Raw genomic sequence first — 55,695 nt, 5'->3', positions numbered from 1 at the left:
ACAACAGCGACATGGAATCCGGGCTCTACGTCCACGCTGTCGTGGACCTGAAGGCCAAGGGCTGGCCGGTGGAGACGCTGGACTGCACCACCGACGACGCGGCCACGATCGCTGCCAGGATCGTGTCCCTGATCCACCGAGTACTCGAGGAGAAGATCCCGGTATGCCGCTGAGCCTGCTCACCGTCAACGTCGGCGCCCCGTCGATCGACCGCGCGCGCCGGCAGCTGCACTGGCTGGCTGCCCGCCCCGAGGACGTCCTGGTACTGACCGAGACCAAGGCCACCGCGGGCAGCGTGTTCTTGGCAGAGGCCTTCACCGCGGCCGGGTACTCGGTGACGTTCCCTGAACACGCTCACGGCGAGCTCGGCGTGATGATCGTCAGCAAGCTCGCCACCACGCTGGACCCCCTCGGCGCAGCCTTGGACTACCTGCCCGCACGCGCTGCTGGCGTCATTGTCGACACCGACGAAGGACCGCTCCGCGTCGTGGGTGTGTACGTGCCGTCCCGCGACGCCACCTTGGAGAAAACCGACCGGAAGAAGACGTGGCTCGTCCGGTTCGGCGAAGCCCTGAAACGGACGGCTTCCGACGAGTCGCTGGTCGTACTCGGCGACCTGAACGTGCTCGAACCCGGCCATCAGCCCGCCCACCGCGGCCAGTTCGCCCAGTTCGAGTACGACTTCTACACCGGCTTGACCAAGCTGCACGACCTCGCCGACCTGTTCCGGCACCTGCACCCCGAACTGGTCGAACACAGCTGGGCACGCCGTCCGGAACTCGGCTATCGCTACGACCACGCTCACGGCTCACCTGCGGTCGTCCAGCGGCTCATGGCCTGCGACTACGTGCACGAGACCAGGGAACTCTCGCCGGACGGCACGCGGCTGACGGATCATTCGGGACTCGCCGTCCGGTTGTCGCTGACCGCGAACAGGACGCTGCTAACGTCGGACCCCACCACGGCGGTCGACGCGCACAACGAGCCGGAGCCGACTCTGTTCTGAACTCCGGCACCACTCGCGCAGGCTGCCGCCCGATCAGCCAACCGCGAGGAACGCCCGCCGGATGTCCACCACCCTCACCCCACGCATCGGCGCCCGAGTGCTGCTGCTCGACACCCACGACCGCGTGCTGCTCATCCACGCCTGCGACCCGCACGACCGCGGCCACGACTGGTGGGAGCTGCCCGGCGGCGGCTTGGACGAGGGCGAGGAGCCGGTCGACGCCGCTCGCCGCGAAGTAGCGGAGGAGACCGGAATCGTTCTTCCAGCGCTGGGCCGCAAGCTGTGGATCCGGGAATCCCGGTTCCACTACAAGGGGCGCGACCATCACCGCATCGATCACGTCTTCCTGGCTCGTGCCACGGACACGGCACCAAAGGTCGCACTCAAGCCCACTGAGAACGAGAAGGCCGGGCTGATCGAACGGCGTTGGTGGTCAGCTGCTGAACTCCGCGAGTGCACGGACAAACTGCTGCCCGCACAGCTCCCCACTCTGCTTGATGACCTTCTCATGGGTGTACTGAGCACCACACCACTTAGGCTGGTCGACTGAAGCTGGTTCGACCTGGCGCTCAGAGGATGAACCACCTGGAGTTCGCGTCTCCTCCCAGCTGAGCGATCCGCCGATGTACCTCTGCGGCTTGCGGCGTTCCTGGTGCAGACTTTCGCGCGTTCGTGGTGATCATCCTCAGCTCGCGCAGGTCCCTGAAGACCTCGTAACCCGACCATTCGCGGACATCCCGCCCATAACGCTCGCAGAACCCGTCGTACTCCTCCGACGGGAACCCGAACCTTCGGCAGTGAACCTCGATGGTCACGAGGTCCCACTCCACTGGGCCGAAGACGGCGCTTTCCCAGTCGCACAGGACTGCTCCATGAACGTCGTTGTCCCACAACGTGTTGCGGTGCTGAGGGTCGCCGTGGATGAGTCGAGGTCGGCTTGTCTCGACGAACTGCAGGCGAGCACCTACGCCGTTGAGGAACTCCTCCAGCACAGCCCGTTCGTCGTCGGAGACGATGGTGCTGGCGTCGATCGAGTGGCGGATCATTCCGAGCGCGTCCAGCTGCGGCAGCTCTAGAGGCACCGTTTCGAGGCTGTGCAAGGACAAGAGTGGCCGTGCGATGTCTTCTGCGGTGACCGCTTGGTCCTGTGGGAGGTAACGCCACAGGGTGACCGCGCAGCCGGCCAGGTGCATCGGCTGCTCGACGTCGAGCAGGGGAACGGTGGGCACGTGCTGCCCAGCCAGCCACCGCACCAGCTTGACGACGTCTTCGGTGTGCCTGATGCCGGGACGTACGACCTTGACGACTACCGGCGCCGTGGTCAGCTGGTAAACCGCATTCGTCTGGTGTCTGAGCAGCATCATGCCGGCAGGATCGAGTCCAGCCCGGAGGCATGCCTCGATCGCGACAAACTGGGTGCGGTTCGGACTGAACGTGGACTCGGTGATTTGCGGCAGCTCGTGGCCGGCCACCGCCATCAGGTTCCGCTCTTCTTCGGTGCCACGAGTTCACGGAGTTCGCTGACCGCGGGACGTTCCCACCGCTGCGTGGGGATCGCCTGCACGACATCAGTCGCTCGCTTGAGGACGATGCGTGTGCGGTGGTCTGCAGGCAGGTTGAGCAGGGTGTCGACGGCGAGGGTGCATGCGTCGTCGATATCGCCGTCAACGGCCTCGCCGACCGCCTGGTCGAGCCTGATCAAGGCTGGGTCGATGACGAGCGTCGGATCGCTGCGGTAACGCTCGAGCGCCTCTTGCTGGACGTGACGAGCACGGTCGAACTCACCCAGGTAGGTGAGCGTGCCGGACAGGTACAACAACAGCCGCTTGTCGTTGAACTCGAACGCGGCGTCGGTCGACGGTTCATCCAACCGGTCGACGAGGCGCTGTGCGGTGGCCATGGCCCGCTCGGCACCTTCGGCGTCACCGAGCCGTGCGAGGGCGCGGCCTTCCGCTGCTGCTGCAAGCGCGTTGGCACCGCAAACCTCGTCGGCGGCCAGCGCTTGTGCCTCCTGGGCCAGGGAAACGGTGCGCTGCAGTCGTCCGTAGTAGTACGGGAGCATGGCCTCTTGTGCTCGGACCTGCGCCCGCAAGCGGCCGTTGGTGGTGTCGTCAGCCGCAAGACGAGCAGTGCCGTACCAGTAGCGTGCTCGGTCGATCTCGCCGAGTTTCATCAGAGCGTCCGCGCTCAGCAGTCCGAGGACTGCTGTCGCTGTGGACAGTCGTTCTTGCACCCTTGCGGGCTGCCGTTCCTCTGCGAGCTGCTGCACTTCAAGTAGATCTGGCATGAGCTCAGTGAGGACCTGAGCGGGCGGCGTGTGGGTGTAGCTGTCGATCCGGTCGCCGACCCGTTCCTCGATCAGCTCCAGTCGTTCCACCGAACCGAGTCCCTTCGAAAGCGTCTGGTCGACGAGCAGGCGGGTTCGGTCCAGCCGTCCGAAGAGATCATCCTGGACCGCGGATCGCTCCGGCCAGATGATCGCGAGGGCAGTGGACGTGGACGACGTCGTCTGTTCGAGCAGCTCGTCGAGTTCGGGGAGGGAGAGTCCGAGCGCTTCTGCGAGCTTCAGCCGCTGCGCTGCTTGAGGTGTTTGTCCCCTGCGCCAACGCGAGACGGTTGAACGGTCGACACCAAGCGCCGCAGCCAACGAGTCGATCGTGTAGCCAGTGCGCTTGCACGCTTCGATGAACATGTCGCGTTTGGGGCTCATCGACGTACCTCCCCGGTCATCTCCACCTTACGGTAGTCGATGCGTGTTCTTGCTGGTCAAGAGTGATATGCCCACAAAACGCACACGCTCTGCGACGGTTTCGCGCACTTGATGCTCTGTTCGAAGTACGTCTGATCCCACTTTCCTTGAAAAAGCATCTGGCGGTGAATGAACACACCCCGATGTGCATGCGAACGCACGAGGGCGGGTGGTGGACGTGACGGTTGCCGTTGTCGTGAAACTGACGCTGTCACAAGCCACGGTCCTGGCCAGAGCTGCCGTGGTCGTCACCTCGGCGCTGGACTGCAAGGAAGTCAACGCCGCGGAACAAGGGCTTCTCGCGTTCCGCGCCGCAGTAGGACTGGCCCTGTCCAAGTGCTCGGGCCGCGTCGTAGCTGATCGGCCGGAGGCGACAACGGAACCAGCCCTCCGGGCCAGCTAACCGAGGGAAGGAGCGGGCCGTGAGCAACCTGGTCTTGTTTACCGAGCTGCGGCAACGTCTCGACGATCACCTTGATCTCGTGTCGCAAGTCGCTGCCGATGGCGACGCCGCATCCGCCTTGTCGATGATGCGGCGGGAAGTCCCTGGCTTGGTCGCAGCGGTGCATGCGCTTGTCGACGAGCATCTCCCTGACGAGAACGGCTGCTGCAGAAAGTGTCGCAGCGGCCCCTTCTGGCGCAGGGTCCCCGCACCGTGCCGAATGCTGATCAAGGTTCACCTTGCTGTCAGGGCAGCTACGGCAACAACACGGGACCGCACGTGCTGGAGCCCGAGGCGGCACAGGCTGCATGAGTCCTCGGTGGACTGACACCCGATCTCCTCTTCAACCTTCCTATCAAATCAAGGAACTCGGACATGCCGAAGAGATCCTCCACCACACGCGGCCGCGAATTCGGTGAGGGCATGCGAGCTGTTATCAAGAATTCTGGGCTGAACGCCCGAGAGGTCGCCGACCTCGTGAGCTGGGACGAGGCCAAAGTCTCGGACGTGGTGACCGGTAAGGGCGGTGTCAGCCGGCTCGAAGTCGCGCTGCTGCTGGGCGTCTGCCGCGCCAAGGCCGATGAACGTGATCATCTGCTCGAACTCTTTCCGGAAAGGGACTTGTCGGGATGGTGGCAGCCGCACGGCAGGTGCGCACCGGTACGACCGCGTACCGCTCTCACCAACCTCGCCGCGGCCGAAACCTTGATCAGCTGGCACACGCACGCGGTGCCGGTTCTTCTCCGGACAGCTGAGTACGAACATGCTGTGTTGACCGCGTCCGCCACCGTGCCGGTCGACGAGTTGGACGAGCGGCTGGGTGTGCTGCAGGAGATGCAGAAGCTGCTCACCAACGGTCTGGACTGCACCTTCTACATTCACGAACTCGCGCTCGATCTTCAAATCGGTGAACCAGAAGAGCACATCGGCCAGCTGCAGCACCTCATCCTCACAGCGAACCGGGAGAAGATCAGGATCTTGGTCCTGCCCGCCGCAGCTGGTGCCCATGCGGGCATGGCGGGGCCCTTCACTCAGCTGAAGTTCCCGAAGTACCAGTCGTTGGTGTGGACGGAGACTGAGAACTCCAGCCTCTTCGTCGAGACGAAGGAGGCCGTTGGAGGCTACGCGGATGTCATCCGGGCGCTCGACGAGATCAGCTTGGACGAGGACGAATCGAGGGATCTGATCATCCGCCGGTGCGTCCGCCTCCAGGAGGCCGGCGGCTCAGACGGTGTGGAGCAACGGGATTCGGGCGAGCCCTTTCCACCGTCATAGGTGACGAAGCCCGTCGGGACGCCCCCCGGAACACGCACTTCGCAGCAATCCGAGTACGAAAGTGAACCGAGTGATGACTGAGGTTGGAACACGCGTGTTGGACGCCGCCGCCGTGAAGGCGGTGGCGACGCAGCTGAGCGACGCGATCGAGAAGGGACGCCGTCAAGATCGGGGCCTGTGGCGAGCGGTCCAGAACGAGGTCGACCGTCGGACTGGCTTCGGGCCGAGGTACCTACCTTCTTCGTCGGCACTCGTGATCCTCGCCGTGCTCGTGGTAGGTGGAACTACCGGGTTTCTTTGGGCAGCCGCATCACGGAACTGGGTCGCGTGCGCTCTCTTCGTGGTCCTGACGACCCTTGGGGTCTTCCTCCTGGACCAGGTGCGGCTGATGCAGCTGAGAGAGGACGCTCTCAAGGCCGGGCTGTACGTCTCCGCCGTTTCTGCGGTAGACGAGTCGTGAGATCGCAAGCTCCTCATGCCTAAGAACTTCAGGGCCACAGCGCTTGAACGAGCCGTCGGGCGGAAGCTGGCGCTCTGGCGCAACACGCTTGACCTCAGTCTCACCGAGGCCGGCGAGCGTGTGGGATTCAGCAGCGCCAAGTTGTCCATGATGGAGAACGCAATGCAGCCTGCTGCACCGTTCGACATCATGGCGTTGGGATACGTCTACAAGGTGCCCATATCCGAGTGGCAGTCCGTGATGTCCCAGTCTCAACACGCGGCCGAACTCAGGACGATCACGCGACCGGAGCCGGAAGTCTTCGACCCGGCGGCGGACTTCCCCCATCTCGTAGGTGAAGCAACCCTACTACGAACGTTCACCACGGACATGGTGCCCACCGTTTTCCAGCTCGTCGGCTACACAAATGCAGCGACCCACGGGGACGACCCGGTGAAGGCCTCGATGATGGCTCGTGTGCGGGAGTCATGGGCATCGCGGCAGGAAGGCAACGATCCGTTGGCGGTCGAGGCGGTGGTCCCCGAAGCGCTGCTGCGGCGGATCGTGGGTGGGCCGCGGCTCATGAAGGCGCAGTTGCTTCGTCTCATGGAGGTGGGCGAACAGCCGAACGTGAGCCTTCGGGTCGTTCCGGAGGCGTACCCGGCGATGGGCTGCCCTTTCACGTGGTTGAGCTTCCCGCACCGCCAGCACGACGACGTCGTCTACCTTGAGACGTTCCTGCGGTGCGAGTACGTGGAGGAGCCTTCCAAGATCGAGCTGGTGTCGCACCGGTTCACGGCGTTGCAGAACCTGGCGCTCAGCGACGGCGAGTCGATGGAACTCATCGCACACGCGGCTTCGACTTTGTGATGTACCGGAAAGCCGACTAAAGAATTCACTCGATTGAATGATTTCAGGACGTCGTCATCAGCGTCTTGGAGAAGCTCCAAGCGGGACGCCCTTGGTGGAGTTAGCTTGCCTGAGCAGGCCAATCTTCGACCGGGGGGACGGAGCGATGGCGGCTGACTGGTTGTTGGTCGAGACCTTCGGCGGCAGTCGGAGCGAACCGACGGTGCTGGCTGTCGGAAGCAATCCGAAGAACATGGTTCCACTGCGTTCGGTTCTCGGACGAGGGCCGTTCCTCGCCGACGCACTGGCCGTGACTGCACGCGTGATTGAAAGTCGGCAGTCGGTTGAAGCTCGAACGACCACCGGCAGGCGCCGCGTGATCGGTCATCCGTTGCTCGCGTACGGCGGTTTGGTCCACGGCGTCTACCTGTGGGTGGGGCCGCTGGGCGAGGACCCGCCGCCGCGGGACCCCGCGGGCGCGTGGCACATCAACCTCACCCGGCACGTCAGCAGCAGATCTGACGACCTGCTCCGGCTCTACGGGACGAGAGCGGACAAGTGGCGGAACGAGCACGACCTCGCCGAGCTCTTCGCCTACCAGCGGCTGACGACGAACGCGGACGAGGCGAAGGCGCTGGCGCTCATCGTCAACGCAAAGGAGGGCGCGGAACACCTGGCCACGTGGACCGTGAACCGGGACGACGGCGAGCGGCGTGCGGTGCACTTCGCGTGCCGCTGCGTTGAGGTGAAGACTCCCAGCGGCAGGGTTGAGCTGATCGTTCGTGGAATCACCCATGACATCGGACCTGCCGAGAGCGTCCCTGCAGCGCCGCCGCCCACGCCGGTCCTGCTCGCGCAACAGGTCCTCGCTGCCGAGGCCACGCCTGGACGCTGGCGGGCAATCGTCGACCTGCGCACGATGAGGCTGCTGAAGTGGCTCGACAACCCCATGCCCGGAGTCGCGTGGACGCTCGGCGCACCACACCGTCCCGCCATTCACCGCGAGGATCTGCGCAGCGCCGTCGGCATGTCGAAGGAGTTGGCGTCGAGCGGCCGGACAGACGGCGTTCTACGGCTTCGCGCGGAGGACGGGAGCTGGATGAAGGTGGCCGTCTCCGCGGCGCTCTTGGCGTTGGATCAGCGCACCACCGCGGCGCTCGTGACGCTGACCTTGACCGATCGTGGGAAGGTCGACTGAGTTGCCGGCCGCGGGGAAGGTGCTGGATCTTGAGCTGCTTCGAAGGCAAGGTCGCGGTGATCACCGGCGCTGCTGCGGGGATCGGACGTGCACTGGCGGTTGAGCTTGCGCGACGTGGAGCTCGGCTTTCGCTGCTTGATCACGACGCGGACGGGCTCGAGGACGCGACCCGCCGCTGTGAGGCGATCGGGGCACGAGTGCTCGCTCAAGTCGTCGATGTGACTGACTGGGACGGGATGCAGGCTGCCGCGGCCGCGGTGAACTCCGAGCTGGGTGGCGTTGACCTTGTGTTCGCGGCAGCTGGGGTCATTCATCGGGGCAGCCTGCTCGACTCCGATGTCGCGGACGTCGAACGCGTCATGGCTGTGAACTGGCGAGGGCTGATGTACACCGTCAAGGCGCACCTGCCGGCCGTTGTCGGCTCGGGGGACGGCCGCATCGTGACGTTCTCGAGCGCGTACGGCCTGGTGGCGACTCCGAAGTACACCGCGTACAACTCGTCGAAGTTCGCTGTTCGCGGCTTCAGCGAGTCGCTGCGCCAGGAGCTCGCAGGCGCCGGTGTGTCGGTGACGTGCGTCTTTCCCGGAGGAGTTCGAACGTCGATCATCCGCAACGGCAGCTTCGCCCCCAGCGAGAACCGTGACGCCGTGATCCGGGGCTTTGAGAAGCGCGTCGCACGCACCGATCCCGAAGAGGCGGCGACGATCATCCTAAGTGGAGTTGAACGCCGCCGTGCGCGTGTCTTCGTTGGTGTCGACGCACGGCTCGTGGCGGGGCTCGCGCGCCTTGTCGGCGGCCACTACCAGGACCTGGTTCCGGCTGTCGGGCGGTTGCTCCGGCGCCTGCGGGGACGATCCAGTTGACGTGACCGGCGTCACTGCTTACTCTAGGTCAATCGGAGTATTCCGATTGGGTTGGCTTTGTCGCTATCGAGCTGATCCCTGAAACCGCAGTGGTGAGGCAGCCATGGGCTGGCCTCGAACGCGATCGGGGATCGACATGTCTCAGCGACCATCAGCCATCAACAACCACCCCCTGGTGCTTTACAGCGCCCTGTCGCGCTCGCCCGCGCGGATCCGGCCTGTCGGACATTCGCTTGCTGGAGGGCGCGATGTTCATGTTGCTGTCCTACTGGTTGCTCGGCGTCGTCGCGGGGCCGCTGGTGGTGCTCTCCAGCTTCTCGATCGCGCGGCGCGAGCAGATGTCGTGGCACGTCCTCGTTGCTGCCGGATGGACGACTCCCCTTGCAGCCAGCACATTTCTGGGCTCTGCGCTGACATATGCAGCGTTGGTGGCTCCTCGGTCTGCCGCGCTGGTCGCGTGGCTGGTGATCCTCGGCCTGGTGCTCGCACTGGTCGACTGGACCTGTCACAAGCTGCCTCACCGCATCGTCGGCACATTGTTCGCGGGCGGCCTGATCCAGCTCAGCTTCATGGCGGTCGCGATGCGCGACTCAGAGCTGCTGGTTCGCGCTGGGCTCGCCGCAGCTGTGGTGTTCGTACCCGGATTGCTCCTCTACCTGAGCCTTGGCGCCGAGTTGGGGTTCGGCGACGTCACGCTCGCCACGACATTGGCCCTCTTTCTCGGGGCATGTGGCTGGCCGTACGTCGCTTTAGGACTGATCGCAGGCCTAGCAGCTGCAGGACTTGTCACGAGGACCTTGCTCGCCCTGAGACGAATCAGTCGTCGCGATCCAGTTGCGCTCGGTCCCGCGCTCCTTGCCGGAGCCGTCTACGCGATGTTGCAAGGCTGAAGGAGATTGCGTGATGTGCCTTCCGCTCAGGGAAACCGATCCGGTCATCGCCTACGAGGCGCCGCGGGCACTGCACCGCGCCGTCGCCCTCTTCGTACTGATCGTGCAGCTCACGCTCGCCGACGAACTTCGCCCGGAAGTCAGTTTCACTCCGGGCACGCCGGTCGAGGTGGCCCCTACGCCCCCAAGCGGGGCCACCTCGGCACCACCGCCCACCTTCCCGGTTTGGAGGCCGCGATGAAGAAGACGCTGCTGCTTGTCGGAAGCGCACTCCTGGTGGGTGCGTGCGATCAGGCGCCTACGCCAGCTAAATCACCACCTGGAGTGACTTCCGCCGTGCAGTCGGCCGACTCAGCCCGCACCAGCGCGCTCAGCGCTTATCGAGCGATGTGGGACGGTTTCGCTGTAGCGGGCACGACCTCGGACTCGGGTTCGCAGCTACTTGAGCAGCATGCAGTCGGCGCCGCACTCGACAAGCTGAAACGGAGTCTGCAGTCGGATCGGGAGAAAGGCTTGGTCAGCAAGGGAAAGCCTGTTCTCGATCCGAAGGTGTCGGCTGCGGATTCTGCCGACCTTCCGCAGCAGATCATGATCACCGACTGCGGCGACTCAACGAACTGGCTCAAGTACCGCAAGGACAACGGCATGCTCGCAGACGATGTGCCCGGAGGCAGGCGACTCATCAAGGCCGCGGTCGAGAAGCAGGCAGACGGCACTTGGAAGGTCTCCGACTACGGGGTTCACGAGGTCGGGAGCTGTTGAGTGATGAGACGACCAACTGTTGTTGTGGCACTGGTGGCAACGGGCTTCTTCGCGGCGTCACCGGCCGCTGTGGCCGATGACGCGTGGGGCGTGACGACCTGTGGTCAGGAGCCTTCCCCGTTGTGCGAGGTCTCGGCGGGAACCCGTCCGGACGGTTCGACGAGCAGTGGTCAGGGCCCGGTCAAGGGCACGCATCAGAACGACGACGGCCGCTTCGGTTGTCGGTACGTGCCAGCTGGGCCAGGGCCCGGCCAGGAAACGCCGAAGGAACCTGGCGGCTGGTTCATGCTGCTGTGCTCGCCGGACGGGAAGGACCCGGACTCCCGCGGTCCGATCTGGGTCCCTGCCGCTGCTGACGCTCCACCACCTCTCACACCTGAGCAGGTAGCGCAGATCGCCCGTAGGCAGCTGCGGTTGCCAACGCCGAGGATCATGGCGAACCCTGCTGGAGACCAGCTGGTCAACCTGCCCACCTGGATGTGGCTGGATCGCAGCAGCTGGACCGACGTCTCGGCCACGGCGTCAGTGCCCGGTGTGTCCGTGACCGCCACAGCAAGGCCCACCTCGGTGATCTGGTCTATGGGGGACGGCAGCTCGGTCACCTGCACCGGCGCGGGCAGCCCGTTCCCGGCCGGCGGTGCCCCGAAGAGCGCGTCGCCCGACTGCGGGCACACGTACAAGTCCTCGTCGGCAGGGCGCCCAGCAGATGCCTTCCCCGTGACCGCCACCGTGCAGTGGACGGTGACTTGGTCCGGCGCTGGGCAGAGCGGAACGTTCCCGAACTTGTCGACCAATGCTTCAGCCGCGTTCCGGGTCGCCGAGAGCCAAGGAATCACCACCGGCTGATCGCTCAACACATCCGTTAGATCCAGGCACGTCGAACAGCTGGACCGACGTGTCGCGATGAAGTCATGCCTTAAGGGGGCCATGATGACCGCGAACAGCGATCTGATCAACACGAAACCGACGTCCAACTCCTCACTGCGATGGACTGCGCGCGATGGCAAACCCCCGACGCGGTGGAGCAACCGTCGTCGGCGCGTTCCGCATCTTCTATTGGGGCTCATGCTGGTCCCCGCTTGTGGTGTCGGAGGTGCGGTTCTCGCGACTGAGCTGGTAGGCAGAGACAACGTCCTCGCGCTCGCCCGTCCAGTTGCAGCCGGCCAAGTCCTTGCGGCACAAGATCTTCGTCAGGTCGCATTGGCGGCGGACTCGGAGATGGACGTGATCGTCGCGTCGGCTGCCTCAACGGTCGTCGGGCAGCCTCTCGCGTTCAGTCTGCCCCAAGGTTCGCTCGTCACACGTTCGGTGCTCGGCGCTCCTCAGGTTCCTGAGCAGGGCAAGGCGATCGCGGCCGTTGGTCTCAAGCCGGGACAGTTCCCACCTGAGCTCTCGCCGGGCACGACCGTTGCCGTCCTGCTCACGCCGGGACAGGGAGCGTCGGCGGAATCGGCACCCAAGTCCTGGACCGCGGTGGTACTCGGCGTCAGCGGGCGCGCGAACGAGCAGACCACGGTCGTCTCGTTGCGCATGTCCGAATCGGACGGTCGCGCGTTGTCGTCGGCACCAGCAGGCCAGCTGAGCCTGCTCGCGATCGCGGGAGGGAACCGCTGATGCTCATCGCCGTCTGCTCGTTGAAGAGTTCTCCAGGTGTCACCACTCTTGCGGTGGCGCTGGGTGCGCGGTGGCCGGGGCCGGAGGTTCCGGTGGTAGTGGAGGCCGACCCCGCTGGGGGCGACCTGATGACCCGATTCCGGTTGAGCTCCGAGCTGACGTTGGTTCGGCTGGCTGCTTCAACCCGCTTCCGCGCGGACCAGCTGGCGCATCACGCTCAGTTCCTTCCAGACGGGTTGCGGGTGCTGCCTGGACCCGTCCAAGCGGAGCAAGCCCGTGCGGCACTGGGTTTGTTGGCTACCAGCCCGTCGTCACCCTTGCGCCGAGCTGGCGATCGAACGGACACCGCCGTGATCGCCGACTGCGGTCGGGTTGACCCGGACTCTCCGGCGTTGTCGATCATCCGCAGCGCGGACGCGATGTTGCTCCTTGCACGTCCACGCGACGACGAGCTCGCCCACGTTGCTCTCAAGCTCGAAGCCGCACAGCGATGGTCCCAACGCCCCTGTTTTGTCTTGGTGGGCCATGGCCACCGCGTCGGCTACGTGTCACATGAGCTGCGCATCCCGGTCATGGCGCACATCCCCCACGACGTGAAGGGCGCCGAAGCCCTGTGCGGCCAAGGAGGAAGCCGGAGCGGGCCGAACAAGTCGGCGCTGGGTAGGGCAGCGGCCAAGCTCGCGCTCAGCCTTCGCGGGAGTCTGATCGCGTCTGTGCCGCAGGCAAGCTCGCAGCCCCTGCTCGCTTCGGTCGAGCAGCCGTGCCAGAACGGAGCGGGGTCATGACTCGCGCCTTGGCAGGCCCGGGAGAGCTGCCGTACAAGGCGGCTGGAGAGGCAGCTGCTGTTGACCGGTTGCGCCAGCACCTGCGCAGCTCGCTGTCAGAACAGCTCAGTCAGCGCATTCGGAGCGATGAGGCCGCTGAACGACCGCCGATGAACATGCAGCAGCGACAGCGCCTGGCCGAAGCGATCCTCACCGACGCCGCGGAAGCACACGCTCGTGCCGAACTCCACAACACGGCGGACGGCGGGATGCTGGTCACTCCGGACGTCGAGCAGCGACTGATCAAGCAGGTCCTCGACGAGGTCTTCGGCTTGGCCGGCCTCGAACCGCTGCTGGCTGATCACGACATCGAGAACATCAACATCAACGGCGACCGCGTGTTCATCCGCTGCGCAGACGGAACTCGCAGGCGCCTGCCACCTGTCGTCGGTTCGGACACCGAGCTCGTCGAGCTGATCCGCGACCTCGCGGCCCGATCGGGTGTGGAGGAACGCAGGTTCGACCGCGGCTCGCCGATCGTGAACTTTCAGCTGCCCGGCGGCGAGCGTGTGTCCGCGGTGATGGCCGTGACAACGCGACCGTCAGTGTCGATTCGTCGCCACCGCTTCTCCAGGGTGAACCTGGCGCAGCTTCGCGAGCTCGGCAGCATCGATCTGGCTCTGGAGAGTTTCCTGGCAGCCGTCGTGCGAGCCAAGCGCAACGTGTTGGTCACCGGCGGCACCTCGATCGGCAAGACCACGATGCTCCGCGGACTTGCCTCGGCCATTCCGTGCTGGGAGCGGCTCGTCACCATCGAGGACGTCTTCGAGCTCGGGCTGGACGAGGACGCAGATCTTCATCCGGATGTCGTGCCGTTGCAGGCCCGAGAGCCGAACATCGAGGGCCAAGGCGGGATCTCGATGTCGGATCTCGTCTGGCAGTCGCTGCGGATGAGCCCGGACAGGGTGATCGTCGGAGAGGTTCGCGGCCCGGAGGTCATCCCGCTGACCAACGCGATGTCCATGGGCAACGACGGCTCGATGGGCACCTTGCACTCCAGCTCTAGTCAGGGCGCGTTCACCAAGCTCGCCGCGTACGCCGTGCAGGGACCCGAGCGGTTGCCGATCGAGGCGACCAACCTCCTGGTCGCCTCGGCGTTGCACTTCGTCGTCCACCTGGACAAGCCGCGCGACGACGCCAGCAAGCGCGTCGTGTCGTCGGTGAGAGAGGTGGTCGGGGCCGAGGGCGCACAGGTCATCAGCAACGAGTGCTGGCGCCCTGGCCCGGACCGGCGCGCTGTTCCAGCCGCACCCCTTCGGACCGACACCGTCGACCTGCTCGTCGAAGCGGGCTACGACCCCGACCTCTGCGACCGGAGTGACGGGTGGTGGAGGCCATGACCACCTTGCTCTTCGGACTGCTCGCGGCTGGTTCGGCTGCCGGTGTTCTGCTTGTCATCGCCGGTTGGCGTGGACGACCCGTCACCGAGACGAAGCCACGTCGGCGCGACGTACCCGCCCTGAGGCTCGACCAGAGGCACCTTGGTCATGCTGCACTTGCAGTGCTTGTGGGGCTCGGCGTCGGCATGTTCACCGGCTGGGTGGTGGGCGGCGTCCTGAGCCTGCTTGCAGTGCTCGGGCTGCCGCGGATACTGGGATCGAACGTCGGCCACCAGCGTCAGCTCGAACGCATCGAGGCGATCGCCAGCTGGACGGAGATGCTGCGCGACACGCTCGTAGCCGCGGCCGGTCTGGAACAAGCGATCCTCGCCACCGCCTCGACCTGCCCGGAACCGCTCCGCGACGAGGTCACCGGGCTTGCGGTGAGGTTGGAACGCGGCGAGCGCCTCGGGCCCGTACTTCGCGACCTCGCCGACCAGCTTCAAGACCCCATTGCGGACCTGGTCGTCTCGGCGCTGGTGCTGGCCTCCGAGCATCAGGCGCGACAACTCGCGGACCTGCTCGGCGAGCTCGCCGTCGAAGCACGCGAACAAGCGACGATGCGGATGCGGGTCGACGCCGGGCGAGCTCGTTCGCGGACCAGCGTGCGCGTCATCGTGATGACCACCCTCTTGTTCGCTGCCGGCTTGGTGGTCTTCAACCGCGATTACCTCAGTCCGTTCGACTCGGTGTTCGGCCAGTTCGTGCTGCTGCTCGTCGGAGCGCTGTTCGTGACGGCGTTCGTGTGGTTGACGAGGATCGCGCGGTTCCGCGAACCCGAACGGTTCCTCACTGACCTGAGCACGGACATGGGAGCAACACGGTGATCACCATGGCGTTCTGGGGACTCGGCTTGGGCATTGGGCTGTGGATGCTCGCGGTGTACGTCTTCCCTCCACGACCGTCGCTACGCGCCCTGGTGGACCAGCTGCAGGCTGCTCCTCCGTCGGCTCCGATACTCACCGCGAACTCTGCGGGCTGGGCTTTGAGCGTGGGCAGGCCGTTCGTCGGCACCCTGGGTTCTGTTGGCATGCCGAGCAAGTCGCTCCGGAATGACCTCGCGGTCATCGGCAAGAGCGTCGACCACCACCTTGCGGAGAAGGCAGTCCTTGCTTTGGCCGGAATGCTGCTGCCTCCGCTCGTACAACTCGTGCTTGTCGTTGCTGATGCCGGTCTCGGCTGGGAGATCTTGCTCGCGGCCAGCGTTCTGTCCGGCGTCGGTGGGTTCTTCTTCCCGGATATCAATGTCCGCCGAGAGGCTGAACGGCGCCGCTCGACGTTCCGGCACGCCTTGTCCGCGTACCTCAACCTGATTCGTGTCCTCTTGGCAGGCGGGGCTGGTGTCGACGGCGCACTGAAGTACGCGGTCAGCGTCGGCAAGGGATGGGCTTTCGACCAGCTTCGCCACGCCCTCGTCACCTCGAGGCTCACCCGAAGCACACCGTGGTCCGCCCTGCGTCAGCTCGGTGTGGAGCTGGGCGTGCAGCCGCTGACCGAGCTCGCCGCCTCGGTGAGCCTCGCCGGTACCGAGGGCGCTCGCGTTCGCGCCAGTCTCGCCGCGAAAGCCACCGCACTCCGAACGCGGGAGCTGACTCTCGCCGAAAGCGCGGCACAGGCCGCCACGGAACGGATGAGCGTCCCCGTGGTGGTGCTTTGCGCAGGCTTCCTGATCTTCATCGGTTTCCCTGCAGTGGCAAACGTGCTCGGAGGGCTCTGAACGGCCCGCGTACTCAGGTAAAGCAGTTAGGAGAGGTCGATGTTCATCGAGGTTCAGTTTCTCGTCGTCTACGTCCAGGCCGGTCTGGAGAAGATCCGCCGTGACGACCGCGGCTACTCGACCGAGTTCGTCGTCGGCACCGCGTTGCTGGTGTCCGCGACGATCGCGGCGGTCGCCTTCATCGTCGCCAAGATCATCCAGAAGGCACAGAGCATTCCGATCGAGTGATGGCGATGCTTCGGCTCATTCGACGCGTTTGCCGCGACCAGAAGGGGAGCGGCACAGCCGAGCTCGTGATCGTCATGCCGGTGCTGTTCTTGCTGTTCCTGTCGATCGTGCAGTTCGCGCTGTACATGCACGCGGCGCACATCGCTCAAGCCGCCGCGGCACAAGCGCTCTCCGCAGCCCGTGTTTCCGGTGGAAGTGCGGGAGCCGGCACTGCGGCAGGGCAGCAGGTGCTCGCACAGCTCGGCAGGGGACCGCTTCGCGAGCCATCCGTACGAGCACAACGCGGCGCTGATCAAGCATCCGCGCAGGTTCGAGGAAAGGCGGTCAGCGTGATTCCGTTCGTCACCCTCGCGGTTCGTGCCGAAGCCGTCGGTCCCGTCGAGAAGTTTTCATCGGCGGTGTCGCCATGAAGTTGATCCAGGTACTGCGCGATGACCGAGGCTCAGCTGCGGCCGAGCTGGCGTTGGTCGCACCGTTGATGGTTCTCCTGCTGTTATTCGTGGTCCTCTGCGGGCGGCTGGCGACGACGCAAGTGCGGATCAGCGACGTAGCGCATCAGGCCGTTCGCGCGGCGACCGCGGCCCGGACTCCGGCGCAAGCGAGCGCTGCGGCCCTTGCCACCGCCGAGGCAGCACTCGGCGCCGCGGGCATCACCTGCCAGTCGCTGTCGGTGCTCGTGGACTCCGGCGATCTTCGGCCTGGCGCCACGGTGACCGTGACCGTCTCGTGCGTTGTCGGCCTCCAGGACCTAACAGTGCTCGGCGTTCCCGGAAGTCGCACCCTCAGCAGCAGTTTCTCCTCGGTCGTCGATCTATGGCGAGGAGCTCGGTCATGAACCTGTCAGAGCGCCTGCTTGGCGATCAGCACGGCCGCGTCAGCGCGTACGTGGTGATAACGGCGACCGCGGCGCTCGCGTTTGGAGGGCTGGTACTCGATGGTGGACTCGCGCTGGCCGCCAAGGTTCGCGCGATGGGGCAGGCGCAGGAAGCAGCTCGGGCCGGCGCGCAGGAGATCGACCTGGCTGCCTACCGAGCTGACGGCACCTTGAGGCTGCAGCCGGATCGCGCCGTCGCCGCCGCGCACAACTACCTCACCGCCGCGCACCACACCGGCTCGGTTTCCGTCAGCGGCAACACCGTCAACGTCAGCGTGACGATCAACCAACGAACCCAACTCCTTGGATTGGTTGCGGTCAACACGATCACGGTGACGGGACGCGGTGAAGCGCAGCCACAACGCGGGATCTCTTAGCAGGAAGGAAATTCGGAGATGACGACGATCGACGACATCGCACGCCGCGTTGAGGAAGCTGACTCGGCTCGCAGTGCACGACGGACCAAAGCCGCCCAGCTCGTTGGTGAACTCGCGCATGAACGCGTCGCAGTGGTTCAACGACTTGCAGACATCGATCAGCAGATCGGTGATGCCATCGCCGAGAACGGTGACGTGATCGCGGTGGACGAGCTGGCCAGGTTCACTGGCGTATCAGCTGCTGATCTGGCTCAGATCCTCGACTCGCGCAAGCAGTCCCGCGGAAGGCGCAGGAAGGGCGGCGCCGGTTTCCCACCGGGCCGGAGGGGACGTGATCGGACCGCGGATATTCCGGAGCCACAAAAGCACGTCGACTCCACAGCAGAAGATTCCTTTGCTGTGAAGGAAACAGGCACGCCATGACCGGGACAGGTTGCCTGTCGGGCAGCGTTGGGGCGGTGCGAGGTCTGCTGGCCCTCGGTGTGCTGTCGGCGTTGATGGCGGGTCTTCCCTGGGGGCTGGTGCACTTCGTTGGCTGGCCGCTTCCTGACCATGTGCCGACCTGGGACGAGGTCCAGGTGTCGCTGCTCAGTCCGATGGGCGGCCAGTTCTTCATCGACGCGCTGGCGATCGTCTGCTGGATCGCATGGTTCGTCTTCGTCTTGTCCGTGCTGCGCTCCGTTGTCGACGTCGCGCGCGGAATCGCTTGGACACCATTTCAAACGCGCGGACCGTTCCACGCGCTCACAGCCACTCTCATCGGTGCCGTGGTGCTGACCCTGCTGAGCAACCGAGCCTTCGCTATACCAGCAGCTGGTGACCATGCGCACGAGCCGACTGTCGCCGCTGTGGTTGCGCCCCTGACTCCTGGCGTCACGGAACAACGTGATGTCTCGCCTCCAACCCTGGAGTTGGCGGTGGACCACGCAGCACCAGCCCCGCCCGGTCTCGTGCGGGTTGTCGATGAAGTCCGCCTACCGCACAACGGGATTTACGACAGCTTGTGGCGGATCGCGGAACGGATCTACGGACCGGGCGGTGGTGACCGCTGGCCTGAGCTCTACCAGCTCAACCGTGGCGTTGAGCAGATGGATGGTCGGTCCCTCACGAACCCCGACCTCGTGCGATCGGGCTGGAAGATCGCCGCCTACGTTCCGGAGCCAGCGGAAGAGCCACCGCCGAGTGAAATGCCGGCCACGCCGTCCAGCTCAGTCACGGATCCTGCCCCGTCCGAGGAAGCGGCCGAGCCTCGCGGAGAACTGGGCGAACCAGGGCTGAGCCTACTGACCGGTGCATACGTAAGCCTCGGTCTTGCGGGAGCGATCTCGGCCGCCGTCGTGGCGATGCAGATACGGCGCAGGCGCCGGTACCGGATCGGCAGCGGCAAGCGGTCCGACCTTCATCGCCCGGTTGCTCCCGTGGTTCAGGCGTTGCGTGCTGGGCACGAGACCATGCGAGACCGGCAGAGCGATAGCACCGAGTTCGTCCACTTCGGCCCGCGCCGACCGAATGTTCGGTTGATCGCGGAAGGTGTGCTGGAGCCGAGCAAGCCGTCACGGCTACCTGCGGCGGCGGGAACGAGACGCGGGCGCGAGTTCGCTGTGGACCTCGCCAGCACTCGCGGCCTCGGCTTGTCCGGGCCTGGCGCCACTGCGGCGGCGCGAGCGCTCCTCCTGCACCTGGTCACCGCGCAAGAGACGGACGCAACCTGTCGCGTGCTCGTGCCGGCTGACGATCTCCACCTGGTCTTCGGTGAGGTAGAGGCCCAGAGCCTGCCACACACCGTCGAGGTCGTTGCCTCGCTGGACGCCGCGCTCGACGAGATGGAGGCGCTCCTGCTCACCCGTGCCCGGCAAGCCCTCGACGGGCTTTTGAGGGCATCGGACGCCGTCGTCCTCGTTGCTCGCTCCGTCGGACACACCGAGCGCCGGCTACAAGCTGTGCTCGACAACGGATCTGCTTTCGGCCTTGCCGGCATTCTTCTGGGGCAATGGCGTCCAGGCGCGACGGTCGTCGTTCGGGTCGACGGAACGGTAAGCGCGACCAGCCCTGGCCTTGGAGACGAACTCTCCGGGGCGAGGCTGTTCAACCTGCCCGCCGCCGACGCCGCGGACCTTCTCGCCGTCCTCCGCGAGGCTGAAGTTCGAAGGGGGCCTGAGGGCGTCGACGACGATGTCCGTTCGATACCGGACGCAAGGCTTCCCAAGCCGCGAGCGAGCGCCGTTCCCGATGCTGCACCTGCGGGTTCGGCACCCGCTGCGGTGTCATCTCGCCTGACCGTGAAGGTCTTCGGTCGCTTTCAACTTGTGCTCGCGCCGACTGACTCCGAGGGTGTCGATCTCAGCGACCTGCTCACCCCGAAGCAGCGCGAAGTGCTGGTGCACCTAGCGCTACATCCGCAGGGTGTCCGGCGTGAGGTCCTGAACGAGGCGGTGTGGCCCGGCAGCAGGCCGCCGCGGCCCTACAACTCATTCCACAACACGTTGTCAGTGCTTCGGCGTGTGGTCGCCGATGCCACCGGCGGCTCCCTGGCGAACTTCGTCTTGAACAGCGATGGCCGCTACCAACTGAACCGCGAACTCGCCGAGGTGGACTTCTGGAAGCTTCAACAGCTGCTTGGGAACGCAGGGACGGCCGGTGCCGACCGGAAGTCATGCCTGCAGCGTGCTGTTGACCTCTACGAGGGAGATCTCGCTGAAGACGTCCTCTCGCCATGGATCGAGCCGTTCCGCGAGTCTGCGCGGCGCGACGTGCTGGACGCACTCAGTGCGTTGATCAACGAGCACGGCGATGCGGACCCGCAGAAGGTGCTCGTCCTGCTTGAGCGGGCACGCCAACTCGATCCGTACAACGAGGACGTCTACCGCCAGATCATGAGCACCCAGGCTCAGCTCGGACAGCTCGCCGCCGTTCCTCGAACGCTCACCCTGCTGACCGCCACGCTCGGCGAAATCGACGAAGAGCCGAGCCCTGCCACGTGCGACCTCGCCGAGTTCCTGCAGGACCGCAGTGGGCCGCAGGTCGCTTCCTCCGGCCGCACAGCAGCAGCGTCGTGAGCTGCGGCCGGCCTCCGGGTTTCCAGCTGTATCAACCAATTCCGAGATTGGAGCCATTCATGAACCGACGACTCGCTAGCGTGCTCAGCGCCGCGGCCATGCTGGTCGCCGCCGCTGCTGCCAGCACTCCGAACGCCGCCGCGGCCACGAGAATCTGGCCGCCGCCGGGCTGCGGCTTCGTTCCCCTGCCTCAACCCGTAGGAGAACTCACCGCCCGCTACTTCCACTGCGGCGGCAACTTCATCCTCATCAAATTCCACTGGGATACAGGAAATACTGGAACATCGTGTGTGCCACCCTGGTACCAAGTTCCCTTTTATCGTGACGGCGCACACGTGATCGTCAACGCCTACTACGTCTCCACTCCGCCGAATCTCAGCGGGTCACCCGGTGGGGAATGGTGCTCGTTGTCGCAACCTAGGGTCTGATGGATATACTGCGTGCGGACCAAGATAGGCCACGCGACACTGTAGACCTTTCGGGTGCTCATGTCTTTTGTGGAAGAACTCCGGTCTGATCGCAGGTCGACGTACACGTTTTTCTTGATTTTGTTGTATGCGGTGCTTTCGTGGCTTGGCTGCGGAAGCGCCGCATCTTTGGATCGCCCCTGAAGGGTCCGTGTCACGTTCCTGGCCAGGCGCCCTCTAGGGAAGAAGCCCTTTGGTCGCGCAAATCTGCTGGTCAGCAGTAGTGTGGTGGCTACCTGTGTGACGCCCGACTCGGTAGCCGGCAGGCAGTTGAGCAGTCGACCGACGCGACGATGGTCCACACCTCCGCTCTAACGGCGGGTGGCCGGTCTTGATGTCAGAAAGCTCAGTAATGACGCCTTCTCTATTTAGCTGAATTTAGTGTGATAAGTCATCTGGTCTGGCATGTTTACTGGTCTATCAGTGTCTCGTCCTGGCTTGAATGTCTGAATCCTGGCACATTCTGATCACTTGTGAAGCGCTAAAGAATCATGGAAAGGGCCGCAGGAATCCATTGTGCTCCGATTGGTTTGATGCTATCTTTGATGTATCGCGAGATGGGTTCGCACCCCGTATGTCTCGCAACCACACAAACCCAATAACCGCCAGGAGTGGTCGTCATGGCTGATGTCATGGTCACCGCGTGGAGCAACGGCGATGGTTGGCTCAGCGTTGATACCGCTGAGTGGATTGCCGAGCGCGCGGAACTCTGCGAAGAGCTCACGAACGAGCTGCGCGAGTGGATGGATGAGAGAGGGCATCGGGACCCGACAGCACGTGTGCTGGTGCTCTGGGCAAAGGAGCGAACCGGGGAAGACCCGATCGGCCTCTACGGTGATGGGCTGTTCTGGGCGCACAACACCTGCAACGTGGAGAACATCCTCTCGGATGATCTCGGCTTCCTGGTGTTCTCGGCCGGCGGTGAGCTGGGCGACCTGATGGTGACGATGAGCGGTGACGGGGGCCTCTACGGCCAACCCGAGGTTTACCGCGACACCACCACCGACACGGCCTACTGGGCGGACTATGCGCACGCGGTCGGTTGCTGCGCAAACGGCCATCAGTGGGAGACCTGCGACGGTTACCGGCTGCACTGCGTCAACGGTGGCCTCTTCGACGGCGCCCCGACGATCAGCGGTCAAGCGCGAGTGCCCTTCGGTGATCGCGAGCGCGCCTACATCGCATGCCCGCAGTGTCGTAAGTCGCTCCGCTTCACGGCCTGAGTAGCCGACTTCCCAACCCTCGTTCTTCCCTCAGCGTGAGGTGTGCCATGTCCGCCATGCTCTCTGTCGATCAGGACCAACTGCGGTTCGTCGAGGACGACTCGGTGACTGTCTCCCTTGAATTCCCATGGGAAACGGACTCCGGCTACCACTGCACTCGGTGCGGTGAGGACATCGTCGAGACGGCCAGCGGCTACGAAACCGAGTCCGGAGAGGCGACGTGCTCCCCGGACGGTGACGAGCCAACCGCGCACGTACCGGAACGAGCTCCGTTGTCGTGGGTGAACTCCGCGACGATCGACGCGGACGAGGTCGACGACTCCGTCACCGTGTCGATCAGCGTCGGTGACCCGCGTGGAGCGTTCTGTTTCACCGTGCGACGAGTGCCGGACGACGCGGGCGGTGATCTTGCGGGCCGCCTGGTGTTGCACGTCCCGCACCCCGGCGAGTCCAGTCCGCACAGGAAGCTGACGATGCTGCATCCTGGCGCGTTCGTCGTCGGCTGACCTCGGCTGAGCGGCGCTCCAAGGTCTCGCAGTCTTCGGAGCGCCGTTCGCCCCCACTATGCGGAAGTGCCGACGGACGGCGCGTCACCGCTGCATGCGGCACGAACGCGGAGTTCAGAACGGGGCTACGCTACGGATGCCCTCCTGTTCGCAGGCGGGTTTGTGTGGTGGCCGGCGGGGGTGCGACACCTCCACCGTGAGGTGCCCCGTCGGCCCGCACCGGCCTTCTCCAGCGTGCCGCTCCTAGATGCGCAACTCGACCTTTCGGCCCGTTTGCGGCCCGGAGCGCTGTCATGTGTTCACAAAAGCAATCGCAGGCTGGGCGTGTGCCCACAGATCCGCACCAACACGCAGTGAAGATCGCAGAAGCCGTTGACGAGACCTGGCACCGTGTCCACGGCTCAGGACGACTCGAAGTCCCTGTTTCAGTTGTCGGCGCGCTGGCGTTCCTGGCTCCGCCGGACGACGAGCGCGACGACGTGGTGAGTTACCTCCTTTCGTTGTCAGCTGGCGACTTCTCCGACTTCGCTCGTATGCAGTGGGCGATCTTCGTCAAGGCCAGACCAGATCTCGTCAACCGAGCATGGCCGCTGATCTCGTTGTGGCACAGCGAATGGAGTCTCGACGATCAAGCGGTCTCGGCAGCCAAGAGTGTGGCGGATGCCGCACTACGCGCGGGACAACTCCACCTCACAGGAACTGACCGGCGACGTGAGACGGACTTGTTCGGCGCCCTGCTCGAAGTGCTCCGCTCGCGCACCGCGAAGAGCGCGCGCGGGCAGTTCTACACACCGGCGTGCGTCGCCGAGGTGATGGCACGCATGGTCGGTGTGCCGAGTGAAGGCGAGCGCGTACTTGAACCGACGGCGGGTACGGGCGCCCTCCTTCGTGCTGCGGCTGAAGCCATGCGTGAGCTCGACCGCGATCCCTCCACCGTGGAGTGGTGGGCGGTTGACGTGGACGGGCTCGCGGTGGCATGCCTCGCAGTCAACGCGGTGTTGTGGGGTCTCGGGAACAAGGTCGTGCTCGGCGTCGGCAACGGCCTGACCGACGAGTGGATGCCGCGTGCTCTCGCCGAACGCCGCGAGCCTATGGAACTCGCGAGAGCAATTCGTTGCATGGCCGACCTGATTCGGATCACCGAACGGCCCGCTGGCGGATGACCGCGCACGTACTTCATCAACCTCCCATTTGTCCTTGTCCGCGCGGTAGGCGCGCGACACAACCAAGTTGAGGTGACCGATCATGGCTATTGAAGATCTGACCACTGCGAACCCAACCGAGATCGACGCCGAACTCGATCGTCTGAACACTGAGCGCGCAAAGGCGGAGCACGCCGTCCGCATGCTCACGAAGCGTCGCCAGGACTGGCTGGAAGCCCACGCGGCCGATCTCGCGGCTGGCCTGGAGCCCCAGATCGAGAGCGCTTCTCAGACCGTCATGGAGTGCAAGGTGGCTGCCGGGCCGCTGGAGGACGAGTTCGACCGCCGAGGCGGATGGACTCGCGCATGGCTCGTCCTCAACGCCGGCGGCCATGTGCACCGCACCATGGAGTGCAGGACTTGTTTCGACACCACGAAGTTCGCTTGGCTGACACACCTGTCTGGGCATGATGAAACGGAAATCGTCGAGCTGGCAGGCAAAACCGCGTGTACCGAGTGCTACCCGAGCGCGCCTGTGGAAGTGCGCAACCGGCCCAGCCAGATCAAGACCCCGGAGCAGCTCGCGCGGATCGCGGAGAAGGCCGAGCGCGCGAAGGCCAGGGCCGCTAAGGCGATCACGGCGCCTGATGGAACCCCGCTGCGCACCAGGCATGGCGGAGCGATCGCGACCGAGTTCTCTGCTCGCCGTTCCTACGCAGAACTCCTCAGCTATGCCAGGCACCTGGCCAAGCGGAACGTGGCGTACCACCGCGACACGATCGCTGAATACCAGGAGGACGCAAGGCTCATCTTGGTTGCGCTCGCCGCGAAGCACGGCCGGACCGAGGACGACCTGCGGGAGGAGCTGGCGCCGAAGGTCGAGGCCAGGTGGCAGCGGGAGCACAGCAAGTGGTGACGAGATGAGCTCGGCTGCGGATCGACGTCACCGGGTGCGGGTGAAGCTAGAGACCTGCATCGGTGGCGTTGGTCGGGCGGGACGCCGCGAGATAGTCGTCGCCATCCCATCGGTAAACGCTGATCTGAACGGGTTGGCCGAACGTCGGCGCGTGGACCATCTTGCCCGCGCCGATGTAGAGGCCTACGTGATGGACCTTGTCAGGCGTGCCGTAGAGGACCAGGTCGGCGGGCATGAGTGGCTGGCCAGGTGGAACGAGCGGCCCAGCGTCGTATTGAGCCTGAGTATGGCGGGGAATCCGAATGCCTGCGGCGGCGTAGGCGGCCGTGGTGAGGCCTGAGCAGTCCCAGCCCGTCTCGCCGTTTCCTCCCCACACGTACGGTTCGCCGAGCTGCTCGCAGGCGAACTTGATCGCGATGGTGGCGGCCCGGTTCGGCGCCTGAACGTCGTTGCAGTCGCCGGTACCGACCAACGCGTCGCTGTACTTTCTCGCCTGTTCGAGCACGTCGTTCACGTACCAGTCCGCGTGGTTGTAGGCGAAGATCGCCTTGCGCAGGTCCTTCTGCGCTCCGGAGTCGCACAGGTAGTGAGCAGCGGCGTAGATGGCGTCGTGCTTGTTCCAGGGCGAGGGTGGGTTGTTGCCTCCGGGCGGGAGCGGGTGCCGCTTGACGACCGCGTCGAACGTGAGCTGAAGAAATTGCATCGGTCCGCGGGCACCCGCGAAGTTCTCGGTTCCGTCGGCGACGCCGGGCAGGGTGCTGCGGCCGTGGTTGCTCTCGATCTTGCCGATGGCTGCGAGGATCGACCAGCCGAGGCCTGGACATGCAGGGGCCGCCGCTCGGTAGAGGGCAAGGTAGTCGGGCGGGATGTCGGCGAGCGCTTCTGTGCTTGGTTGGGTGCTGCTGGCGCCGAAGAAGGCCTTCACGACGGCTTGTCCGATGCCACCGAGGATCATCGGAAGGGCGATGACAGCAGCTGCTGCGGCGAGGGCGATCTTCACCTGTCACCTCCGGAATTGGCTGGCGGTTGGTGCAGGTGGAAGGGGATCGGGCAGGGCGAGTTCTTGCCGGGCGAGGACCGTCGGCGTTGCGGCGCCAGGTGGCTCTGCGTACGGCCACAGCTGAGCGAGCTCGGCGAGACGAAGCCGGCCGGGGCGTCGCGACGCCGACTCGACGACCGGCAACCACCGTGCAGCCGCCGGGGTGCTCTCGCCGACCACGCTTGTCGTCTGGGCGGTGCTAGTCGCGATCGGTACCAGCGTTGGCCGATCCAGCCCTGACAAGACCGTCGCGAGTGCTTTCCGGGCGCTGGCCTCTCGTCGGTTCGTGGGCAGCCACACCAGGACGGGCGTTGTGATCCCGGTGGCCAGAGCAAGCTTTTCGTAGCCGTGGAGCTTGCTCGCGAGCGTGGCGAGGTCTTCGGTGCCGAAGTCGAACTCCAGGAAGAACTCGATCTGGTGCCCGTTCTCGCGCCACCGACCGTAAGCGTCGGGGCGGACCATGTCGCCAAACAGGCGCTTGCAGCGCATTTCTGACCACCACGCCGTCAGGCGGCCGTGAGCGCCTGATTGCCGGCTCAGTGCGACCAAACTCGTGAAGATGCCGTTCGTCCCGACGGTGTGGGCCAGCCGCAGTGAGTGGGCGACGCCGATGGCGTCCTCGTGACGGTAGCCGAGTGCCTTCGGATCGATGCCGTCCTCGTACGCCAGGGCGACGGCACCGGCGATGTCGAGCACGTAGTGCATAGGCGCGGTGCCGAGGCCGACGAACGGCTGGAACCGGTCGACGACCCGCCACTTGAACAGGTCGAGCAACCGGTGATTGGCCGCGCGCACGCTCGGATAGCCGAGCTCGACGATCTGGTGGGTCGTGAAGACCTTGTGCTCGTACAGCATCCGGGCCAACCACCGGTCCCGGAGGGTGAGTCGGCTAGCGAGCCGTGCGTGATGCTCCCCTGTAGTTGCCGCTCGCGGGGTAGGGCGTTTCGGCATGTGGCCGCGCAACGCTCGCTGAGGAGTCGGATTGGTGATCACAGGTACGCCTTTCCCTAGGCGGCGCGACGGGGATCGGTGACAGGCGGCGCGGAATGGTCAGCGCCGTTGTCAGAAGAACGTGGGCGGGTGTTGACCTTGGCCGCTTTTCGGATCGCCTTTGCGCGACCAGGTATCGCGGGCGGCAGCTTCTCGGTGATCGCGGTGAAGGGAGGCGCCTCCTCGCCGCCGAGAACGAGCCGGGCGGCGATGTGGAAGACGCCGAGGTTGGACAGGTCGTGATCGCTCAACCGAGGCATGGTGTGCCGGGCCAAGCGCTTGGCGTCCTCCGGTGAGGCGTTGAAGAAGATCTTCGACCTGGCGTTCGTGCTGATGCCTTCTTCCAGCTCTTTCGGAAGCTGGCCGAGGTACTGGTGCGCCAGCGTCATGGACAGCCGGTAGCCACGTGCCTCGGCCAGCATGTCTTCGAGCGGGTAGGCGAGGTTGAGGAAGTTGTGGCACTCGTCGATGTACAAGCTGCAATCGCGGCGCTGACGCTGAGGGACACGAGCTCGCCGGGTGGCCGCCTGCCAGGTGCGTGCCACGACGATCGAGCCGACGAGCCTCGCGGTCTCCATGCCGAGCGCGTCGCGAGCGATGCGTACGAGGCAGATACCGCCGGTGTTAAGTACATCGTCGATGTCCACTGTGGATTCACCGCCTGCGATGGCGGCGCGGACGAACGGACGCAACAGGAAGCCGCGAACCTTGTTCATCAGCGGTGCGATCACCTGTGCTCGGCTGGCTTCGGACAGGTCGTCGTACCAGGTCCAGAACCCCTTCAGGACCTCGTCGCCGATCTGGTCGCAGGCCATCCGGCGGAAGGAGGGCACGGTCAGCAGTTTCGGTAGATCGGCCAGGGTTTGCGTGCCCCGCATCGCGGTCAAGGTCAGCAGTCCGGCACGGAGGATGTCGTCCGTGCGCGGGCCCCATGAGGAGGCGTAGATCCGGGAGAAGATGCTGACCAGGTTGTCGACCGCGCGAGCCTTGTCCTCGCCTTCCAACGGATTCAGCACGGGTGGCCGGGAGTGCGAGTCGGCGTCGAACAGAACGACCTTTTCACCCAGCTCTTCGGGCAGGCGCATCAGGATGTCCGTGATCAGGTCGCCCTTGGGATCGATGACGACCACGCCACGGCCGGCTTCCGCGTCCGCCAGAATCAAGCGGGCCATCAGCTCGGACTTGCCTGAGCCGGTGGCACCAAGGATGTGCAGGTGATGCCGGGCGTCAGCGACGTGCAGGCCGACTGGGCGCGAGTGGCCCGAGTCGGACCGTCCCAGAGGCTTGACCTGGTCACCAGCAGTTGCGATGCCTGGCGGAGGTGGGACTGCTTTCGCGCCTGCTCGCTGGAGTCCTGGCGTGGCGTCGTCGATCGGCAGATGCGCGATCGCGGCCAGCTCTGAAACCGACAGCAGGTCACCCTTGCCGAGTCTGCGCTCGGCCAGCATGGCTACGGGATCACGGCCGAGCCGGACCCGGCGGTAGTAGTTGTGCTCGGAGTAAGCGGCGAACGCTGAGGCGATGGCGTGACCGCGCCCGCGGAGAACTTCCCGCACTGCACGAATCTCGCTGGCACTGGAGTTCTCGGCGACGGTGGTGGCCACGGCGTACCGGATGCGGGTCTCGAACGGGTTCGCCCGTAGTTTCTGCACGACAGCGCGGTCCTGGGCCGCATGTTCCAGAGTGGACTGCCGATCCAGTCCTCGCTGGTGTCCGAACGACGACCGCTTCGAGGTGCTGCCCGGTGTTACGAGGTCGAGCAATCGCCCAACGAGGTGGACGGATCCGCCGGTATGCACGCGCCTTGCTGCCCTGCGAGCTTTCGCGACCCGGTGCCCGGCGACCGGACGAGCGAGGATCTGCACACAGGCTCGTTCGTGTGGGCCGAGCCCGACCGGAGCACCGAGCATCGCGCGGATCGGATCGGCTAGATGCTCGGTGCGAATCGGCAGCGCCTCCGACCTCGCGAGCCGCAGCTCGCCACCGACAGCTTCGACGCGCTGGCCCGCAGGTGGGGTGATCGGAATCGGAGGCTTGGCCGTAGTGGTGCGCGTGTGTGCACCGGGCCAGGCGGCTTCGATTGCGCGCTCGACCATGCCGGGCGGCACCACGCCGGGAACCCAAAGGGCGATCTGGACGCCGTCGTCGGTGAAGGTCAGCTCGAAGGTGACGTGCGGCTGCCCGGCGAAGCGGCGCAGCCAGCCTGGTCGCAGCAGCCCGACCAGGTTCGACCAGACCGTGATAGCTCCTGCCGGGTCAACGGTTGGAGGAGCGAGCACGGTGATCAGCCGTGCGTTGGCCATCAAGCGCTGGTGGTGCCGTCGGAGCCACCAACGTCGTGCCACCACGACAGCGCAGAGCAAACCTGCGAGCCAGGGTCCGAGGATCGGGCCCCATGTGAGGGCGGCGTCGCGGAGGCGGTCCAACAGCCTGTGGATCGCTCCGAGCGGATCGCGCAGGTAGTCGCCAACCGGTGAAGCGACCAGCAGAACGGGGTACATGGAGCCTCCTCAGGCTGCCTGCGCTGGCGGACGGGTGTTGTCGGCGACGAGCCTCAGGCGGCGACGAGACGTCCGTTCGGCATCGACTTCGGCCTGCCACTCGGAGAACCGGCGGCCTGCCAACCTCTTGAGGTAGAAGGGAATGCGGTTCGCAGGGACACCCACCAGCCGTGGACCGAGCACTGCGAGCAGGTCGCTTGCCTCCTGCGACGTCCACCCGGCCGCCGCGATGGCTTCCTCGTCGGGAAAGACGTCGGCGACGCGGTCAACAGCCGGGTCAAGCGCGGCGTCCTGCGTGCCGCCGTACGAGTACACCCACAGGAAGTTCGGCGGCGGGTCCGGTTCGACGAGCACGCGGAATCGCGCGATCTCCTTGGTATAGGCGTAGAAGTTCGTGTCCGGGAGCGCCCTGCAGATGTCTAGCCACGCCTGTAGGTAGAGGTCGGAGAAGAAGTCGCCGGAGTCGTGGATCCGGATCCAGCCGCCACGGAACTTGGGCGCGCTGAGTTCCGCGAGCATCGCCGACTGCCAGCCGGGCAGGTCGTCCACGACGTACATCAGGTTGGCCTCGTGCTTGGCGCGCACGATGGGCCAGGTGTACGTGCCGTGGCGGGCGTAGCAGACCTGCGCGCAGATCCCTGCGCTTGGACAGGTGTTGTAGGTGCGGCCATCGGGCAGTCGACCTGCCCACGCCGGGAGGGACCAGTTCCACACGCCGATCTGGCGCATCTCGCGGTTCTGGGTGAGCAGTCGAGCGGACATGAGCATCCCCAGGTGGCTAGGCGGCGTCGAGGTCGACGAAGGAGTTCTCGAGGTCAGGCGATGCCTCGGCGTACTCGGCGAGCTCCGCCGGGTCCGACGTGACGAGGTGGTGCTCCACCGGCGAGGCGATGGACTGGAACGCCACCCGCTGTGTTCCGGTGCTCAGCAGCCCTTGACCGCGATCGGCGGAGAGCAGGAACTGGCGTTCGCCCATAGAGAGGTCGAACGTGCGGGTGATCTCGTCGATCGCCTGGGAAGCCTGGCGCAGCAGGATCTGCGTTGCGGCGTTGGCGACGACCGCCTTGCCGAGGTCGGTGCCCAGCACGTCGGCGGTGTCCTGGGTTGCCACCGTGAGGCCGGCCCACTGCTTGCGCGACGCCTTGGCCATGCGGACCAGGAACTCGGCGCCGGCGGGTTGCTTCATCAGTAGCCACGCCTCGTCGACCACGACCAGTCGCGGCTTGCGGATCGCCGGGTTGGAGACCTGTCGCCACACCGCGTCCAGCGTCAGCAGGGTGCCGATCGGCTTGAGCTCGTCGGCGAGATCCCGCAGCGAGAAGACGACGAGGTGTCCTTCAGGACGCGTTGTGGTGGGGCCGGAGAACAATCCGGAGAACGCACCTGTGATGTACGGGTGCAGCCGTGCGGCGAGGTCGACGCCGACGGGATCGTCGCCGTTCGCCAAGGTGTCGGCGAGGTCGGCGAGAAGGGGTGCTGGCCGGGTCCAGGTGCGCGAATCAGAAGTGATTCCAGCGCGTTGGTAGGTCGACGCGACGGCCTTGTCCAGCACTGCGCGTTCGGACGCGGTGAGCTCGCTGTCGAGGAGCACCGAGATAACGGTGTGCAGGAACAGGCTCCGGCGGATGAGCGCGTCTCGAGGTGCGGTGCGTCGGCCGTCCGGCCGGGTGTGGACCGGCAGGTCCATCGGGTTGAGCCGGACATGCTCGGCACCGAGCTGCACGTACGTACCGCCGACTGCGTCCGCGAGCCGGGCGTACTCGTCCTCGGGGTCGATGACGTGCACCTCGATGCCGCGATACAACGACCGCAGCAGTTCGAGTTTCACGAGGTACGACTTGCCTGCACCAGAACGTCCGAGGATCACGGAGTTGTGGTTGTCCAATGCGAACCGGTCGTGGTGCACGAGTCCCTGGCTTCCGATGTTGAAGCCATACAGCACGCCGCTCGGCGCACCGACCGAAGTCGGGTCCGGTGGTGGCAGATCAGGTGAAGTGAATGGGAACGCCGACGACAGAGCACTGGTGTCGAAGGTGCGGCGCATGCCGACCAGGTCCAGCCCCATGGGCAGGCTCGTGACCCAGCCTTGCAAGCTGCGGTAGGTCGTCGGCTTGCAGTCCAGGAGCAACGACGCTGCGAGCGACCGGACTGCCGCCACCTCGTCGCCGAGCGCGTCCTCGGTCGCCGCGTGCACAGTCAGATAGAGACCGAACCGGTAGAGCTTGCCCTCGCCGCGGGCGACTCGTGCCGCCATGTCGTAGGCGTCTTCGGTCGCCGCCTCGACCTGAGGATCGAGCAACCGGCCTTTCTCGCTGGTGTGCCGACGCCCGGACTCCAGTTTGGACAGCTGCTTCTTGAGCCTGTCGGCGGCGGTGACGGGGTCGACAGGCTCGATGTGCAGCGAGACGTCGACCCGACCGGGATAGGTGAGCAGCGGCTGGAGCCAACCTGGGTGAACCTCACGCGGGTAGCCGACGACGGCAAACGACGCGACCCACTCGCCGCCAACCTCCAGGGCACGGGGATGGACAGACAGGGCGTCCGGCGTGAACGAGCTGGAGCTGCTGCGGCACTTGGCTTTGGTCTTCATCAGGTCCACCTCGGCCCAAGGTCGTCGTCCCAGCCCACGTCCGGAACGCTCGTGATGACTTCGTCCGAACCCGCGAGACCGGAGTTCGGCGGGAGGAAGCTGTCGGGATTGCACGCCGCGGCGAGCACCGCGGTGGCTTGTCCGGCGTCCAGCGGAGTGACCACAATCCCCGACGGCGAGAGCAGCTCGACCGCTTCACCGAGCCTGCGCGTCAGCCTCGCTTCAGCGGCTCGACGGGCGCCGTCGTCGGCCTGATTGGCTGTGACCAGCGGTTCGCGCAGGACCAGAAGGACCTGGCGGCGCAGCAGTTCGGTCGCGCGGCCGAGCTGGTCGAGGTACTCGGCGTGCTCGCGCGCGGCCTGTTCCAGAGCGGGATGCGGCAAGCCGCCGGCCTGGTCCCGGAGCTCGGCGATCTGCCCGGACAGGTCCAGTCGCTCGGCACGCACCAGCACCTGAACTGGAGCGGTCAGCGAATGCAGGTACCGACCGAACGACGCGACGAGCGACTCCTGCTCGGCCGCTGTGCGGAGGCTGAAGTTGACGGTCGAGCAGACCGCGACGACGGCAGCACCGTCCTTGCCGAGGTCGATGACGCCGGTGTCGGTGACCGCCTCGGCAGGCAGCCGGAGTTCGGCGGGCTGAGCAGCAGACTGCCGCTCGTCCGACACGTGATCCAGCCACTCGGGCACCCGCAGAACGCCTTCGGGAGCGGACACCCGAAACCGCGGGCTCAACCGTTGCCGCAGGGCCGCCAGCACCAACCGGTCCAGCGAGATGCCGTCGCGTTGTCCCAGTGCGAGAAACGCCGATGCAATTCCGATCGGAACCGCGACGACCAGGAAGACCGCGAGAGGAACGAGTCCGCGGGTCAACGTGTACGTCCCGTACAACACCACCCCGGTGACAACCAGGATGAGCAGCTGGCGTGCGGTCAGCGGGCCGATCACTCGGTCCTCACGGTCGACGTCGGCGGGAATCCTCACGGGATGGCTCACTTCGTCTCACCTCCAGATGCTGGTTTCGGCGCGCGGAACAGCGGAGGCGGAACGGAGTGGACGCGCTGACGGGCGTCGCCGATCCGCGGTTCCTGCCGTGCCTGCTGGAACACGGGCGCGGCCGGAGCAGACGTTTGCGGGCGTGGCGGCGTCTGCGGTGCGGGAGCGAGTGGTGGCTGGAACCGAAGTTGCGTCGGCACCGATGCCACCCGGATTGGGCGTGCCGGCGGCGGAGCGGCACCGCGTCGGCGTGGACCTCCAGCGGCCTGGAGCAGCGGTTGCGATCCCGGCCGCGGGCCTCGTCGCGGCCCGGTTGCTACACGTTCAGGCGCCGAGCTGAACTCCGGCGTCGTCGGCCCTGCAGCTGCGGGCACTACCGCGGGTTCATGAACGGTTTGCTGAGGCTGCGGCTGCAGGAACTTCGGTTGCTGGGACGGCACCCGTGTCTGACGGGCAGCGCGTAGCCGCTCCGCGTCGTATGCCTCCTTGAGGCGTTTGGTGACCGCTTCAGGTGTAGAGGGGAAACGAGGTTGAGGTGACCACGGCGGATCTGCCGCCGATGCACGTGCTGTTCCGGTCGAGCGCTTCGCGGCGTGAGCAGCAACGCCCGCGAAACGTCCACCACCGACCAACGCCATGGCTTTACCGAAGACGAACGCACGCGCCAGGCCGCCGAGGAACGAACGGCCGCCACCGCCGACTTTGACTTGCTGCATCACCCAGGTGGGAATCTTGACCAGGATCCACACCAGTGCGATGAGGACGATCAGGTTGACGATGCCGTCGGAGCTCGGCCTGCCGAAGAAGTTGAAGCCGCCTGGGTGCAAGAAGACCTTTAGCGCGCAGATGAGCGTGAGACTTTGCCCGACCTGTATGCCGAGCACGCCTGCTCCAGCGCGCCAGAACCAGTGGGCCACGCCTTCGGTCTGAGGCAGTCCGTGACACATCAGGGCCAGAGGTGCACCTGCAATCAGAAGGACCGTGAGCCCGACTCGGACGACATAGCCGATCAGCAGGCCGATCAACAGGATCGCCAGAGCGAGCGACAGCAGTCCGGCGAAGAGCCCACCATCCACCAACGACGTGGCCACCAGCGCCACGAGCAATTCGGACAGCGCTCGCCCGGCGCTCTCCGGATCCAACCCGTCCCCGAGCACCGCCAACGAGGCGGCGTTGGCGAACCTGATGGCCTGATCGGCGAGCAACAGGCTGAGGTTCGCCGCGAGAAAGCCGACCACGACTCGTGGCGCGATCTCGCGGATCGAGTGTCGCGTCTGGACGCTCTGGTGACTCATCACCAGGATCCCGGCGACCAACACCAACAGCGAGTACACGGCGACCACGAACAGCCGCGACTGCTCCCAGATCTCGCCGATGCGGGGCAACTGGTCGAGCGTCGGCGTGGACAGCAAGGTGTCGCCGAGCAGCCGCAGCAACCAGTTGAGCGACTCGCCGACCAACACGTTCACGAACGAGCTGAAGCCATCGCGCACGCACGCGGTCAGGTCGGTGATGCCACATTCGGAGTCGGCCTTTGCCGTTTGCGGCACGTTCACAGTCGGCGGCGGAGACGCCGTGGACGGTGGTGATGGTTGCGGCGACGGGGGAGCGCTCGGCTGCGCAACGGCGGTGGCCGTCGCGAGGCCGAGCAACACGGCGACGATGCTGAGCAACAAGGCCACACGCCAGCGCCGCGGCCGGAACGTGGGCGGGGTGCCGGCGGCCATCGCTCAGGCCCCCACGATCCCTTTGAGGATCTCCACGACGAGCGGCGCGAGCGCAGCCAATCCGTAGCCCCAAGCCGCGGACTTGAAGCACTCCTTGGCCTTCTCCTGTTCGCCGGGATCGCCGCCACCGACGACGCGTCGGACCCCACCGATGGTCAGGAACACGGTCGCGAGGCCCGCGAGAATGCCCATGATCCAGTTGCGGATGTTGTTGAGGACGTCGCTGACGGACCCGGCAAGGGCGACAGCCGAGGTGTCTGCGTGAGCCGCCGAGGCTGACGCGAGCAGCGCGATGGCGAGGAGTTGGACGAGCAGTACGCGCGCCCGTCGGTGCGAGCGTGTCGGCGCGGTGGATCGTTCGATCAGGCGCATCGGGGCACCTCCGAAGACGGGGCTGAACGCGGGTCTGTCCCGCAGCCCTGAACTCCGGATTTCGCGTCCGGTTTGGACACGCGCGCCGCGGACTTCTCGTCCGCTTCGGTCTCGGTGCCGTCATCACGCAGGTACGCGACGAGCCGGACTTCGGCGCGCTTGCGGGCCTTGTAGACCGCCCACTCGCTCATCTCGTGCGCCGCTGCCCAGTCGCGGACGGACACCTCTTCCAGCCGGGTCGCACCGATGAGCGCGGCTTCGGTCTGAGTCAGGACTCCGTCGCGAACGGCGCGGGCGAGGACGAGGTCCGGGTGTCCCCAAGGCGCGTGTGGTGGAGCGGAACGGAACCCCTGCGCGACCGGAATCGGACTTGCTAGCGCTTCGGTGACCGCGTCGTACCCGGACCGGTAAGCCGCCCAGCGGAGTCGCAGCATGATTCGTGGCGGATACAGGTCGATGGTCGCCAGCGCGGCGAGGAAACCGCGCAGAACTTCGGCATGCACGTCAGCCGGATCGCCGGCGAACCGAGCGGACAGCGTGGCCGCGACGGAGGTCAGCGCGGGCAACGCGACCCCGACCGCGGCGACCGTCCAGGTGGCTCCTTCAACGCGGGAGCGCAGCACCAGGTGCGCCCACACCGCGTCCTTCGTCGACTGAGAACAACTGCGTGCAAGCAGGTGGTCGCGGACCTCGTCCAGCGGGAGTTGGCGGTTCGGGAGTCCCTCGAAGTCCCGACCGTCGAGCGACACCGGATGTGGACCGGTAACCAGCCAGGTGAAGGTGTCGCGGGCGATGTCCAGAGAGTTGGTCGTGTAGTCGTCGCTGCTGCGAATGACAGATTTCGGTGCCATGACGTGGCTCCTGTCGCGTCGATCTGGAAAACAACGACGCCATGACGCCACGGTCGATACCACGCAAATACCAAGGCGCTGCTAATTACTGGCTAGAAACACTCGGGGTCCCTACTAATCTTTGACCAGGTCGCTTCGGAGTCTCGCGACGAAGGTTCGGCCAGCGCTCGTGGTCAGCGCTGGCTCTGATCGTCAACCATGACCTGACCAGCTTCTTTGGTTCGCTGCTAGTTCGGTTCTAGTAGCGATGGGCCTCGGTGCGCGGCAGATGTGGGCGCCGTCCTGGTTTCGCGGAAATCTCGTCGGGTCTGGCTGTCCAAAATTGGCATGGATTGCGGAGTTAAGGCGTGTCAGAACCTGGGATCGCTCGACTAAGGAGATAGGCGATGATTTTGGCTCGCAACTCCCAAGTGCGCAGACCACCGCTACGTCGCGGTGGGCGCCCCGCTCGACCGGCGCAGCCGAACACCCTCTGGCCATGCGGCCAGGACAACTTCTGCGAAGGCACGGGCTTGCTTGCCAACTGGTTGCTGACTGCGGTCGCCAAGACCGTGACGACCTACACGCAACCGGGCCAACGCGTACTCCTGCTCCACCCAGCGCCGTACCTCGCGTTGTCGGTGACATCGGTCCGTAGCCAGCCGCAGCTGGGTCCTTACGCCGGACTCCACGAGGCGGGCTGGACCGTCGTCCGACTTGGCCGTGGCGTTCAGACGCACACGCCTGTCGCGCCCAGCGCTGAGCAACGCGATGTCGGACTGGTCGAGTCTGAACCCGGACCGGACCGCTACGACCTCGTACTCGCCGCGGCCGATCCGATCGCGCTCGGCTGGTTCCGTCCGTCCGGCTGGGCCGACATGCTCACGCCTGCCGGAACCCTGGCCGTCATCACGCGCGGCGCTCGCTCCGGTGGTCGCTTCATCGACCCCGCGGAGCGGTTGGTGCGCGCCGCACACGATGCAGGACTGCGCTACCGCGACAGGATCGCGCTGCTGCGCGTACCTCTTCGCGAGGTGCTCCACGCTCCTCCGGTGTCAGCACCGCACCGTCAGGTGCACGACGACCTTCTGGTGTTTGGAAGGTCCGTCGGCTCGGCCCGCAAGGCGGAGTCGGAAGGTGTCAGCCGATGAACGACGGCGCAACCTCTGTTTGGCCGACCGGGCAGCGCAGCACCCGTGCACAGCTGCGTGAAGCGGGCTGTGTCCCTGGTACCGAGTTCGACCAGGAGCGGATTCCTCCCGCCGTCGCCGCTCATGCAATCGCGGCGTGGACGCGCACCGGTGACCTCGTGCTCGACCCCGACTGCGGAGCCGGCACCGTCCTGACCGAGTCGTTGCGCGCAGGCCGTCACGCGCTCGGACTCACGGTCCGCAAGCCTTGGTGGAACCTTGCCCGGGCCAACGTCACCGCCGCGAAGACAGCAGGCGCATGGTGCGACGGCTCCGTCCTCGAAGCCCGACCGAGAATGCTCGCGACCGTCCGAGCTGCCGGGCTGGTCGGACGAGTCGGACTCGTTCTGACAGCGCTCCGAACCGGGCCGGAAAGAGACCGAGTCGAGTCCGCCGTCGGAGCACTCGCTCAGACGCTGCAGTATTGCGAGCCACTGTTGCGGCCTGGCGGACACGTCGCCATCGTCGCGCGCCCGCACAGGCGCGCGGACGGATCGCTTGTCGACCTCGCAAGCCTGGTCATCACCGCCGCGACCACCGCCGGACTGGCACTGGTCGAGCGCTGCGTCGCGCTGTCCGCGGAAGTGCGCGGCAGTCGGCTGGTCGTACGCGGTTCTGGTGAGCAACGCCGAGTCGCGCATCACGAGGTGCTCGTCTTCCAGCTTGTACACGACGCCGAACTCGCCGCCGCGACGGCGGCCGGCATCCCCTGGCCGACCCAGGCCGACGTCATCCGGCCCGCCGTCAACGGCGTCGCCTACCCCGGCTGGAGGCGAGCGGCATGACCACCCGCCTTTACTGCCGCGAGTGCGGCTGGCACCCGGAGTTCCATCGCAAACACGCCGCCCTTCGCGCCGCCTCCCGCCATCAGTGCACAGGCACACCGGTTGCTGAAATCTGTCCACCGTGGTGGTCCCGCCTGTGGGCAAATCTGTGGACAACGCGGTCGGGTGTCGACACCGAAATCGGTGCGGATGACCAGACCAGTGACGGCGAACTGGTCGACGCCCGCGGCAACCGGATTCAGTGGGCCGCGCTCGCTGCGCACCACGCCGAGACCACTCGCCGCGCCCGCCAATCCATGGTCGGCATCGTCCGAGCTGGCTACCAGATCGGGCCACCGCCCTACGGCTACCGCGCCCTGCGTATCCGGGTCACCGACCCCAGCGGGCACAGCAAGCTGCGGGCGGTTCTCGTCCCGGACTGGCAGACCGCCACGGTCGTCAAACAGATCTTCATCTGGCGCGCCGACCACGGCCTGACGTTCGCCGTCATCGCCGCGCGACTCAACAGCGACCCGCGGCAGTACCCGGCACCCGTGCCCAACGGGCGGTGGACTGCCAAGGCCGTCCGGCGGATCGTCACCAACGTCAAGTACACCGGGCGCCAGGTCTGGGCACGCACCATTGCCGGCCGCCCGGCACCAGTGGAGCAGTGGGTCACCTCGGCACCGAGGGTCCACGAGCCGCTCGTCGACGAACGCACCTTCCGAGAGGCACAACCTCCGCTGGCATCGGCAAAAGACCGGCGACAGGCGGTCTGCCATGCCAGTTGAACTGGGACGACTCACAGCCGGACTGTCGCGGACATGGGCTGGCTTTCTGCGTGACTGGGATCGAACCCTGCGGTCCGGCAACTATCCGCCGACCACCCGGTACAACTACCTTCTCGCCGCTTCGCAGCTCGCCCGCTACCTGGCCGAGTGCTGTTCCGAGGTTCGCGCAGTGGATGCGGCCGACGATCCAGCAGAAGTTCGCAAGGAGCACATCGAGGCCTTCCAAGCCTGGATGGTTGAGACGAGATCAGCCGCAACAGCACTGAACAAGCACAAGGGCCTCCAGCAGTTCTTCAAGTGGCTGATGCTCGATGAGGAAGAGATCGACCGTTCGCCGATGGAGCGGGTGAAGCAGCCCAAGACGCAGAAGAAGCTGATACCCGTCATCCGCGACGATGAGACCAAGAAGGTCCTCGACACGTGTAAGGGAAAGGACTTCATCCACCTGCGCGACGAGGCGATCATCCGCCTCTACTACAACACGGGCGCGCGCCTGTCCGAGGTCGGCGATCTCCAGCTCCAAGACGTCGACCTGAACCTGGACTCGGTCCACTACCGCGGGAAAGGCGGCAAGGAACGCCGCGTGCGGTTTGGCCCGAAGACCGCACGTGCGATCAGCCGATACCTGAGGTTGCGCGAGAAGCACGTTGCCGCGGACCTGCCGAACTTGTGGTTGGCGGAGCGCGGTCGACGACCACTCGCGCCGAACGGCATCAAGATGATGGTTAAGCGTCGCGGACTTGCGGCTGGTCTCACCGGGGTACACGCGCACCGGTGGCGCCACAACTACGCCCACGAGTGGAAGAAGGCTGGCGGTGACACCGGTGACTTGATGTTGTTGCTTGGCTGGACGTCGGAGGACATGCCCCGCCACTACGGCGCCAGCGCGGCGGCTGAACGAGCACAGGACACGCAGCTGCGCCTCGGGATTGGCGAGAATGTCTGACGACCCGCACAAGCAGCCAGCACAGCCCGGTATGAGCCCCGAGCAACGCAGCCTTCGGGCGCGCATCGCAGCGCACGCATCGTGGGCGAGGACATCAGATCGTGGTGCCCGCACGTCGCGGGGAACAGAGGCCTTCCTCGAACGGTTCGAGCGTGAAGTCGACCCGGACAACGAACTGCCTGCCGAGGTACGGCGTGAGATGGCTGTGCATGCCAGAACCGCTCACATGCTGCAGTTGGCCCGGATGTCCGCAGCCGCCCGACGGCGTAAATGTCGCCGGTACGAAGGCGATGGGGCCTAGTGGGTGGTGGAGTTGATGGTGGACACGCGCGATGGAGCGCCTCAGCTCAGACCCTCGACTGTCGCGTTCTCCGGCGGCTGTTCAGCGGACTCGTCGGCTCGGATGTCGTACACGTTCGACCACTGGTCGGTCAGCGCCGATACGTCCTCGTCGGTGATGTTGATCGCGGGCTTGCGATCCTTGAGGTACAGGCCGAGTTCGCGCAGTGGCCAGACCAGACGCTCAAAGTACGACCCGAAGCGCCGGCTCGACGCAGCTGTGATCGCGTCGCGGCGCTTGAGGTACTCCTCGGTGCTGCCTCGACGGACCACCTGGATCGCCAGATCGAGATCGCCGAGGCGATCTTGGGTGCTGTCCAGGTAGCTCCCGAAGACCGTCACACGCGTGACGCTGTAGGGCTTGCTGCGGTCGGCGTTGTACGTCCGGACTCGCTCGAGGAACCCATCGAGGTGACGTTGCGCTGTCGCCCTCGTGATGGGCTTCGCGAAGCTGGCGTTGGCAAGGGCGTTGCCGCGGATCGTAGTGAACCACCAGGCGACGCCATTTCGATCGCGTTCCGCGATCTCGAGGTAGCCAGCCTCGACGAACCGCTCCAGCAGCTTCTCTGCGTCAGCTTCTCCCACTTCGAGGAGGTCGACGGCGAACTCGGTGAGCCCAGGGTTCACGCGGTAGATCCGCATCAGTTCTCGAGCCTGCTCGGCGGGAATGCCTTCGACGAGCTGATCCTTGGAAAGTCGCACCGTCTACCTGTAGCAGACGAGCGGCTCACCCTGCTGGTAATCGAACGCGTCGGATCGGCACGTGTTCGACATCCCGCCATGGACAACGTTCATGCTGTACGGTCGAAGCCAGGCATGGAGCTTGGGATCGGACCTGAGCCACCGCCGGCATCCCCATGAGGCACGGAGCGTTGGAGCGCGCCTTCGCCACCGCCTAGTTCCCTTGTGCCTCCTCGTACCTGTCGGCACGTCCCACGCTGGGCGGGTCGGCTGAAAGGGTATCTTCGTGACTATCTACTCCCAGCATCCGAACCGCGGAAAAGTGCAGATCCTGGCCACGTTTCGCGGACCGGCCGGTGTGGTGTCGTCGACTATCACGAGCGTTGAGGATGCGGCACTCGCTCGGCCGATCGTTGATGCGCTCAACCGGATCTCGGCTTGTGCCACCGTGCCCGTCAGCGTGTGGGACACCCGCGACGATCGCCACGCCCGCTACCCGCGGGAGCATCTTGCTGCGCTGACTGATCGAACGGCTCGTGCAGACCTGCTCGAGGGCGCACACAGCTTGTGGTATGAGCAGGCGAAAGCGCTTCTGCACGAGGCGTTGGCCGATCTGGACGAGGCTACGGCGGTCGTACCTCCGCCCGTTGGGAAAGCGATTGCGGCTGAGCTGGAGGCCGAGGTTCGCGGACTCGACGCCGCATGGACCGAGTACTCGGAGGGCGTGTCCGCGCCCGAGATGGAAAGCGAGCGTTGCTGGGACTTCCAGAGCCCTTTCGTGGCCTTCGAGGGCGGGGTGGAAGGACTGAGCGGTGAGGATCGTGACCGGCTGAACCGCCTGGAGCATGGCGCCACTGCCGACGAGATCAGGCAAGGGGTCGAGGACATGCGGCTCCTGCAGGACGCGTACAGGCAGACTGTCAACGACGCGATCGTGCTCCTCAGCGAATTCTCCATTACGGACGACCCTCTTGGGCCAAGTCGCTACTACCTCAACGTGGAGGCCCCTCGGCCGAACGGTGAGTACGGCCATGTTGATTGGGAGGTTGAGATCGGCCAGTGGGATGTCGACCTCGACGACCCCGAACACGAGGACAGCACCGCTCATGGCAACTCGGTCCTTCGATGCACTCGATCGACGCGGCCTGCCATTGCCGAGATCATCGAACTGCTGAACCACAGCGGCGGGCGACAGGAACAACTTGCCGCGTGGGCCAAGACTCCTGTTGGAGAGGCACTTGCCGGTACGACTTTCGTTGTGACGAAGCGCTTTGACGAGTGAGGACGTTCGGTAGGTGGGCATGGTCGTGACCAACCGGCCGGACTAGCGATCGCTGTGAAATGCGCGTGCGGGCTGCGTGCCTCGTGCCGCGGAAGCCCGTAGACGCCCTCGAACAGCTTGAGGACCAGTTGGTCCGGCGGACGAGCTGTCGCCCGAAGGCTGATGCGCGACGACGTTGCTCGCTAGAGAGCACTGTGTCGCATCGGCAAGACATCCTCCAGTAAAGAAGCGCGATGATCTGGTCCACCTGAACTGGAATTTGCATCTGATCGTATGACTTCAACGCTTAACTGCCGAGGGGATCGTAGGCTCAACCGCGATGTGGATCCGTACTGTTGACTTTCCCTCAGAGCTGATCGAGGCGCATCGCGCCGGTCAGCTCGTGATCTTCGTCGGTGCAGGTGCGTCGATGGATGCTCCGGCTAGTCTCCCGAGCTTCAACTCGTTGATCGAGCGCATCGGCGGCGAAGCAGAGTCGGAGCCCGGTGAAGCCGACTGGGACCGACCGGATGTGTTTCTTGGACGGCTCGTGGACATGGACTTCGACGTCCACGGCCGTATCAATGCGCACGTCGACCTACCTGATTCCGAACCGAACTCGTTGCACTTGGCGCTGGCTCGGCTCGCGGTCAGCGGTCCACCGCCGCGGATCGTCACCACGAACTACGACCGACACCTATCTACCGCGTTGACGAACATCGGAGCGTCGTACGACGAGTACGTGGGCCCTGCGCTCCCCGTGGGCGACGACTTCACCGGCGTCGTCTATCTGCACGGCAAGCTTGGTGGTCCACCTGAGCGGTTGATCGCGACGGACAAGGACTTCGGCCGGGCGTATCTGCGAGATGCCTGGGCAGCGAGGTTCCTGGAGAGGATGTTCGCCGAGTTCACGGTGCTTTTCGTCGGCTACAGCCTCAATGATCTGATCGTGTCCTACCTGACCCGGTCACTAGGGCGCGGCAGGCGGCGCTTCGTCCTGACGTGTGAACCCGATAAGGACCAGTGGAAGGCGCTCGGGGTCCTGCCGATCAAGTACGAGCTCGACGGCAAGTCCCATGTTGCTCTCGGCGACGCCGTAGAAGGTTGGGCGTCGTTGGCGTCAGCCAAGTTCCTCGATCACCGTCAGCGAGTCGAGCAGTTGTTGTCGGTGCCGCCAACGCTCATCCCGGAGGACGAGTCGTATCTCGAGGCCACGCTCGCCGATCCCAGCCGGGTTGTCCTGTTCACTGAGTTCGCGCGCGGCCAGGAATGGTTGGCGTGGGCAGCACGACGGCCCCAGTTCGAGAGGCTTTTCGATCCCCACAACTCGGACTCTGAGATCAGTTGGGGCTTGGCTCAGTGGTTCGTCGAACACTACGCGGCCAGTGACGAGCATAGCCGGCACGCGCTAGACATGGTGCGTGAGCGTCGAAGCCGTCTTGGACCTCACGTTTGCGAGGCGATCGGACGCGAGTTGCATCGGCACGCCGCCACGAGACCGTCGTGGATGCGTCCGTGGCTTGCGCTGCTGGTCAATCACGCACCCGAGGGTGGTGTGCACTGGCTGGAACTGGCGCTCCAATCGTCCTCTTGGGACGGAGATCGACCGACGGCTCTCCTGTTGTTCGACCACCTCACGGAACCTCGCTTGGCGTCCCACGAGACGTTCGGATTCGCCGAGGCAAGTCTGTTCGAAGTGAGGCTTAGAGGGTCGATTCACGTTCTCGACGAGGCCTGGCAACAGATCTTCAGACCGAACCTCGATGACGGAGCACGGGAGCTGCTCGCGATCGCCGACCGTCACTTTCTCTTGGCACATAACCTTCTCCGCACCGCTGAATCAGCCACGCAGTCGTTCGGTCGATCGGCGATCGAGCCGCACGAACAGGACGGGTTCCGTGATCGCCTCGACCCGCTGATCGATGCTGCACGCGACAGCTTGGAGGCACTACTGCGCGCCGGTAGCGCCATTGCTTTGGGATATCTGGAGGCCTGGGCACACTCAGATGTGGAGGTCTTGAAGCGTCTTGCGATCCATGGATGGATCTACCGAGCGGACGTCGACGATACACACAAGATCTCTTGGCTTCGCGGGCGGCGGTGGCTCTACGAGTTGCCACTTCGTCACGAGGTGTTCCGACTCGTAGCGAGGTCGTTGCCTGGCACGGCGCTCGAAGTCGCTGACGGCCTCGTGGAGGATGTGGTTGCGGGTGCGAAAGATCGTCGTCCGTACGAGTTGTACAACATGCTGGTCTGGATGAACCAGCATGCGCCAGAGCTCCGTTCAGCGCGTGATGCGCTTGATGAGGTGCAGCAGCAGTATCCGGACTTCGAGCCGCGAGAACATCCAGATCTGCTGGCGTGGGTGTCTGCGGGCTTCGTCGAAGCTCGTACTTCCGTGACAGCTGATGAGCTTCATGAACGAATCGGGGTGGACGCCACGGCAACGGTGAGCGAGATTCGTGAAGATGGCCCCATGCTCGAACTACTCGCCAGCACCGTGAAGGCATACCCGGACGACGGTGTCCTGGTGCTCAACGCGGGCGGAAGTGAGCGCCCCGAGATTGCCGACGCGGTTGTCGGAGGTTGGTCGGCGTTGGTTGTCGATGTCCCCACTGCGGTGGTCTTCCTTGAGCAGCTCAGAAACGTCGAACTTCGCAGCGTCGTGTCCACAGTGTGCCGCATCCTCATCCAAGACGGGGTCGATTGGCCTGTGTTGCCCGAGGCGCGTGAGCTGGCGGACGATTTGTGGACGGTTGCCAACGTCGAACCCGCCGACGTCTACCCTGGCGAGTTGGCCTGGCGGGCCCTCAACGAGCCAGCAGGAATGCTGGCCTCGTTCTGGACTCGAGCGGTGGCTGCCGAGTGGCGAGCCGCCGGCGAGTCCTGGAACGGTTTGGATGAAGCCATGCGGAGCCGTCTGGACGGCATGCTCGCCGTCGAGGACGAGCGTTCTTCGTTCGTCGAAGCGGTGCTCGCCGCGGAGCTGTCGTTCTACTTCAACGCCGACCGGCAATGGGCGACAGCCCGGCTGATCCCATTGTTTGACTGGTCGGACGAGTCGCGCGCACTGCGGGTTTGGCCGTTGTACCTGCAGGGAGGCCGCGTCAACGACCAGCTACTGGAAGCAGGTCTGCTCGAACACTCGCTGGCCGCGGTTCGACACGTCGACGCGCTGCCGGAGAACTTGCGTGTGCACTACTTCAACTACATGGCTGGCGTGGCGCTGTCCGCCAACATCGATTCGCTGACGTGGGTTCTTCGCTTCACCTCCATGTCAGACCCGCTGCAGCGGGTCCAATGGCTGACCAGCATTACGTGGTCGCTGGGGCGGCTGTCGGCGGAAGCCGTTGCGCTCAACTGGGATCGCTGGATGCGGGAGTACTGGAAGCAGCGCCTGCAGGGCAGCCCACGTCGGCTCACCACGGACGAGGCGTCGGCCATGGCTGGCTGGGTGGAGTTCCTGGGACCCGCGATTGAAGAGGCCGTCGACCTCGCTGTCGCACACGAGGCGGGAATCCGAGGGCAATCACAGCCCGGCATGTTGCACAGACTGGATGAAGAGACGGTGCGCACTGCACCAGCAGCGTTCGCAAAGCTGTTGGCGCACATGCTCAAGCACACCACGGAGCCCTTCGCCGGTTGCCACTACCTGAGAGGAATCGTGTCGTGGCTTCGCGATGACGCCGATGCCGAGCACGTGCAGGAGATTCTCGACCACGCAGTGCGGTTGCGATGCGGTGACGTTTCGACGTGGTGAGGACAAGATCGATCGAGCGCTCCTCCCGGCTGATGCTGGCCATGTGGTCTTCGGCATGGCAATGCGGGGAGAGCAACTTCCAGCGAGGAGGAGCGGTCGAGACCGCCATCTGGACAAGACCCCTGTAAGGCCTGACGAGTTACGCGGAGGACACTGTGCAGATGCTTCGCGATGTGGCCAAGTGGCGCGAGTTGATCAGCGAGTACGGAAGGTTGCGTTCTCTCACCGGACACACACCGCAGTCCCGTGGCCAGCGGTTCAACGAGTTGATCGTTGAGTTGCTGCGCTGCTGGGGGATTGAGTCGACCGCGAGCGTGCGCACAACCGGCGAGGTTGATGTCGTGTTCGCGCACTCCGGGGTGCGGTTCGTCTTGGAAGCAAAGTGGCAGAAGGCGAAGGCGGACACAGGAAACATCGCGAAACTGCAGAAGAGGGTGCGGCAACGCATAGCCGGAACCTGTGGGATCTTCCTGTCGATGTCCGGCTATAGCGCGGAAGCGCTCGCCGATATCGCGGACGGCGAGCGCCTGGAAGTTCTTCTTCTTGACGTCTCACACTGGGAAGCGATGCTCGCCGGACTGGTGCCGCCGGAAGAGCTGCTACGTCTGGTTCATGATCGGGCGGCCTTCTTCGGCCAGCCCTACACCGCTCTCGCTGACCTGCTGGCTCTGAAGACTGATCCTCCGAGCGTGGCCTTCGGCCTGCCTGACGGTGTTCAAGAGGACGTGCTTCGCACGGGTGTTGACGGAGCGGCTGCCGAGGTGGTGCTGTCCGGTATCGACTCCAACCAGCTTGGCATCGCCTGCCGAGGCGACAGCCACCTTCTCGTCACGACGGCCCAGGCCATTCTTGACGTCGACCTCAAGAGGCGATCGGTCACCGTTGCGGTGCCAGTACCGGATTGTCATCGCAACCCGGTGCCTCTGGACGACGGTTCAGTGCTGTACGCGCGTCGCCATGGTGTAGGTCGCTTTGCCAAGGGTGAGGTGTCGGTCGTCGGCGGGGGATCCGTTGGGAACTCTAGCGTTCTGGTCCATCCAGACGGTGGTGCTTGGTTGTTTGACAACGGTTCTATCGGCGGAATCAGCCCGTCCATCGCGAGGCTCGGTGACCGAGTAGGCGACGAGACACGCTATGACGTTGGCTACCAGCCGGCGTCTGCATTCAGCTCTGTCTGGATATCCGACGACTCGCTGTTGACCGTGGGCAATCCGAACCTCGTCGTGACCTCCATCCCAAGCGGAAACACCTCCAGCCACGCAGCCTCACAGAGCAACCCAATGGGCATCGTTCACCTCGGTGACGGGGTCGTGCTGACCGCCGGTGACGGCACCTCTGTCCACCGCACGGACACCAACACATGGTCGACCGATCAGCTCGTCGATCTCGGACTGAATTCCAGCGTCAACGAACTGGCACTCGGCGACAACGACGACGTCTACATCGCCGCGTACCAGCCGTGGGCCGGATCGGGCATGAGGTTCGCCGTGGTTCGCCTTAGTGGCCTGGGACGTGCTCGGGGCGCCGACAGCGGCGAGCCTGCCTGACGGCGTCAGACCGATCCGTTCGAGCCTCGGATCAGCGACTCCTTTACTCGGCCAGTTACACTTGGAGACGACCTGGAAGAACAGGCCGGAGCACGCCGCTCAGTCGTTCCACGACTGGGGGTCAAGGGGTCGCAGGTTCAAATCCTGTCGTCCCGACGGTCTGAATCAGCCCGCTGATTCTGGGTGAAAGCCCAGGTAGGCGGGCTTTTTCATGCGCGCGAAACGATCTTCGCTTGATCATCAATTTCATGATCAACAGGCAGATCAAGGAGCGAATCAGGAGCCACTGGCTCCTTCTCTTTGACCAACGGCAAATGGGGTCGTCCACGAACGGGTGAATCTGGAGAACCGTCCTGAACTGCGCCGAACCAGCGCGTTGTGGTCTGAACGGGCCTGAAACGGATGCGGCGGCGGGGCGGCCTGGTTCTAGGCTCCATGGATGGTCGACGATGCCATGGCCAGGCGGCAGTTCACGGTCACCGCGGAGATCGAACTGGACGTGGTGGACGCGGCCGCGCTGGAGCGCGCGGCGCTGGCGTACATCGACGAGATGGTGTTCGCCGTGGACGACGATTCCGAGCAGGCGCAAGAAGAACTGCGTGCTGCTGAACGCGAGGACGTCGCCGGTGACCCGGCGGCCGCTCTGTCACTCCTGCTGGATCCGGACGCCATCGTCGAAGTCGACGGTGTCGAGGTCGGTGGTGCCCGATACTCGGTAGGGGAGGCTGGTGCGGACGATCGTTCGCGTGCGGCGTTGCCGGACTTTGCGAGGCTGTTCGAGGCGTGTGAGTGCGGTCTGGCGTCGTGTGAGAAGTGCGGTGGCTTCCAGGTGACTCCGCGGACTGCCGCGGTGTTGTGGACTATGGGGGCTCTGCTGGCGGATCAGGCCTTCGACGATGTGATCGCGCACGGCGATGATCCTGTTGGGTCTGCGGGGTTGTGGATGGTGTTCGACGCGTTCCCGCGCATCACGTGGCGGCAGGACGCGATCTGGCGCCGACAGGCGGCGCGGTCGTTCGACGACCTGCGCGCGGACCTGGCGGACGGGCGGTGGCCACAGCCGAGCTGCGCGGCCGAGGAGATGGCGCTGCACCTGATGCTGACGACCGCACAGGCGGCGGTCACGGATGGCTGGTCGGGGCTGGAGGACCGCTTCAGCGAGCTGCCAGAGCATCCTGATGATCTCGACGGGGGCATGCTGGTGGATGTTCTGTTCCAGGACGCCGATATTCTCGCGTTGTTCGACCCGAGTCGTGACGGCATCGAAGCTCCCGACGATGACGAGAACCGGTACCTGGGCATGGGTGACTACACCCCGTCCGCCTGGTTCACGCCGTTCGACAACATGTCGCCAAGGGACCCGCGTCGCCCCTTCCGGCGCTGATCACCAGAGAAGGTCAGATCCGCATGCTGATCTTGTGGTCCCGCATCCACGCCGAGCTCGGCGTCGCACCATGCCCGCTGACCTACGGGATGGTCGAGACCGCGGTCGGGCGGCGGGTGCGTGAGGCGGCTGATCTGGATTGGAAGCTTGTCGTGATCTCCGCCGACGAGAAGTCGGGACCGGGCAAGCAGAAGGCGCTCGAAGAGCGGCGCTGGGAGTTCGCGAAGGACATTGCGGCGATGGCAAACACACAGGGCGGCTTGATATGAAGGCGGTACCTCGTGCAGACGTCAATTGCTGTGTACGCCCGGCCAGTCGCCTCCACCTGTCCATTCGCCGGTGATGAGCCAGATCTCGTAGTGGTAGAGCCATTCGGCCGTCCATGGCAGGACAGTGTCGGCAATGGGCTTGTTCGATCGCCACTCGCCAGGCTCGTACAGGCAGAGCTTGTCACCGGGATAGACGTGTGGCAGTCCTGGCGCGCCAGGATGGAGGCGCAGGACTGGTACGAGTACCTCGACATCTGGATCAAAAGGCGGCTGCTGAGTGATCTTGACGGTGTAGCGCCGTGACAAAGGCGTGGGCTGGAGTTCCACCACGCAGGTCAGTACACCGCGGCGGATGCGGCATCGGCAGCCAGTTACAGCTCTGCGGAGCCCCAGAGCCTGTTGTGCTGGCGAAAGAATCGCCCTACCGCTGCGTCGGACCATGGAAGTTGTGTTTCTGGACGCGAGGGGCTGAGGTGCTTGCGATGGTGAGAGCGCCGGCGTTGCGGGCCATCCCGAGCTTGCCCGCGTCGCGGAGCTGCCTGGTCTCCAGACCCATTCGTTGAGCGGACTTGCGGAGCAGTCCGAGGTCGAAGGCTTCACCGAGGCGGTCGACGAGGTGGTCGAGGCCCTTGCCTGCGGAGTCGCCGGCGTCGTCGAGGAGGGTGGCGAGCGCGTCGAGCCACGAGAGGAACTTGTCGTGGCGCTCGGGGTACTCGTGCCACTTGTCGGCGAAGTTCTCCAGCTCGTGTGCGGGGTTGCGGACCCACAACCTGCCGCCTTCTTCGGTGATGTGCTTCGGCATGTTCCCGACGGCGTTGATGGTCGAGGTGAACAGGTCGGTCTCGCCGGTGTAGGCGTGCGCGGCGAGCGTGGTGATGATGATCGACGGTGTGCGGTTGTCGAGGTCGTCAGCGAAGTGGAGTGCGCAGTGCCACTTCATCACCTGCACCATGCGCTGAAGCGTGCTGCGCACGGTCCAGTTCGGGACGACGGGGACCCCGATCTCCTCGGCCTTGGCCTCCAGCGCGCGGAGCATCTCCGGGGACCGGCCGCGGAACCAGTCCGCGTAGCCCTTCGGGTTGCTGTGATGCCAAGGGCGCAGCTTCAGGTCGGTGACCAGGATGCTGGTCGGCGGGTACTCCTCGTCAGACACACACGGCACTACGTCGAGGTGGAATCCGTCGTAGGTCAGGGTCCAGCAGCGCCGGCTCTCGTTGATGGACAGGATGGGACTGTCATCGGTGTCGTCGTCGGCCTTCTCCTGCTCGTAGACCTCGAGCATCTCGCCGACTTCGTCCTTGAGCTTCTCCTGGGTGGTGCTGGTCTTCTTGACCGCCTTGTGGCAGACGACGTCGATGTCGTACTCCCCGTCCTCGTTCGGAGGCCGCGTGACCGTGCCTAGGGTGAACGACCCCTGCGGGTAGACCGACCACAGATCGCCGCCCTGGTCGAGCAACGACCCGCCCACGTCCTCGTAGCAGCTGACGGTTTTGTCGCGCAAGTCTTCGGGAATGTCGAGGTGCTCAACGGCTCCGGTGAGCAACGTGGAGATGATGTCCTCTGTGGAGTCCGTCATGTACGTGGTGCTCCTTCGTGAAGGTCAAGCTTCGGTGCTGATGGTGAAGAAGTAGCCGGGTGAGTTGGGCTCGCGGTCGTAGATGTGCAGCGGCGGTTGCGCAGCCCGCAGGAGGTGCCGTCCGATGGCGATGGCCGCTGCAGGTGGCACCGCCGGGAAGATCGGGATGGCCGGAGCACCTGGGTGATCGACCTCGATGGTGGACAGTAGGGTCCGCCAGGCCTGGGAGAATTGGTCCAGTCCCGCCTGGGTGGTGATCAGTTCTGGGGTGGGCAGCGTTGCAGTGGGGCGCAGCTCGTAGATCGTGTGGGAGTCGAGCACTTCGGACGGGAGCCGGTTGATGTCGATGCTTCCGGAGATCGAGCACAGAATCGCGACGCGTGAGGGGTCGTTGCCGGCCCGGAGGAGCTCCGAACTGAAGCGGACTGGTGCGCCTAGGTCGTCGAAACCCCACACAGTCTTGCCTTCGCGGCGCTTCGGGTAGATGTCGACCTGCAGCATCTTGTCGAGGTAGGTCCCTAGCAGTACCAAGACCGGGATCCGGGCCAACGCGAACACCGAGACGTGGTTGACCGCCTCCTTGCGCACCTGCGTGCACAAGTGCATCAAACGATCTTCCAAGTGGCTGCGGGCGGCTGCCCAGTACGCCGGGCTGCTGGTCGGTTCGCCGGGGATCGCGCGGAGGTCGATCTCGAATTCGTCGGCGCCCCGCAGGATCCAGTCTGGAAAACGGTTGTTGGCCAGCAGCGCGGTCGTCACGCTGGAGGAGTTGAGTTCGACCGGCCTGCCGTGGATGTTCCCGGCCACCCGCAAGACAGTCGTGCGCTTCTCGTGCCCGAGGCCCGTCAGCTTGCGGATGCGCTCCTCGTGGCTGCGCTTCAGCGCGCGCAGCGTGTCCACGTCGAACACCTCCCACAAGCTCTTGTGGTCGATGACGCGATGCTGGTCGTGGCACAGCAGCATGAGGTTCTCTGCTGAATTGCGTTGCTCGACAGGGAGTTCGTGGTCCCCGCGTGGTGAACCAGGAGCCGTGGACCAGCCGACGATGTGTGCCAACTGTCCGATGGAGACCTCTTGTCCGGTGACGTTGTCCGCCAACAGGTACCGGTTGCAGATGGTGCACCGCCCTCCGGCGGCGACCCACACGTGTCGGGCCACAGCCTCGGGAACAGTGCGGGTCTCTCCTTTCGGACCGACCACCTTCGTGGCTGTCACGGCACCGCTGGGCATCGGACTTTCTACCTCACGATCTGTTCACGCATCTTCGGCGCTGGGCGACAAGCGACTCTGGACCGCCACGGTGCTAGCGGTCGACTGGTGGCACCGATGCGGTGCACACCTGCAATGGCGTGCACCGCTCAGGCTTACTTGCGGTCGCGTGGCGGGTTCGGGTCGTTTCCGGGGGCGATGGTGTCGGAGTCGCGAATTCGACCGTCGCGACCGTGGGTGACGACCTCACCGCCACCAGCGTTCTGGACGATCTCGCGGGCGCGGTTGATCGCCTCTGCCTGCGTGGGCTGGTGACTGCTCGATCGCTGTGCGTCGGGCTTCCTGACGTCCCAGCCGCCGTCAGGGTTCGGCACCACGTGCCGGTTGGTGCTGCCCATCCCAATCTCCTTACTTCCGGACTGTCTAGCGGCTCTCGCCGCGTCCACAGTATATCATCGGTTTCACTGTACTCAATGAAACCGATCGGTGGCTTCCGGAGGTTCGTAGATCTCGAGGAGACTGGAGGTATGGAGTTGATCCTCATGGGAGACAAGCCGTTGGCGACTGCGGCCATCCTGGGCTTCGACACCAGCCCCGAGGCATTGGTGATCGACGCGCGGGAGATCGGATTCGTCTGTCCGTTGGACCTGGCCGGCATGCTCGCCATCGAGCACTGGGCCTCGGCGGCGGCAATTCCCGTGACTCTCCTTCTACCCCGAGAACCGGATACTGCTTCCTACTTCCAGCGGATGGACGTGCTGCGCCGAGTGTCTCCGCGTACCCGCATCCTGGGGCGCATACCGCCTGAGAAGCGGGCGGATCTGCGGCATCGTCTCCTTGAAGTCTCGCCGCTCACGAAGGCCACCGTGGACGACCTGGCTGAGAAGGTCGGAAGCCTCATCACCGCCCACTACCCGCGCACCGCGGGGCCGGCTGTTGCGGGGGCGTGCAATGAACTGCTGGACAACGCCGTCGAGCACGGCGCGAGCAGTGAAGGAGCCTTCATCGCCGCGCAGACGTACACGGGCGCGACGACCAAACAGCCGCGGTTGGAACTCGCTGTCTGCGACAACGGAGTTGGAGTCCTGCGTCATCTTCGGCAGAACCCGGCACACCAGCATCTCAACGCCGACGTGCACGCGTTGGAGGAAGCCTTGAGAAACGGCGTTACGGGCACTTCGGATACACGAGGCAACGGCCTCGGTGACCTCATCGACGGCGCGCGGAAGCACGGCACGATCCGCTTCCATGTCCGCTCCGGTGCAGGTGAGATCACTGTCACTGCCGATGGTCAGCGACGGAAGGTCTCGCCTGGCAGCCGTCCGGACCAAACCAATGGCACCTGGGCGTGGCTATCCCACGAACTTCCGCAACACCCGTAAGGATGGTTCAATCGGTACAATGAAACCGGAGAAACCATGACACGAGCAGTCGTCTTCAACGTTGTTCAGCTCGGGGAGTTCCCCGCAACGCGTAGCAAGGCACGCGATGGCCGCAACCGGCTTGAGGACATCCTGGCAGGCAAGACGGGAGTCGACCTCACCATCGACTTCACCGGCGTGACGGCGATGACCATCAGCTTCGCAGACGAGTTCCTCGGCAAGTTTCTCACTTCTCTCGACGCTACAAGCCAGGAACTCACGCTCAAGGTCACCGGCCTGAACACTGAGAACGCTGAGGCGGTCACCATCTGCCTTGAGCGACGCGAAGCTCAAGTGGCCGTCCTCGACAGCGATGGGATCCTCAAGCTCGATGGAGCGCCGCCGCTCCCCGAGACGTTCGACACGGCAGTGGAGCTAGGGGAGTTCAAGGCGAACGATCTTGCTCAACGGCTGAACATCAGTCCCCAGAATGCCAACAACCGGCTGAAGCGCCTCGCAGCTGTAGGCGCACTCCGCAAGACCCGTACTATCGGTGCTTCACGCGGAGGGAAAGAGTTCTCTTACGCCACCGTCACCGCACGCGTTCCCGACACGGATGGCCTTTCAATGGAAGTGCCGCTGACCCACAGCTGACAGGGCCGCAGTTCTAAGGTGATCTTCGTACATGGCGAGCAGCGGGACAACGAGCACTCCACCCCCTTCACGCTCATCGTCCGAATGCGGCAGAGGCGGGCGACTAAGAGGGAGTGAGGGTCGCGCCGGAGGGCGAAGCCAGTCTCGGGAGTGAACTCGGCTCATGCCGTAACAGCCACGAGCCGGCTCGACGTCGAGGCGCCGCGCGCGAGCAGGTCGATCACAGCTGGGGCACGCCGACTGGATCTTGGCTACCGCTACGACCACGCCCACGGCCTGCAAGCGGTCGCGCAGCGACTCGCGACATGCGGGGACGTCCACGAGAACAGGGAAAACATGCAGGACGGATCCTCTGGCCGATCATTCGGGACTCGCCGTCACATTGGCGGCGAGCGCGAAGCGGACGCTGCTAACGTCTGACCCCGCCACGGCGGTCGACGCGCTCAACGAGCCGGAGCCAACTCTGTTCTGAACTCCGGCGCTACGCCCGCATAATGCCGCCCAGTCAGCCGACCGCGAGGACGCCCGCCCGATGCCCACCGCCGCCGCCCCGCGCATCGGCGCTCGGGTGCTGCTGCTCGACGCCAACGACCGCGTGCTGCTCATCCACGCCTGCGATCCGCACGACCGTGGCCATCACTGGTGGGAACTGCCCGGCGGCGGCCTCGACCAGGGCGAGATGCCGGAGGATGCAGCTCTACGCGAGGTCGCGGAGGAAACCGGACTCATCATTCCGTCGCTGGGCCGCAAACTGTGGATCCGCGAATCCCGCTTCCACTACAAGGGGCGTGACCACCACCGCGAAGACCATGTCTTCCTGGGACGCATCACCGACACCGCGCCGAAGGTCGCGCTCAAGCCCACCGAGAACGAGAAGGCCGGGCTGATCGAACGACGCTGGTGGTCAGCAGCCGAACTCCGCCAGTGCACGGACAAACTCCTACCCGCTCAGCTCCCTGGTCTGCTTGATGATCTCCTCAGAGGCGTCCTGAGCGCCACGCCTCTGAGTTTGGTGGACTGACCACGAGTCCAAGTTCGCAGTCGTTAGCTGGCCAGAGCGAACAGGCGGTTCTCGTCGGTGAAGACGAGGCCGTTCGGGAACTGTGCGGCCAGTGCATCTTCCCAGCGCTTCTGGAGGCACGTAAGGATCTTGGCTTCGATCTCGGGTGCGACATGGTCGTAGACCTCGCGGATCTTGTCGGACACCTTGTGGCCGAGCCGGAGTGCACGGGCGACTTCGGGGATCTCGTCTGCGATGAGCCAGGTGTTCTGGCTGTGGCGCAGCCCATGGAATACCAAGCCCGGTTTGACGGGCCGGACGCGGATGAGCGGGTTGTCGATGTGAATGTTGCCGTCGGCGGCCGGGCGCATGGCGCGGCGGGCGAAGTTGGAGCGGCGGAGTAGCTGATGTTGTGCCGTGACGAAGATGTGCGGATGGTCGTGCAGGCCGAGCAGGTACCGCCACGTGTCGATGAGGAACGGCGGCAAGGTGACCGTGCGTGCGGAAGCGGCGGTCTTGGGCTGGCCGAGGGAGAGTTTGCTGCCGACTTCCTGCAGGGCGCCGATGTCCGGGTCTATGACGAAGAAGCCGTCGTCGAGGTGGATGTTGGTGCGCTGTAGTCCGGCGAGTTCGCCCCAGCGGGCTCCGGTGTAGGCGGCGGTGATGATGAGGATTGCTGCCCACTCGCCGACCAGCGTGGCTGCTTGGAGTGCGATGCGTAGAACTTCCAGTGGTGACGCCCAGATCGCTTCTGGTTTGCGGTGGTGGCGTCGGCGGCCTCGGCGTCGCACGCGGACTGGGCTGACCGGGATGATGCCTTCGTCGGCGGCGTCGGCGAGCATCATGGTCAGGATCTTCATGATGGTCTTGATCGTGTTGTGCGCCAGGCCTTTCTCTCGGAGCTTGACAGCCCAGGTGTGCACGGCGAGGTTGCTGATGTTCTCGAACGGCACCGTGCCCCAGCGGGGCATGATGTTCCGTACCGGGTTTGATGGAGACCATCAAGCCTGGATGATGAGGACTGATGGCCCCACCGAAGAAGTACTCAGACGAGCTGCGTGAGAGGGCGACCCGGATGGCCGTGGAAGCGCGCCGGGACCCGGCGTCCGCGACCGGGGCGATC

The 55,695-nt window shown here is 65.2% G+C and carries 58 protein-coding genes (1 of these 58 only partly in view); 41 read left to right on the top strand and 17 right to left on the bottom strand.

The annotated features are described in order from the left end of the window. From tmk to ACFOWZ_RS41725, 3 genes are all read left to right on the top strand, one after another. Positions 1-173 carry the 3' portion of a dTMP kinase gene (gene tmk, locus ACFOWZ_RS41735; protein ID WP_382379524.1) on the top strand. Its footprint begins 481 nt before the window's first position, so 173 of the gene's 654 nt are visible here — the last part of the coding sequence; its start codon lies off the left edge, out of view; the stop codon is at positions 171-173. Beyond that, positions 164-1,006 (top strand): endonuclease/exonuclease/phosphatase family protein, encoded by an 843-nt coding sequence (locus tag ACFOWZ_RS41730; RefSeq protein ID WP_382379523.1) that lies wholly within the window; start codon positions 164-166, stop codon positions 1,004-1,006. The genes tmk and ACFOWZ_RS41730 overlap by 10 nt, the downstream gene beginning before the upstream one ends. Positions 1,007-1,067: 61 nt before the next feature. Further along, a complete protein-coding gene (locus ACFOWZ_RS41725; RefSeq protein WP_382379522.1) occupies positions 1,068-1,556 on the top strand; it encodes an NUDIX hydrolase in 489 nt (162 codons plus the stop codon). Positions 1,557-1,575: 19 nt separating this feature from the next. Here the strand turns inward: ACFOWZ_RS41725 and ACFOWZ_RS41720 are convergent, their stop codons facing one another. After that, positions 1,576-2,484 (bottom strand): phosphotransferase enzyme family protein, encoded by a 909-nt coding sequence (locus tag ACFOWZ_RS41720; RefSeq protein ID WP_382379521.1) that lies wholly within the window; start codon positions 2,482-2,484, stop codon positions 1,576-1,578. After that, on the bottom strand, positions 2,484-3,716 hold the full coding sequence (locus ACFOWZ_RS41715; protein WP_382379520.1) for a helix-turn-helix domain-containing protein: 1,233 nt from the start codon (positions 3,714-3,716) through the stop codon (positions 2,484-2,486). The genes ACFOWZ_RS41720 and ACFOWZ_RS41715 overlap by 1 nt, the downstream gene beginning before the upstream one ends. A 217-nt stretch (positions 3,717-3,933) precedes the next feature. Here ACFOWZ_RS41715 and ACFOWZ_RS41710 point away from each other — a divergent pair, with 217 nt between their 5' ends. The 26 genes from ACFOWZ_RS41710 (at position 3,934) to ACFOWZ_RS41585 (ending at position 24,796) form a co-directional block, all read left to right on the top strand. Next, positions 3,934-4,158: a hypothetical protein gene (locus ACFOWZ_RS41710; RefSeq protein WP_382379519.1), complete on the top strand. Its 225-nt coding sequence runs from the start codon at positions 3,934-3,936 to the stop codon at positions 4,156-4,158. Positions 4,159-4,177: 19 nt separating this feature from the next. Next, positions 4,178-4,525: a hypothetical protein gene (locus tag ACFOWZ_RS41705; RefSeq protein WP_382379518.1), complete on the top strand. Its 348-nt coding sequence runs from the start codon at positions 4,178-4,180 to the stop codon at positions 4,523-4,525. 47 nt (positions 4,526-4,572) lie between these two features. Continuing rightward, positions 4,573-5,472 carry a helix-turn-helix domain-containing protein gene (locus tag ACFOWZ_RS41700; RefSeq protein WP_382379517.1) on the top strand — a complete coding sequence of 300 codons (900 nt, stop codon included), beginning with the start codon at positions 4,573-4,575 and terminating at the stop codon, positions 5,470-5,472. 73 nt (positions 5,473-5,545) lie between these two features. Further along, a complete protein-coding gene (locus tag ACFOWZ_RS41695; protein ID WP_382379516.1) occupies positions 5,546-5,932 on the top strand; it encodes a hypothetical protein in 387 nt (128 codons plus the stop codon). Between the two features lie 15 nt (positions 5,933-5,947). Further along, complete coding sequence (locus ACFOWZ_RS41690; protein WP_382379515.1) at positions 5,948-6,781, top strand: helix-turn-helix domain-containing protein; 834 nt, start codon at positions 5,948-5,950, stop codon at positions 6,779-6,781. A gap of 37 nt (positions 6,782-6,818) precedes the next feature. Beyond that, positions 6,819-7,958 (top strand): GAF domain-containing protein, encoded by a 1,140-nt coding sequence (locus ACFOWZ_RS41685; RefSeq protein ID WP_382379514.1) that lies wholly within the window; start codon positions 6,819-6,821, stop codon positions 7,956-7,958. A 56-nt stretch (positions 7,959-8,014) separates the two neighbouring features. After that, positions 8,015-8,821 (top strand): SDR family NAD(P)-dependent oxidoreductase, encoded by an 807-nt coding sequence (locus tag ACFOWZ_RS41680; RefSeq protein ID WP_382379513.1) that lies wholly within the window; start codon positions 8,015-8,017, stop codon positions 8,819-8,821. Positions 8,822-9,069: 248 nt separating this feature from the next. Next, positions 9,070-9,711, top strand: coding sequence for a hypothetical protein (locus ACFOWZ_RS41675; protein WP_382379512.1), 642 nt, complete (start codon positions 9,070-9,072; stop codon positions 9,709-9,711). Between the two features lie 237 nt (positions 9,712-9,948). Beyond that, complete coding sequence (locus tag ACFOWZ_RS41670) at positions 9,949-10,473, top strand: hypothetical protein (RefSeq protein WP_382379511.1); 525 nt, start codon at positions 9,949-9,951, stop codon at positions 10,471-10,473. 3 nt (positions 10,474-10,476) lie between these two features. Next, positions 10,477-11,319, top strand: a complete 843-nt coding sequence (locus ACFOWZ_RS41665) for a hypothetical protein (RefSeq protein ID WP_382379510.1) — start codon at positions 10,477-10,479, stop codon at positions 11,317-11,319. A 57-nt stretch (positions 11,320-11,376) separates the two neighbouring features. Continuing rightward, entirely contained in the window at positions 11,377-12,087 is a 711-nt protein-coding gene (locus tag ACFOWZ_RS41660; RefSeq protein ID WP_382379509.1) for an SAF domain-containing protein, read from the top strand. Then, entirely contained in the window at positions 12,087-12,872 is a 786-nt protein-coding gene (locus tag ACFOWZ_RS41655; protein WP_382379508.1) for a chromosome partitioning protein, read from the top strand. The genes ACFOWZ_RS41660 and ACFOWZ_RS41655 overlap by 1 nt, the downstream gene beginning before the upstream one ends. Further along, the gene (locus tag ACFOWZ_RS41650; RefSeq protein WP_382379507.1) at positions 12,869-14,251 is read left to right on the top strand and encodes a CpaF family protein; all 1,383 of its coding nucleotides are present in this window, start codon (positions 12,869-12,871) and stop codon (positions 14,249-14,251) included. The genes ACFOWZ_RS41655 and ACFOWZ_RS41650 overlap by 4 nt, the downstream gene beginning before the upstream one ends. Beyond that, complete coding sequence (locus ACFOWZ_RS41645) at positions 14,236-15,117, top strand: type II secretion system F family protein (protein WP_382379506.1); 882 nt, start codon at positions 14,236-14,238, stop codon at positions 15,115-15,117. Before ACFOWZ_RS41650 ends, ACFOWZ_RS41645 begins: the two co-directional genes overlap by 16 nt. A gap of 5 nt (positions 15,118-15,122) precedes the next feature. Further along, on the top strand, positions 15,123-16,007 hold the full coding sequence (locus ACFOWZ_RS41640) for a type II secretion system F family protein (RefSeq protein ID WP_382379535.1): 885 nt from the start codon (positions 15,123-15,125) through the stop codon (positions 16,005-16,007). A 39-nt stretch (positions 16,008-16,046) separates the two neighbouring features. After that, positions 16,047-16,235, top strand: a complete 189-nt coding sequence (locus ACFOWZ_RS41635) for a hypothetical protein (RefSeq protein WP_285748724.1) — start codon at positions 16,047-16,049, stop codon at positions 16,233-16,235. Further along, a complete protein-coding gene (locus tag ACFOWZ_RS41630) occupies positions 16,235-16,645 on the top strand; it encodes a TadE/TadG family type IV pilus assembly protein (protein ID WP_382379505.1) in 411 nt (136 codons plus the stop codon). The genes ACFOWZ_RS41635 and ACFOWZ_RS41630 overlap by 1 nt, the downstream gene beginning before the upstream one ends. After that, on the top strand, positions 16,642-17,070 hold the full coding sequence (locus tag ACFOWZ_RS41625) for a TadE/TadG family type IV pilus assembly protein (RefSeq protein WP_382379504.1): 429 nt from the start codon (positions 16,642-16,644) through the stop codon (positions 17,068-17,070). The genes ACFOWZ_RS41630 and ACFOWZ_RS41625 overlap by 4 nt, the downstream gene beginning before the upstream one ends. Next, positions 17,067-17,486: a hypothetical protein gene (locus tag ACFOWZ_RS41620; protein WP_382379503.1), complete on the top strand. Its 420-nt coding sequence runs from the start codon at positions 17,067-17,069 to the stop codon at positions 17,484-17,486. Before ACFOWZ_RS41625 ends, ACFOWZ_RS41620 begins: the two co-directional genes overlap by 4 nt. Positions 17,487-17,504: 18 nt before the next feature. Further along, positions 17,505-17,909 carry a hypothetical protein gene (locus ACFOWZ_RS41615; protein ID WP_382379502.1) on the top strand — a complete coding sequence of 135 codons (405 nt, stop codon included), beginning with the start codon at positions 17,505-17,507 and terminating at the stop codon, positions 17,907-17,909. 35 nt (positions 17,910-17,944) lie between these two features. Then, a complete protein-coding gene (locus ACFOWZ_RS41610) occupies positions 17,945-20,542 on the top strand; it encodes a BTAD domain-containing putative transcriptional regulator (protein WP_382379501.1) in 2,598 nt (865 codons plus the stop codon). Between the two features lie 59 nt (positions 20,543-20,601). After that, on the top strand, positions 20,602-20,970 hold the full coding sequence (locus tag ACFOWZ_RS41605; protein WP_382379500.1) for a DUF6355 family natural product biosynthesis protein: 369 nt from the start codon (positions 20,602-20,604) through the stop codon (positions 20,968-20,970). A gap of 659 nt (positions 20,971-21,629) precedes the next feature. After that, positions 21,630-22,232, top strand: coding sequence for a hypothetical protein (locus ACFOWZ_RS41600; RefSeq protein ID WP_382379499.1), 603 nt, complete (start codon positions 21,630-21,632; stop codon positions 22,230-22,232). A 56-nt stretch (positions 22,233-22,288) separates the two neighbouring features. Next, positions 22,289-22,738, top strand: a complete 450-nt coding sequence (locus tag ACFOWZ_RS41595) for a hypothetical protein (RefSeq protein ID WP_382379498.1) — start codon at positions 22,289-22,291, stop codon at positions 22,736-22,738. A 353-nt stretch (positions 22,739-23,091) separates the two neighbouring features. Beyond that, positions 23,092-23,901 carry an N-6 DNA methylase gene (locus tag ACFOWZ_RS41590; RefSeq protein ID WP_382379497.1) on the top strand — a complete coding sequence of 270 codons (810 nt, stop codon included), beginning with the start codon at positions 23,092-23,094 and terminating at the stop codon, positions 23,899-23,901. An 82-nt stretch (positions 23,902-23,983) separates the two neighbouring features. After that, complete coding sequence (locus ACFOWZ_RS41585; protein WP_382379496.1) at positions 23,984-24,796, top strand: hypothetical protein; 813 nt, start codon at positions 23,984-23,986, stop codon at positions 24,794-24,796. Between the two features lie 46 nt (positions 24,797-24,842). Here the strand turns inward: ACFOWZ_RS41585 and ACFOWZ_RS41580 are convergent, their stop codons facing one another. From ACFOWZ_RS41580 to ACFOWZ_RS41540, 9 genes are all read right to left on the bottom strand, one after another. Continuing rightward, a complete protein-coding gene (locus tag ACFOWZ_RS41580; protein ID WP_382379495.1) occupies positions 24,843-25,796 on the bottom strand; it encodes a C40 family peptidase in 954 nt (317 codons plus the stop codon). A 3-nt stretch (positions 25,797-25,799) separates the two neighbouring features. After that, positions 25,800-26,828: a replication-relaxation family protein gene (locus tag ACFOWZ_RS41575; protein ID WP_382379494.1), complete on the bottom strand. Its 1,029-nt coding sequence runs from the start codon at positions 26,826-26,828 to the stop codon at positions 25,800-25,802. 14 nt (positions 26,829-26,842) lie between these two features. Then, entirely contained in the window at positions 26,843-29,326 is a 2,484-nt protein-coding gene (locus ACFOWZ_RS41570) for a type IV secretory system conjugative DNA transfer family protein (protein ID WP_382379493.1), read from the bottom strand. A 9-nt stretch (positions 29,327-29,335) separates the two neighbouring features. Next, entirely contained in the window at positions 29,336-30,094 is a 759-nt protein-coding gene (locus ACFOWZ_RS41565; protein ID WP_449280291.1) for a GP88 family protein, read from the bottom strand. 10 nt (positions 30,095-30,104) lie between these two features. Beyond that, a complete protein-coding gene (locus ACFOWZ_RS41560; protein ID WP_382379491.1) occupies positions 30,105-31,916 on the bottom strand; it encodes a VirB4 family type IV secretion system protein in 1,812 nt (603 codons plus the stop codon). After that, entirely contained in the window at positions 31,916-32,911 is a 996-nt protein-coding gene (locus tag ACFOWZ_RS41555; RefSeq protein ID WP_382379490.1) for a PrgI family protein, read from the bottom strand. The genes ACFOWZ_RS41560 and ACFOWZ_RS41555 overlap by 1 nt, the downstream gene beginning before the upstream one ends. Then, entirely contained in the window at positions 32,908-34,467 is a 1,560-nt protein-coding gene (locus ACFOWZ_RS41550; protein WP_382379489.1) for a hypothetical protein, read from the bottom strand. Before ACFOWZ_RS41550 ends, ACFOWZ_RS41555 begins: the two co-directional genes overlap by 4 nt. Positions 34,468-34,641: 174 nt before the next feature. Next, a complete protein-coding gene (locus ACFOWZ_RS41545; RefSeq protein WP_382379488.1) occupies positions 34,642-35,010 on the bottom strand; it encodes a pilin in 369 nt (122 codons plus the stop codon). Beyond that, a complete protein-coding gene (locus ACFOWZ_RS41540; protein WP_382379487.1) occupies positions 35,001-35,861 on the bottom strand; it encodes a hypothetical protein in 861 nt (286 codons plus the stop codon). The genes ACFOWZ_RS41545 and ACFOWZ_RS41540 overlap by 10 nt, the downstream gene beginning before the upstream one ends. Positions 35,862-36,373: 512 nt before the next feature. Here ACFOWZ_RS41540 and ACFOWZ_RS41535 point away from each other — a divergent pair. Genes ACFOWZ_RS41535 through ACFOWZ_RS41520 form a run of 4 tightly spaced genes read left to right on the top strand, consistent with a single transcriptional unit; the run spans position 36,374 to position 39,531 of the window. Next, entirely contained in the window at positions 36,374-36,991 is a 618-nt protein-coding gene (locus ACFOWZ_RS41535) for a hypothetical protein (protein WP_382379486.1), read from the top strand. Continuing rightward, positions 36,988-37,815 (top strand): DNA methyltransferase, encoded by an 828-nt coding sequence (locus ACFOWZ_RS41530; RefSeq protein WP_382379485.1) that lies wholly within the window; start codon positions 36,988-36,990, stop codon positions 37,813-37,815. The genes ACFOWZ_RS41535 and ACFOWZ_RS41530 overlap by 4 nt, the downstream gene beginning before the upstream one ends. Beyond that, the gene (locus ACFOWZ_RS41525) at positions 37,812-38,585 is read left to right on the top strand and encodes a recombinase family protein (RefSeq protein WP_382379484.1); all 774 of its coding nucleotides are present in this window, start codon (positions 37,812-37,814) and stop codon (positions 38,583-38,585) included. The genes ACFOWZ_RS41530 and ACFOWZ_RS41525 overlap by 4 nt, the downstream gene beginning before the upstream one ends. Next, positions 38,575-39,531 (top strand): tyrosine-type recombinase/integrase, encoded by a 957-nt coding sequence (locus tag ACFOWZ_RS41520; protein ID WP_382379483.1) that lies wholly within the window; start codon positions 38,575-38,577, stop codon positions 39,529-39,531. Before ACFOWZ_RS41525 ends, ACFOWZ_RS41520 begins: the two co-directional genes overlap by 11 nt. Before the next feature lie 342 nt (positions 39,532-39,873). On the opposite strand, the gene ACFOWZ_RS41515 is transcribed toward ACFOWZ_RS41520, so the two are convergent. Continuing rightward, positions 39,874-40,572, bottom strand: a complete 699-nt coding sequence (locus ACFOWZ_RS41515; RefSeq protein WP_382379482.1) for a hypothetical protein — start codon at positions 40,570-40,572, stop codon at positions 39,874-39,876. Between the two features lie 265 nt (positions 40,573-40,837). Here ACFOWZ_RS41515 and ACFOWZ_RS41510 point away from each other — a divergent pair, with 265 nt between their 5' ends. The 5 genes from ACFOWZ_RS41510 to ACFOWZ_RS41490 all read left to right on the top strand — a co-directional run bounded on the left by ACFOWZ_RS41510 (position 40,838) and on the right by ACFOWZ_RS41490 (position 48,772). Further along, positions 40,838-41,833, top strand: coding sequence for a hypothetical protein (locus tag ACFOWZ_RS41510; protein WP_382379481.1), 996 nt, complete (start codon positions 40,838-40,840; stop codon positions 41,831-41,833). A 319-nt stretch (positions 41,834-42,152) separates the two neighbouring features. Further along, positions 42,153-45,572, top strand: a complete 3,420-nt coding sequence (locus ACFOWZ_RS41505) for an SIR2 family protein (RefSeq protein WP_382379480.1) — start codon at positions 42,153-42,155, stop codon at positions 45,570-45,572. A 161-nt stretch (positions 45,573-45,733) separates the two neighbouring features. Further along, on the top strand, positions 45,734-47,119 hold the full coding sequence (locus ACFOWZ_RS41500) for a restriction endonuclease (protein ID WP_382379534.1): 1,386 nt from the start codon (positions 45,734-45,736) through the stop codon (positions 47,117-47,119). Positions 47,120-47,558: 439 nt separating this feature from the next. Further along, the gene (locus ACFOWZ_RS41495) at positions 47,559-48,503 is read left to right on the top strand and encodes a hypothetical protein (RefSeq protein ID WP_382379479.1); all 945 of its coding nucleotides are present in this window, start codon (positions 47,559-47,561) and stop codon (positions 48,501-48,503) included. A 23-nt stretch (positions 48,504-48,526) separates the two neighbouring features. Continuing rightward, positions 48,527-48,772: a hypothetical protein gene (locus tag ACFOWZ_RS41490; RefSeq protein ID WP_382379478.1), complete on the top strand. Its 246-nt coding sequence runs from the start codon at positions 48,527-48,529 to the stop codon at positions 48,770-48,772. Positions 48,773-48,793: 21 nt separating this feature from the next. Here ACFOWZ_RS41490 and ACFOWZ_RS41485 read toward each other — a convergent pair whose 3' ends face one another. The 4 genes from ACFOWZ_RS41485 to ACFOWZ_RS41470 form a co-directional block, all read right to left on the bottom strand. Next, positions 48,794-49,102 carry a hypothetical protein gene (locus ACFOWZ_RS41485; RefSeq protein WP_382379477.1) on the bottom strand — a complete coding sequence of 103 codons (309 nt, stop codon included), beginning with the start codon at positions 49,100-49,102 and terminating at the stop codon, positions 48,794-48,796. Between the two features lie 91 nt (positions 49,103-49,193). After that, positions 49,194-50,348 carry a nucleotidyltransferase domain-containing protein gene (locus ACFOWZ_RS41480; protein ID WP_382379476.1) on the bottom strand — a complete coding sequence of 385 codons (1,155 nt, stop codon included), beginning with the start codon at positions 50,346-50,348 and terminating at the stop codon, positions 49,194-49,196. Positions 50,349-50,372: 24 nt separating this feature from the next. After that, positions 50,373-51,563 carry an SAVED domain-containing protein gene (locus ACFOWZ_RS41475; RefSeq protein WP_382379475.1) on the bottom strand — a complete coding sequence of 397 codons (1,191 nt, stop codon included), beginning with the start codon at positions 51,561-51,563 and terminating at the stop codon, positions 50,373-50,375. Positions 51,564-51,712: 149 nt separating this feature from the next. Then, on the bottom strand, positions 51,713-51,955 hold the full coding sequence (locus ACFOWZ_RS41470) for a DUF2188 domain-containing protein (protein ID WP_382379474.1): 243 nt from the start codon (positions 51,953-51,955) through the stop codon (positions 51,713-51,715). 129 nt (positions 51,956-52,084) lie between these two features. On the opposite strand from ACFOWZ_RS41470, the gene ACFOWZ_RS41465 reads away from it, so the two are divergent. From ACFOWZ_RS41465 to ACFOWZ_RS41455, 3 genes are all read left to right on the top strand, one after another. Next, positions 52,085-52,939, top strand: coding sequence for a hypothetical protein (locus ACFOWZ_RS41465; RefSeq protein ID WP_382379473.1), 855 nt, complete (start codon positions 52,085-52,087; stop codon positions 52,937-52,939). A gap of 36 nt (positions 52,940-52,975) precedes the next feature. Further along, on the top strand, positions 52,976-53,572 hold the full coding sequence (locus ACFOWZ_RS41460) for an STAS-like domain-containing protein (protein ID WP_382379472.1): 597 nt from the start codon (positions 52,976-52,978) through the stop codon (positions 53,570-53,572). Between the two features lie 532 nt (positions 53,573-54,104). Continuing rightward, on the top strand, positions 54,105-54,593 hold the full coding sequence (locus ACFOWZ_RS41455; protein WP_382379471.1) for an NUDIX hydrolase: 489 nt from the start codon (positions 54,105-54,107) through the stop codon (positions 54,591-54,593). Positions 54,594-54,616: 23 nt separating this feature from the next. Here the strand turns inward: ACFOWZ_RS41455 and ACFOWZ_RS41450 are convergent, their stop codons facing one another. After that, on the bottom strand, positions 54,617-55,543 hold the full coding sequence (locus tag ACFOWZ_RS41450) for a tyrosine-type recombinase/integrase (RefSeq protein ID WP_382379470.1): 927 nt from the start codon (positions 55,541-55,543) through the stop codon (positions 54,617-54,619). Positions 55,544-55,695: the final 152 nt, after the last annotated feature.

The organism is Lentzea rhizosphaerae, from assembly GCF_042649515.1.
GTDB lineage: Bacteria > Actinomycetota > Actinomycetes > Mycobacteriales > Pseudonocardiaceae > Lentzea > Lentzea aerocolonigenes.
Note: the sequence above shows the minus strand (reverse complement) of the source record. Positions and strands in the feature narration are given on the sequence as shown.

Coding starts and splice junctions, on each gene's coding strand:
- ACFOWZ_RS41715 (WP_382379520.1), bottom strand. CDS start 3,716: ATGAGCCCCAAACGCGACATGTTCATCGAAGCGTGCAAGCGCACTGGC.
- ACFOWZ_RS41600 (WP_382379499.1), top strand. CDS start 21,630: ATGGCTGATGTCATGGTCACCGCGTGGAGCAACGGCGATGGTTGGCTC.
- ACFOWZ_RS41720 (WP_382379521.1), bottom strand. CDS start 2,484: ATGGCGGTGGCCGGCCACGAGCTGCCGCAAATCACCGAGTCCACGTTC.
- ACFOWZ_RS41480 (WP_382379476.1), bottom strand. CDS start 50,348: ATGACGGACTCCACAGAGGACATCATCTCCACGTTGCTCACCGGAGCC.
- ACFOWZ_RS41660 (WP_382379509.1), top strand. CDS start 11,377: ATGAAGTCATGCCTTAAGGGGGCCATGATGACCGCGAACAGCGATCTG.
- ACFOWZ_RS41700 (WP_382379517.1), top strand. CDS start 4,573: ATGCCGAAGAGATCCTCCACCACACGCGGCCGCGAATTCGGTGAGGGC.
- ACFOWZ_RS41465 (WP_382379473.1), top strand. CDS start 52,085: ATGGAGTTGATCCTCATGGGAGACAAGCCGTTGGCGACTGCGGCCATC.
- ACFOWZ_RS41730 (WP_382379523.1), top strand. CDS start 164: ATGCCGCTGAGCCTGCTCACCGTCAACGTCGGCGCCCCGTCGATCGAC.
- ACFOWZ_RS41630 (WP_382379505.1), top strand. CDS start 16,235: ATGGCGATGCTTCGGCTCATTCGACGCGTTTGCCGCGACCAGAAGGGG.
- ACFOWZ_RS41650 (WP_382379507.1), top strand. CDS start 12,869: ATGACTCGCGCCTTGGCAGGCCCGGGAGAGCTGCCGTACAAGGCGGCT.
- ACFOWZ_RS41525 (WP_382379484.1), top strand. CDS start 37,812: ATGACCACCCGCCTTTACTGCCGCGAGTGCGGCTGGCACCCGGAGTTC.
- ACFOWZ_RS41565 (WP_449280291.1), bottom strand. CDS start 30,094: ATGCTCATGTCCGCTCGACTGCTCACCCAGAACCGCGAGATGCGCCAG.
- ACFOWZ_RS41560 (WP_382379491.1), bottom strand. CDS start 31,916: ATGAAGACCAAAGCCAAGTGCCGCAGCAGCTCCAGCTCGTTCACGCCG.
- ACFOWZ_RS41695 (WP_382379516.1), top strand. CDS start 5,546: ATGACTGAGGTTGGAACACGCGTGTTGGACGCCGCCGCCGTGAAGGCG.
- ACFOWZ_RS41640 (WP_382379535.1), top strand. CDS start 15,123: ATGGCGTTCTGGGGACTCGGCTTGGGCATTGGGCTGTGGATGCTCGCG.
- ACFOWZ_RS41470 (WP_382379474.1), bottom strand. CDS start 51,955: ATGGGCAGCACCAACCGGCACGTGGTGCCGAACCCTGACGGCGGCTGG.
- ACFOWZ_RS41540 (WP_382379487.1), bottom strand. CDS start 35,861: ATGGCACCGAAATCTGTCATTCGCAGCAGCGACGACTACACGACCAAC.
- ACFOWZ_RS41450 (WP_382379470.1), bottom strand. CDS start 55,543: ATGCCCCGCTGGGGCACGGTGCCGTTCGAGAACATCAGCAACCTCGCC.
- ACFOWZ_RS41670 (WP_382379511.1), top strand. CDS start 9,949: ATGAAGAAGACGCTGCTGCTTGTCGGAAGCGCACTCCTGGTGGGTGCG.
- ACFOWZ_RS41675 (WP_382379512.1), top strand. CDS start 9,070: ATGTTCATGTTGCTGTCCTACTGGTTGCTCGGCGTCGTCGCGGGGCCG.
- ACFOWZ_RS41605 (WP_382379500.1), top strand. CDS start 20,602: ATGAACCGACGACTCGCTAGCGTGCTCAGCGCCGCGGCCATGCTGGTC.
- ACFOWZ_RS41655 (WP_382379508.1), top strand. CDS start 12,087: ATGCTCATCGCCGTCTGCTCGTTGAAGAGTTCTCCAGGTGTCACCACT.
- ACFOWZ_RS41545 (WP_382379488.1), bottom strand. CDS start 35,010: ATGCGCCTGATCGAACGATCCACCGCGCCGACACGCTCGCACCGACGG.
- ACFOWZ_RS41455 (WP_382379471.1), top strand. CDS start 54,105: ATGCCCACCGCCGCCGCCCCGCGCATCGGCGCTCGGGTGCTGCTGCTC.
- ACFOWZ_RS41635 (WP_285748724.1), top strand. CDS start 16,047: ATGTTCATCGAGGTTCAGTTTCTCGTCGTCTACGTCCAGGCCGGTCTG.
- ACFOWZ_RS41690 (WP_382379515.1), top strand. CDS start 5,948: ATGCCTAAGAACTTCAGGGCCACAGCGCTTGAACGAGCCGTCGGGCGG.
- ACFOWZ_RS41595 (WP_382379498.1), top strand. CDS start 22,289: ATGCTCTCTGTCGATCAGGACCAACTGCGGTTCGTCGAGGACGACTCG.
- ACFOWZ_RS41500 (WP_382379534.1), top strand. CDS start 45,734: ATGCTTCGCGATGTGGCCAAGTGGCGCGAGTTGATCAGCGAGTACGGA.
- ACFOWZ_RS41570 (WP_382379493.1), bottom strand. CDS start 29,326: ATGTACCCCGTTCTGCTGGTCGCTTCACCGGTTGGCGACTACCTGCGC.
- ACFOWZ_RS41725 (WP_382379522.1), top strand. CDS start 1,068: ATGTCCACCACCCTCACCCCACGCATCGGCGCCCGAGTGCTGCTGCTC.
- ACFOWZ_RS41665 (WP_382379510.1), top strand. CDS start 10,477: ATGAGACGACCAACTGTTGTTGTGGCACTGGTGGCAACGGGCTTCTTC.
- ACFOWZ_RS41505 (WP_382379480.1), top strand. CDS start 42,153: ATGTGGATCCGTACTGTTGACTTTCCCTCAGAGCTGATCGAGGCGCAT.
- ACFOWZ_RS41585 (WP_382379496.1), top strand. CDS start 23,984: ATGGCTATTGAAGATCTGACCACTGCGAACCCAACCGAGATCGACGCC.
- ACFOWZ_RS41495 (WP_382379479.1), top strand. CDS start 47,559: ATGGTCGACGATGCCATGGCCAGGCGGCAGTTCACGGTCACCGCGGAG.
- ACFOWZ_RS41530 (WP_382379485.1), top strand. CDS start 36,988: ATGAACGACGGCGCAACCTCTGTTTGGCCGACCGGGCAGCGCAGCACC.
- ACFOWZ_RS41490 (WP_382379478.1), top strand. CDS start 48,527: ATGCTGATCTTGTGGTCCCGCATCCACGCCGAGCTCGGCGTCGCACCA.
- ACFOWZ_RS41625 (WP_382379504.1), top strand. CDS start 16,642: ATGAAGTTGATCCAGGTACTGCGCGATGACCGAGGCTCAGCTGCGGCC.
- ACFOWZ_RS41620 (WP_382379503.1), top strand. CDS start 17,067: ATGAACCTGTCAGAGCGCCTGCTTGGCGATCAGCACGGCCGCGTCAGC.
- ACFOWZ_RS41460 (WP_382379472.1), top strand. CDS start 52,976: ATGACACGAGCAGTCGTCTTCAACGTTGTTCAGCTCGGGGAGTTCCCC.
- ACFOWZ_RS41685 (WP_382379514.1), top strand. CDS start 6,819: ATGATTTCAGGACGTCGTCATCAGCGTCTTGGAGAAGCTCCAAGCGGG.
- ACFOWZ_RS41520 (WP_382379483.1), top strand. CDS start 38,575: ATGCCAGTTGAACTGGGACGACTCACAGCCGGACTGTCGCGGACATGG.
- ACFOWZ_RS41615 (WP_382379502.1), top strand. CDS start 17,505: ATGACGACGATCGACGACATCGCACGCCGCGTTGAGGAAGCTGACTCG.